Below are 57,671 nucleotides of genomic sequence, written 5' to 3' on the forward strand. Positions count from 1 at the left end.
TCGATGAGTTGAATAGGGATTATTTCATTTTGTTTATGCAAATATGCCACCTCCATAGTTATTTGTTAGCTCAAGTTTACTTGGGGGTGGCAGCAGATGATAGATACTGTTTTATCAGGCGCTTACATTATTTTGACGTCTGTCAGCAGTTTTTTGCTTTTAAATTAAAAGTCTCTGTTACCGTGTCTCTATTATAGCAGTCACACCATGGTGTTCGTGAATGCCCCCTGCTACTTTTTTTCTAAATCTTGTAAATCCTTAAAAGGGTTTTGTACCAAAAGATACACTGACTCTCTTTTCGATATTTGACAGTAGTTTGTTCATTAGCGTGTACTGTATAAGTTATACGTGGATTTTCCGGTTTCATACGACTTCATATCCGACTGATAATAGTCATTCAAACAAGCTATGTCTTATTTTTGAAGCCCCATTTCCTTTTAGGACACAGCTGTTTTTTAGGAACAAGTTTATTTTACAGAGTTATTTTTTCGATAGTCAAACGAGGTTATGTCGTTTAGTTCAAATTAAAAAGCGCCCGTTTGTTTATTAAAGTGAATAAAATCACAATAAGGCTTGTATTTTTTCACTATAGTGAATATAATAGAGGTGAAGAATAGAGAGGTGAAAAATATGCCGCTAGTTTTTAATATACAAAAATTTTCAGTTCATGACGGCCCGGGGATTCGGACGACACTTTTTTTCAAAGGCTGCCCAATCAGATGTTTGTGGTGTCATAATCCTGAGAGCCAGTGCTACGAAGTAGAGAACATTGAAACGAAGGAGGGGAAGGTAGAGGTTGTCGGCAAGGATTATACTGTCAATGAGTTGGTCAAGGAAGTAGAAAAGGACATCATCTTTTACGAACAGTCCGGCGGCGGTGTGACATTGTCCGGCGGCGAGGTCATGACGCAGGACATGGACTATGTGGCACCACTTGTGAAAAAGATTCAATCAAAAGGTATTTCAGTTGCTGTGGATACGTGCGGAGTCGCGCCATTTGAGAACTTTGAACGGATTTTGCCATATGTCGACTACTTTCTGTATGATTTAAAGTTCATAAATTCACAATTACATAAAGAATATACGGGAGTCGGCAATGAGCTGGTGCTGGATAATTTGAAAAAATTGTCAGAACATGGCGCAACTATCCATCTGCGGCTGATTTTATTGGAAGGGCTCAACACTTCTGATGAAGTCATCGAGGAAACAGTCGCATGGTTGAAGATGAATAACATTTCTGTGTCAATCATTAATCTGCTGCCATATCATGAATTTGGGTTTGATAAATACAAGCGTCTCGGCAGGAAGGACCCGCAGTTGTTCCAGGCGCCTTCTGAAGAGCGGCAGGAACAAATCAAGCAGTTGCTGGAAAATCATCAATACAAGGTAAAAATCGGCGGATAGCTGGTTGATTCGCTGAATGAAGAGGCAATGAATATATAAATGGGAAAGGAAAGAATCATATGTCAACACTTACTTTAGAAACAAGACGAAGAGGATCAACAGAACGGATCAAGCGCTTGAGGGAAATCAGCGATAAAGAATGTGTTCCGTCCATTTCAATCGAGCGGGCAGTGCTGCTGACAGAAGCCTACAAAAAATATGAAGGCAAGTATGAAGCACCAGTCTTAAGAGGTAAAGCGTTCAAGTATTTGATGGAAAACCGGACATTGTATGTTGAAAAAGGGTCATTGATTTTTGGTGAAAAAGGTCACCGTCCTTGGGCAGCGCCAACATTTCCGGAGTTGTGCTGCCACACGCTGGAAGACTTTGACAATATGAACAACCGCGAAAAAGTTTTCTTCAAAGTATCGGAAGAAGACCGCCGCATTCAGGAAGAGGTTATTATTCCATATTGGAAAGACCGCGCGATGATGACGCGTATGAACAAGCTGTTGCCGGAAGAATGGCATAATTTGTTTGACGCAGGTTTGTACACAGAATTTCTGATGCAAAGAGGACCGGGTCATACAGTTGCTGACGGCAAAATCTACCAGTACGGCTACAAAGACTTTATTGAGAAAATCGACGCTGAAATTGCAGCGCTGGATTACAACAATGATTTGGATGCGCTGAATAAGAAATCAGAACTGGAAGGCATGCGCCTTGTTTGTGAAGGCATGATTATTTTTGGCAAACGCTATGCCAAAAAAGCCCGCGAACTGGCTGCTGTGGAAGAAAATCCGCAGTGGAGAGACGAGCTTCTGGAATTAGCTGATATATGCGACGTTGTACCTGAAAACAAACCGGAAACATTCAGACAAGCGATTCAAATGTACTGGTTCACACATATCGGTGTTACAACTGAAATGAACAACTGGGATGCGTATTCTCCAGGAAAACTGGATCAGCATCTTGAACCGTTTTATGAAAAGGAAATTGAAGAAGGTACCTTGACCCGCGAATTTGCCCGCGAACTGCTGGAAAATCTGTGGATTCAGTTCAACAACCAGCCGGCACCGCCAAAAGTCGGTATCACGCTGAAAGAAAGTGCCACCTATACTGATTTCTGTAACATCAACACAGGAGCACTGCGTCCTGACGGCACGAGCGGAGTGAGCGATGTCAGCTATTTGATTCTGGAAGTGATGGATGAGATGAAGCTGCTTCAGCCAAGCTCGAACGTGCAAATTTCCCGTAAATCACCGGAGAAATTCTTGCGTGAAGCTGCCAAAGTATCCCGCCGAGGCTGGGGCCAACCGGCGTTTTATAATTCCGAAGCACTTATCCAGGAACTGATGTATCTTGGTAAAACAATCGATGATGCTCGTGAAAGCGGCATTGCCAGCGGTTGTGTCGAAGTAGGAGTGGCCGGCAAGGAGGCATACGTTCTGACGGGGTATCTGAACGTACCGAAAATTTTTGAGTTGGTCATGAACCGCGGATTTGACAGCTATACCAACAAACAAGTGGCACTTGATTTGGGCGACCCGCGTGACTTTAAAGATTTTGACGAATTGTATGCCGCATTTAAAGCTCAAATGCAATATGTTGTGGACGTGAAAGTAGCCGGCAACAACATGATTGAACGCATGTACATGGAGTATATGCCGGTACCGCTGCTGTCTGTTTTGACAGATGACTGCATCAAAAAAGGAAAAGACTATAATGCTGGAGGCGCCCGCTACAACACAAGTTATATCCAGTGTGTCGGCATTGCAACAGTGACAGATTCGCTGGCTGCCATCAAGAAAAATGTGATGGAAGACCAACGCTTTACGATGGATGAGCTGTTGAAAGCACTGAAGGATGATTTCAAGGGACACGATGAGGTGTTTGACATTGTGTACAATCAGACGCCAAAATACGGTAACGACGACGACTATGCGGATGATATCTTGCGCGAAGTGGACCAGACCTTGCAAGATGTGATTGCCGGCAGAAAGACACCGAAAGGCTCAACAACAGTAGTGGAATTCTTGCCGACGACTTGTCACGTATACTTTGGTGAAGTGATGGAAGCAAGTGCCAATGGCCGTCACGCGGGTATCCCGCTGCCTGACGGTATCTCCCCTGAAAAGGGAGCTGACCGTAATGGTCCGACAGCTGTCATCAAATCAGCTTCCAAGCTGGATCAGCTGAAGACCGGCGGGGCATTGCTGAACCAGAAATTCACACCGGCTGTGGTTGCCGGCGAGGACGGATTGTCGCACATGGCAAGTCTGGTTCGTTCATACTTCGCTATGGACGGCCACCATATCCAGTTTAACGTCATTGACAGACAAACACTGATCAATGCTCAAAAACATCCGGAAGATTACGAGAATTTGATTGTCCGTGTTGCAGGGTACAGTGATTACTTCAATAACTTGGACCGTGCACTGCAGGATGAGATTATTTCCCGGACGGAGCAAAGTTTTGGCTAGAACGTCACCACAGTGTGTAATAGAATAAAGAGATAGAGCTGCTCTTATGTGAAGATAGAGCAGCTCTATTTTTATGAAATAAGTCGTTTTCGTACCTTATCCGCCCAAGATGCTTTTATTTCAACGGCGCTCATGATATACTAAAAAATGTTTTGAAGGACAAGTATATGCAGACGCATTATATAGTAGATACCAGAAATTTAAGGAGAACGTGATTCATGATAAGTAATCAACAAAATGAAGTAAATAAACGGCGGACCTTTGCAATCATCTCTCACCCCGATGCAGGGAAAACGACGATTACGGAGCAGCTGCTGCTGTTCGGCGGCGCTATCCGCAATGCAGGCACAGTCAAGGGGAAAAAAAGCGGGCATTTTGCCAAATCGGACTGGATGGATATTGAAAAACAACGCGGGATTTCTGTGACGAGTTCTGTGATGCAGTTTGACTATGACGACAAACGGGTGAATATTCTTGACACACCGGGACACGAGGATTTTTCAGAAGATACTTACCGGACTTTAATGGCTGTGGACAGTGCCGTCATGGTAATCGACAGTGCCAAGGGGATTGAGGCACAGACGAAGAAATTATTCCAAGTTTGCCGGATGCGCGGTATTCCGATTTTTACCTTTATCAATAAACTGGACCGGGACGGCCGCGAACCGCTGGATTTGCTGGAAGAACTGGAAGAAGTACTGGAAATCGAATCTTATCCGATGAACTGGCCGATTGGGATGGGAAAAGGGTTTGAAGGATTGTACGATATTTTCCATCAGCGTGTGGAACTGTACCGCCCCGAGCGGTATGACGGCGAACGCTTCTTGCCGCTGGATGATGCCGGTGACATTGATGCCGGCCATCCGCTGCATGCCAATTCTTTGTTCAGCCAAGTGATGGAGGATGTGGAGCTCTTGGTCGAAGCAGGCAATGAGTTTTCAGAAGAGAAAATTGCGGCAGGCGAGCTGACACCGGTCTTTTTCGGGTCGGCACTGACTAACTTTGGCGTACAGACATTTCTGGAAACATTTTTGCAGTTTGCACCTCAGCCGTCAGGACACCAAACCAAAGACGGCGGGCAGGTCAGCCCGTATGACAGCGAGTTTTCAGGCTTTATTTTTAAGATTCAAGCTAACATGAACCCTGCCCACCGCGACCGGATTGCATTTGTTAGAATTTGTTCAGGGACATTTGAACGCGGCATGGATGTTCAGCTGGAGCGTACCGGGAAAAAAATCAAATTGAGCAATTCCACTCAGTTCATGGCAGATAGCCGGGAAAATGTGGAAACAGCTGTAGCCGGTGATATTATCGGCTTGTATGATACAGGTACCTATCAGATTGGTGATACGATTTATACCGGTAAAAGCAGCGTGGCATTTGAAGATCTGCCGCAGTTCACGCCGGAGCTGTTCATGAAGGTGACAGCTAAAAATGTCATGAAGCAAAAATCATTTTATAAAGGATTGTATCAACTGGTACAGGAAGGGGCTGTTCAACTGTACAAAACGTATTTGTCAGGCGACTTCATTTTGGGAGCCGTCGGTCAGCTGCAGTTTGAAGTGTTCAAACACCGCATGTTGAATGAGTACAATACAGAAGTTATTATGGAGCCGATGGGCAGTAAAATAGCCCGCTGGATTGACCCAGATGACTTGGATGAACGCATGAGTTCCAGCCGTAACATTCTGGCCAAAGACCGTTTTGACCAGCCGCTGTTTCTGTTTGAAAATCAATTTGCCATGAGATGGTTTGCGGATAAGTACCCGGATGTGGAATTGAAATCATTGCTGTAGTAAGTGCAACACTAAAATATATGTGTAACGGACAGAAGTTCTTTTTTGTCAAAAAAATGATAGAAAGGGGCTTTTTTTTTTGTGCAGGTTTAATGTGGAGGAACTCTCTGACAAAATTTCTCATTGACAAAGAAGGCGTTTTCTTCTATACTTTCCACAAGTGGTTGATACCAGTTGTGGTGTTATTTTTGATAAGAAACTAACACGTCTTTCATATTAAACAGCAGTTATGTCGCCGTGGTTCGTGAGAATACTGTTTCTTACAAATAAAAACCACTTGTTCTTTAAAAGGGGTTTCACAAGCTATTCAGCGTTATCTGGTTATTATTTTAAAAGCTGTGGATGAATTGTCGCCTGAGTCATTTTAGTGTTTGCAGTGTGCCAGTGCAAGTTGTGATGGAAAGTTTGAGCAAGTTAATAAGGGGGAAAAATATGGAAAAAGACAGACAGTGGGTTCAGGGGAAAAAGCGGTTCTATCAATTTCTGTTAGTCAGCGGAGCGGTGTTGTCGCTGTGTGTGGTGACAAGTATGAGCAGCCAGTCGGCAGAGGCGGAAAACGCAGCAAAGACGGAACAGAAAAGTGTCGCTAAAACACAGACGCTGGGCGCTATTTCATCAATTGAAAAGCAGGACAAAAATTATCTGATTCAGTACGAAAGCGGTGAAAAAGCACAATTAAGCGTAATGAAAAACAATCTGTTTCGGTTTCAAATGGACCCAAACGGCAATTTCCAGGAATATCCGAAACCGAATAAGCCTGAACATATAGCCACAATCACGGCCAAGTCGATGGAAGACTACGGCTTGGAAGCGTTTGGCGAGTCCGTATTAAATGATGAAGGGTCTATTTATTCGATAGAGACACCTGAATTGACGATTTCGTTTCATAAAAAAACGTCTTTGATGAGTGTATTCAACAAGGTAACAAATAAAGTTGTGCTGGAAGAATCGGCGCCGCTCAATTATCAAAATAACAAGGCGACACAAACGCTGAAACAGACGTCAGCAGAAAACTTTTTTGGCGGCGGGACGCAAAATGGCCGCTTTACCCATAAAGGCACGCAAATAAAAATCGAAAATACAAATAACTGGGTAGATGGCGGCGTGGCCTCGCCGAATCCTTTTTATTGGTCAACAAACGGCTACGGCGTTGTGCGCAATACTTGGAAAAAGGGGATATATGATTTCGGGCTAACGGACGGTAATGAGGTCAAGACGACCCATGACGATGCCAACTTCGATGCTTTTTATTTCTTTGATGATTCAGCATCGGGAATTTTGAAACACTACTTCGAGCTGACAGGCTATCCGGTGTTGTTGCCTGAGTACGGTTTTTATGAAGCTCATCTAAATGCATACAACAGAGATTACTGGGTCGAAGCTTCCAGTGCAGCCGGCGGTGCAATTAAGTTTGAAGATGGGAAATGGTATAAAGAATATCAGCCGGCTCATTTAGGCGGACAGTCAGGCATATTGGAATCATTAAATGGTGAAAAAAATAATTATCAGTTTTCGGCGCGTGCGGTCATCGATAGATACATAAAAAATGATATGCCGTTGGGCTGGTTTTTGCCGAATGACGGTTATGGCGCCGGGTACGGTCAGACAGATTCGCTGGACGGCGATATTCAAAATCTGAAAGAATTTACCGCTTATGCCAACAGCAAAGGCGTTGAAGTAGGACTTTGGACACAATCGAATCTTCATCCGTCCGATGTAAACAATCCCAAAAAAGGCGAACGTGATATCGAAAAAGAAGTCCGGGTTGCCGGGGTGAAGGCACTGAAAACCGATGTGGCGTGGGTAGGTTACGGTTATTCATTCGGTTTGAACGGCATTGAAGACGCGGCTAATACATTTGTGAATCAAACAAACGGCAATGTCCGTCCGCTGATTGTTACATTGGACGGTTGGGCCGGGACACAGCGTCATGGCGGTATCTGGTCCGGGGACCAAACAGGCGGAGAGTGGGAATACATTCGTTTCCATATTCCGACATATATCGGGACCTCGTTGTCCGGTCAGCCGAATGTCAGTTCAGATATGGATGGTATTTTTGGCGGCGGCAATAAACATGTCAATATCCGTGACTATCAGTGGAAAGCTTTCACGCCGATGCAGTTAAACATGGACGGCTGGGGAAGAAATGAGAAAAATCCGTTTGCGTTTGACAAAGAGGCGACCGCTATCAACCGCGCTTATTTGAAGTTTAAATCGATGATGATGCCGTACAATTATTCGATTGCCAGAGAATCTGTCACCGGTTTGCCGATGGTTAGGGCAATGGCTCTGGAATATCCGGCAGACAGCTATGCTTACACTAAGGACACTGAGTACCAATACATGTGGGGACCGAATTTATTGATAGCCCCTGTTTACACTGGACAGACTGATGCAAAAGGCAATTCGCTCCGCGACAACATCTATTTGCCGGATCACAATCAGGTTTGGATAGACTTGTTTACCGGCGAGAAAATACAAGGCGGGCGGGTATTGAGGCAAGTGAAGACGCCTCTTTGGAAATTGCCGGTGTATGTAAAAGACGGTGCAATCATCCCGATGACTAATCCAAACAATAACCCTGGCGAAATCAAACGTGACCAGCGCAAGTTTTTGATTTACCCTAATCAGGAGTCTTCGTTTGAAGTTTATGAGGATGACGGCATCTCGACAGGTTATCAGACGGGTGAATTTGCGACGACAAACATTTCGAGTAACGGTCCGAAAACAAACGAAAAAGGCGACTGCTTATTACAGTTGACCCGACGGAGGGCGGCTACAATGGTTTTGTTGCTGAGCGCAGCACCCAGTTTGATATCATGGCATCGGCAGAACCTGAAAGTGTGACAGCTGTGGTCGGCGGTCAGGAAGTGACGCTGGAAAAAGCAGCTACCAAGGAAGAATTTGCAGAAAAGGCCAACAGCTACTATTTCGACCGGGATTTCCAAGTGAATGGTTACCTCGAAGGTTTGACGGATGAAAAAATCAGCCAGTCCTTCTTGTCAGTCAAATTAGACAAACAAAATGTAACAGCTAAAAATGTGCAGGTAAAAGTGGCAGGATTTATTAACAAAGGTACGATTGCCGGAGCTAAAACGCCGGTTGATGAAAAGCTGGCAGTACCGAAAAATGTGAAGCTTGATGAGTCCAAAACCACCGAAAGCCAGTTGGCGATTCAATGGGACAATGTTGACGGTGCAGTGTCATATGATATTGAGCGCGACGGCAGTATTTTTAGCGGGTATACTGACACTAATGCAATATTCGGCGGCTTCAAATTTTTGTCGGAACATCAGTTTCGGGTGCGGTCAGTCGGTGAGGCGGGTGTTTCCGAGTGGAGCGAACCAGTTATCGGAAAGACAAACGAAGATCCGTTCAAAAACCGTATCGGAACTGTGAAAGCCAAGAGTAATATCATCAGTCAAAACGGGGAAGGACTTGAAAAATTGACTGACGGGGATTTATCTTCGCAATGGCACACCAACTGGTTTACCGGTATTGCCAGTCCGTCAATCGGCCATTTCTTAACGCTGCAATTTGATTTAGGCAAGGTGTATGAGATGGATAAGTTTCAATATTTGCCGCGGGAAAATGCCGGAAATGGTAATTTCAGAAAAATTCAGTACCGTACCTCGACTGACGGCATCAACTGGACGGACTATTCGAAGCCGATTTCATGGGCCGGGACAGCAGACCTTAAAACCGTTGAAACGCAAGGGACTTCTTACCGGTTCCTTGAGTTGAAAGTACTGGAATCTGTCGGCAACTTTGGCTCAGGCCGCGAAATGATGTTTTTCAAAAAAGACGGAGCGAAAGGATATTTGCCGGGGGATATTACAAACGACGGCAAAGTGGATGAAAATGATGCCCTTTCCTACCGCAACTACACTGGACTCGAAGCGGTCGACAGTGATTTTAACGGCTATGTCGAGCAGGGGGATTTGAATAAAAATAAAGTCATCGATGCGTATGACATCAGTTATGTCCTGCGCCAGCTGGACGGCGGTATTGCCAGTCCGGATACTGGTAAAATCAGCGGCGCGTTGACCTTGGCAATCACCGGCCAGCGCGATGCAGACAAATATCTGGCGGGCGATATATTGACGTTGACTTTAAAAGGGAAAGAATTTGTTAACGTCAATGCGCTAAGTGTGAAGCTGGATTTCGACTCAACGATGTATGAACTGGTGTCACAGCCGACTGCAGCCGATAATGCCGCCTGGATGGAAAATTATTCCACTTACCGCAAGCACTCCGACAGCACTGAGTCGCTGTATTTGGTGTTGAGCAATCAAGGGCAGGCGACACTGCTGAAAGGGGACGTTGACCTTGTCACATTTAAAGTCAAAGTGAAGGAAAAATTGCCGCAAAAAGCAGCTGGCAGCCGGCTCGTCTTTAAAGCAACACAAGGATTGCTGGTCGGTCAAGGGTTGCAGCAGGCAGAAGTCGGGAATTTTGAAGCGGCGATTGAGCAGGATACAACGGTTGCTATTGATAAATCAGGCGTTGACGCAATCAACGAACGACTTGAGTCTCTCATAGAAGAAGATTACACGACCGAATCATGGCAGGCATTGATGGACTTGCTGCAAAAAGGTCAGGAGGTCATTGATAATCCGGAGGCAACTCAGGCGCAAGTGGACCAAATCGTTAAAGAAATCAACGACAAGTTGGATGCTCTTGAGAAAAAAACGGAAGCACTTGATAAAACCGCGCTCAATGCGGCGATTAAACGGGCGGTTGAAGCACAGCCGCAAGCAGGCCGGCAATTTACCGCTGAGACAAAGGCGGCACTGGCAGCTGCACTCAAACAGGCGAAGCAAGTTGCGGCAGATTCAATTGCAACGTCTGAAATGGTCAGACAGGCAGCCGACGGGTTGAATCAGGCAGTCGACAATTTGAAAGAAGAAGCCGTTCCGGCAGACAAAACACTGTTGAGCGATGTGATTGGTCAAGCGGAAAAGCTGGAACCACCAGTAGGCTACCGTTTCACAGATGAGACAAAGGCGGCGCTGGAGGCTGCGGTCAACACCGCCAAAGCAGTTGCAGCAGACCCTGCCGCTGCGCAACAAGACGTGGATAAGGCGGCGGAAGATTTGCAGGCAGCCATTGACAATCTTACAGCACAGCTGATTCCTGCTGATAAAAACGAGTTGTTAGAAGTGCTGGAACAAGCACGGCAGGTTACGCCTTCCGATGAACAGCACATGTTCACGCCGGAGAGCTTGGTCATATTGCAAAAAGCGCTGAATCAAGCGCAAGAAGTGCTGGACAATCCTGCAGCCGCACAGGAAGCAGTCAACGAAGCCGTTGCACAATTGCAAAAAGCGCTCAAAGGACTGGAAGAAACGCCTGTAAAAACAGATAAAACACCATTAACGAAGGCGATTGCAGACGCTAAGAAAAAATTGGGCCAACCGTCAAAAGGCATGATGTACACGCGTGACACGCAAGAGGCGTTAGAAAAAGCCTTAGCCGATGCGGAAGAAGTCGCGGCGAACCCGAATTCACCGCAGTCGGAAATCGCGCGCGCAACAAAAGCCGTGAGTGACGCTGCAGCTGATCTGAAGGAACAGCCTATTCCGGTTGATAAAGCAAAGCTGGAAGAGCTGATACAACAAGCGGAAATCTTGAAACCGTCGGCAGGGAAACAATTCACAGAAGCTACGCAAAAAGTCTTGTTCGACGCACTGGCAGATGCCCGGAAAATTGCCAAGAAAAAAGATGCGGTACAAAAAGAAGTCGACGACGCGCTGCAAGCACTTGAAGAGGCCGTCGCCAATTTGAAAGAGGAACCTGCTAAAGAAAGCACTGGCGGTCAAGGCGGCAATTTCGGATCGACGGGCAGCGGAGTGTCCGGAAATTCAAGATATTCAAGCGGCGGCTTAGCGAGGGGCGGTTTGCCTAAAACGAACGAAACAGTCAATCCGTTTGTGGCTGTATGCGGCGGGATCATGGCCGCTGGTGCAGTTCTGGTGAGATTTTTCTTTAGAAGTAAAGAGAAATAAAAAAGGTGTCACGTAGCTAATTTCAGCATATTGTTCTTGTTATAATGGTAATTGACATCTCTCGAAAAGTGAACTAAAAGCTGAGAGATGTCGTTACCATTTCAAGAACGACGAAGTGTTTTTGCATAAACTGCTAATTTGGGCTGCCTCAAAGCTATTTTGTACAGCAACTCAGCTGAGGGCGTCAGACGGCTGATAAAAAAACAGCTGAAGTCTGGCGGAAAACGCTTGCAAAAATAGTCGGAATATGGTATAAAGAGAGTGTAAGGGGTCATATAAATTCCCAGTAGTAAAATTGGGTGCTCTGGCAGTAAAAAGAGAGCCCGCTTGTGAAGAGAATTTGTGTGAGACTTAACCAAAAATCTAAAGAAGGATGTGGGAATTTGAGTTACTCCTTACCAATTGAATATGGTCTAGCAAGTGTTTAACATAAAACAACCAACAACGAATCTGGTACATTTAGGTACCGGCTTCAATGTACCGCTCAGTATGATGTACAGAATCCAAAACAAACACACACTTGCTAGGCTATTTTTTTTGTGAAATTTTAATGCAAAAAAAATAACAAGAAGACTGCAACCAACGCTCTGTCTGATTGAAGACTTCTTAGTATTTTTTAGATGCTTTCTTTGATGTCTGACGGTGCGGATATTTCTACGATTCCTTTGGTATGTATAAATTTAAGCCGGCCATTATCCATAGTTGTGCCAAGCAGCTCTTCGACAACCTGCTCAATTTCAAAACGTTTGATATCCCTCATTTTGTTCACAATGACAATCTCCACATGGGAAGGTGCCTCGGAAAAAACAATCATCGTTTTGCCCAATGAATACACGCGAACCAGATAGGAGTCTGTATTAGCTAGCTGTTTTGCGACAAGAGTTCCATAACTGTTCGTAACATCAACTAATTTCAATATCAATCCCCCCTTAATATATAAATCAGTGCATAAAATGATTAAGCATATTATACCATATTTTTGAAAAAAATAAATGTCATTGCCTGCGACAATGACATTTATTTAGTTATTTAAGCCTTTGTTTTGATAACAATGCTGTCTTCTGCCATTTCAGCGGCAAGTTCCTTTTCGCTCGGATGATCCAGGAAGTGCTCGGCAATGCCGTCTTCAATATATTCTTGAATGACTCGGCGTAATGGACGGGCGCCCATTTTCGGATCGTAGCCTAAATCGACCAATTTTTCTTTGACGTCGTCACTGACGTCAATGTGCAGTCCCTGATCTTCCAGCAAGCCGTTGACTTCATCAATCATCAGATCGACAATTGACAGCAAGTCTTCTTTGGAAAGCGGCTTGAATTCCACGATGCCGTCGAAGCGGTTCAGGAATTCCGGCTTGAAGAAGTCGCCCAGCTGTCCAAGGACGGAATGGGTTGTGCCTTCTTTAATTGCGCCAAAGCCGACATTGGCTTCGACTGCCCCGGTTCCGGCGTTGCTGGTCATGATGATGATTGTATCTTTAAAGCTGACTGTCCGACCTTGTGCATCGGTCAACCGGCCGTCATCAAGGATTTGCAGGAACATGTGCAGGACATCCGGATGGGCTTTTTCGATTTCATCAAGCAGCACCAGACTGTACGGATTGCGCCGGACTTGTTCAGTCAGCTGCCCGGCTTCGTCATAGCCGACGTATCCAGGAGGCGAGCCGATCAGTTTGGACACACTGTGTTTTTCCATGTACTCGCTCATATCAAAGCGGACCATCGATTCGGACGAACCGAACAGTTCCCGCGCCAGCTGGCGTGCCAATTCCGTTTTCCCGACGCCTGTCGGTCCGACAAACAGGAAGGAGCCGATTGGCCGATTCTTCTTGCCCAGACCGACACGGTTCCGGCGGATGGCTTTAGCCACTTTTTCAATTGCTTCATCTTGTCCGATGACATGTTTGCGCAGATCGCTGTCCAGATTTTTCATCTGTGTCTGTTCTTTTTCTTTCAATTCGCCGACAGGAATGTTTGTCATCATTTCCACGACTTGTTCCATGTCTTTGCTGGTGACTGTCGGAATATCTTCATCAGAGATATGCTGATTTTTCATGGCAGCAAACCGGTTGACTTGGTCGCGGTAGTAAGCGGCTTTTTCGAAGTCCTCTTCTTGAGACGCCTTATTTTTTTGGCGCTCTGCTTCCTGCATCCGTTCTTCAATGATTTTCGGGTCAAGCGTCTGAATGGTCAGGTTCTTTTTGGAGCCTGTTTCATCCAGCAAGTCAATGGCTTTGTCCGGCAGGAAGCGGTCCTGGATGTAACGGCTGGAGAGCTTGACCGCACTTTCGATAGCGTCATCCGTATATTTCACATGGTGGAAATCTTCGTACCGCTTTTGCAGTCCTTTTAGAATCGTGATGGTTTCTGCCTCAGTCGGTTCGTCTACTCTGACGGGCTGCATCCGGCGCTCAAGTGCGGCATCTTTTTCAATGATGCGGTACTCGTTCAGCGTGGTTGCTCCGACCATTTGCAGTTCGCCGCGTGCAAGGGCAGGTTTTAAAATGTTGCCGGCATCCATGCTGCTGTCTCCGGCTGTGCCGGCGCCGACCAATTCGTGTACTTCATCGATGAACAAGATGATGGAATCATCGGCTTTAACTTCTTCCATCAGTTGGTTCATGCGCTCTTCAAACTGTCCGCGGATGCCTGTGCCTTGCACTAAAGAGACGACATCCAACCGGATCACTTCTTTATTAAGCAGTTTTTGAGGCACATCGCCGTTCACGATTTTTAAAGCCAATCCTTCAACAACAGCTGTTTTCCCGACGCCGGCCTCACCGATTAGGACCGGATTATTTTTCGTCCGGCGGTTCAGGATTTCAATCACGCGCCGGATTTCTTCATCGCGTCCGATAACCGGGTCGATTTTACCTTGACGTGCTTCTTCAGTCAGGTTTAATCCGAATTCATCCAGCAAACCTTTTCCGCCTCCGCCAGGTCCTTGCGGAGGCCCCATCTTGCCGAATTGAGTAGGCGGCACTTGACCGGGCATTTGCTGCGGACGCTGACCTTGTTGAGAAAGGGCGCGGAATAAATCATCTAGTGAGTTAAATCCATATGGATCTTGTCCATTCATCTGTTGACGTTGTGATTCTTGCTGCATTTTTAATTGTTGGTAGCAATTTTGACAATAGTCGATTTGTTGACGTTGACCATTGACATTTGTATAAAGGTGAATGGTTGCTTCATTTTTTTGACAATTTTGACAAAGCATTTAATCACTCCTTTTAGAAAATTAAGCAAACTAGGCTTTGACCTAATTTGACCTTTGAGACAATTATATCATTTTTGTGATGAGAAGCAAGTAATACGATTGCCTTATTCCCGCTGAGGGACTGTTTTTTTTGTTCGGAAAATGATAAAATAAGGAGAAGTACTCTTTGCGAGGGAGGGGGACTATGGCAGAAAACAAGTACGAGGAAGAATTAGCAAAACTGGTTTTGGGAGAGGTATCTGAGTTGGTTGTTGAAAAAGGAGATTTTTTTTTATTCCGTGAGGCGTGGCGGGAGCATCCTGACAGAGACAAGATAGTAGGAGAAGCCTTCTTGTACGGAAAAATTATTTACCGATTTAAGAGCTGATTATATTATTTGTAAAAAATGTATAAAAAAGTTGTAACTAGGCTCAAAAAATGGTAATCTGTATGATTGAAAGGGGTGCGTCCAAGTCGTTTTTTTGTTTCTTGGTCGACCTCACTCAATAAAAAAATATTCATTTGGCGAAGGAGAAAGATAGTTATGGAAAAAAGAGATTTTCACGTTGTAGCAGATACAGGTATTCATGCTCGCCCTGCAACTCTATTGGTGCAGACAGCAAGCAAATTCAGTTCTGATATTAACTTGGAATATAAAGGTAAATCAGTTAACTTGAAATCAATCATGGGTGTCATGTCATTGGGTGTCGGTCAAGGTGCTGACGTGACTATCAGTGCTGACGGTGCTGACGAAGCTGAAGCAATGGCAGCAATCGAAGAAACAATGAAAAAAGAAGGGTTATCTGAATAATGGCTGAACTGTTGAAAGGCATAGCTGTTAGTGATGGTGTCGCAGTTGCGAAAGCATATCTTCTGGTAGCTCCTGACTTGTCTTTTGAAAAAGTTTCAGTAGATGACGTATCAGCTGAATCAGCACGTTTGGCTGATGCTCTGGCAAAATCTACAAGCGATCTGGAAGCTATCCGAAGCAAAGCGGCTGAATCACTTGGCGAAGAAGAAGCTCAGGTTTTTGATGCGCATTTGATGGTTCTCTCGGACCCGGAGCTGATTGGCGCTATTGAAAGCAATATTAAAGATAATCAGGTAAATGCTGAATCAGCCCTTAAAGAAGTAACCGACATGTTTATCGGCATGTTCGAGGCGATGGAAGACAATCCGTATATGCAGGAACGTGCGGCTGATATTCGCGATGTGACGAAACGGGTATTGAGCCATTTACTTGGCGTAAAATTACCGGATTTAACTATGATTGATGAAGAAGTCATCATTGTCGCAGATGACTTGACACCAAGCGATACGGCACAGCTGGACCGCCGCTTTGTTAAAGCGTTTGTAACGAATATCGGCGGGAGAACATCTCACTCGGCTATCATGGCCCGTTCTCTTGAAATACCGGCTGTTGTCGGAACAAAAGAAATCACTCAGATGGTCAAAGAAGGCGACATATTGGCAGTCAACGGTATCGAAGGCGATGTCATCGTGAACCCGACAGACAGCCAGATCGCTGAGTTTAATACCAAAGCGCAAGCATTCGCTGAACAAAAAGCTGAATGGGAAAAACTGGTGCATGCCGAAACAATTACTGCTGACGGCAAACACTTGGAATTGGCAGCCAACATCGGTACACCGAAAGATTTAGAAGGTGTCATCAAAAACGGCGGCGAAGGTGTCGGATTATACCGGACAGAGTTCTTGTACATGGATGCCTCCGATTTTCCGAGCGAAGAAGACCAGTTTAATGCTTATAAGGCTGTTTTGGAAGGCATGGCAGGCAAGCCGGTTGTTGTACGTACGATGGACATCGGCGGCGACAAGGAGCTTCCTTACCTTAAATTGCCTCATGAAATGAATCCGTTTCTAGGTTATCGGGCTATCCGAATCTCTTTAGCTGAGGACGGAATGTTCCGCACACAGCTGCGTGCGTTGTTGCGTGCTTCTGCATACGGCAATCTGCGGATTATGTTCCCGATGATTGCGACATTGCAGGATTTCCGCAGTGCGAAGGCAATTTTTGATGAAGAAAAAGCAAAATTGATTGCCGAAGGCGTCAATGTATCGGACGATATTCAGGTAGGTATCATGATTGAAATTCCGGCAGCGGCAGTTTTGGCTGACCGTTTTGCCAAGGAAGTTGATTTCTTCTCCATCGGTACGAATGATTTGATTCAATATACGATGGCGGCAGACCGGATGAACGAACGTGTGTCTTATCTGTATCAGCCTTACAACCCGTCTATTTTGCGTCTTATCAAAAATGTGATTGACGCGGCTCACGCAGAAGGCAAATGGGCCGGTATGTGCGGCGAGATGGCCGGTGACCAGACAGCAGTCCCTCTATTGATGGGATTGGGACTTGATGAATTCTCCATGAGTGCTACAAGCATACTGAGAACACGCAGTCTGATGAAACGTCTGGACACGACAAAAATGGCTGAATTAGCCGAAAAAGCTGTGACTGAATGCGATACTGCTGAAGAAGTAGTTGCGCTGGTTGAAGAATATACAGCTGAATAGGTAATGATAGTGAAAAGCTGTGACTTAGTGGCATTGAGGCTGAGTCACAGCTTTTTTATTGCCGTTCATCAGAGTATGTTATACTGAAAGCAGGAAAATATTACGTCTAAAGTTGGATGTTTCTCACACGATTTAATTGTATAGTGGAAACAGGGAGTGATACTCATGATAAAAATAAATATGTTCTCTTCTGCTGACAAAGTAAAAGGTCAGGGAGTCGGCAGTGCCTATCTTGAGCTGATTGCGATGCTCAAAAGAAAATTTCCGGATAGTTTCGACATTGCTATCAACAGTTATTCAAAAGCAGATATTTCACACTATCATACCGTCGACCCTTGGTTTTACCTGTCCACTTTTTCCAGAAAAAAACGCGGCAAGACAGTCGGTTACGTTCACTTTCTCCCGGAAACGCTGGAAGGAAGCATCGAATTGTTTTCCCCGTTTCAAAAAGTGTTTAATTGGTATGTCGTTTCCTTCTATAAGCGGATGGATGAGCTGGTCGTTGTCAACCCGTCATTTATTTCGAAGCTCGAAGGTATTGGCATTTCAAAGGATAAGGTAACGTATATCCCGAATTTCGTTTCCACAGAAGTGTTTCATGAAGAGCCGGAAGAAAAAAGAATGGCATTAAGACAAAAGTTGGGGTATGATGAAAAAGATTTCGTTGTGCTCGGTGCCGGACAGATCCAGCAGCGAAAAGGGATTGATGATTTTATTCAGCTGGCGGAGGAAAATCCGGATATATCGTTTGTCTGGGCTGGCGGCTTCTCTTTTGGAAAAATCACTGACGGATATGACAGATACAAAAAAGTCTACGACAATCCGCCAAAAAATCTGACATTTACCGGCATTATTGAAAGACACGTTCTGGCCGATTTGTATAATGCAGCTGATGTGTTTCTTTTGCCGTCATACAATGAACTGTTTCCGATGAGTATTTTGGAAGGCTTCAATTGCGGCACGCCTGTCATGTTGCGTAATCTGGAACTGTACGAAGCTATTATTAAAGATTATTATTTAGGTACAGATGATGTGACAGACATGTCCCGCGCGTTGAACCGCCTGTATCGTCAGCGCGAAGAGCTGGAAGTTTACCGGCGGAAATCCCGGGAAGCGGCGGCATTTTATTCCGAAGAGAATGTGGCTTCTCTGTGGGCAGCTTACTATAATCGGCTGCTGCTATCTGAAAGCTCGGTCGTTTCTCAGAAAACATAACCAAAAAACTGGAGGTGCTGGTTATGAAAATTGGTTTTTTTACTGATACTTATTTCCCGCAAGTCAGCGGCGTGTCCACATCTGTGCGAACGCTGAAACACGAGTTGGAAAAAAATGGTCATGATGTTTATATATTTACGACAACTGATCCGAATGTAACGGAATTGGAACCGGGCATTATTCGTATGCCAAGTATCCCGCTGGCATCATTCAAGGAACGGCGAATCGTCGTCAGCGGCGTCGTCTATGCGTATTACGCAGCGAAGGAACTGGAGCTGGACATCGTCCACACACACACAGAGTTCGGCATGGGTTTTTTGGGGAAGTATGTTGCAAAAAGTCTTGGCATCCCATGTGTGCACACTTATCACACGATGTACGAAGATTATCTGCATTACATTGCTAACGGCAAAATCCTTCGTCCTTATCATGTCCGGCAATTGTCGCGTTTCTTTACACACCGCGTTTCAGGGATTGCCTGTCCAAGCCAAAAAGTTGTGGACAAGCTGTTGGAATATGACATTGATACCCCGCTCAGCATTATCCCGACTGGGATTGACATTGATAAATTTAAAGAGGTATCGCCGGCGATGACCAAAGAGGTCAGAGAACGTTTCGGCATTGCGGACTCCGACTTGCTGTTGGTATCTGTTTGCCGCCTGTCTTATGAAAAAAATGTCCAGACAATTATTTCCGGTATGCCGAAAATCACCGCTGCACTGCCGCATGCCAAGCTGCTGATAGTCGGTGCCGGTCCGTATCGGGAAGCGCTGGAGGCGCAGGCTGCCTCGCTGGGACTTACTGAGCAGGTGATATTTTCCGGTGAAATCCCTAATGAAATCATTTCACCTGTCTATCATGCCGCAGATTTATTTGTCAGTGCATCGGATTCAGAAACACAGGGATTAATGTATACTGAAGCAATGGCCTCACAAACCCAAGTCGTTGCAAAAGGCAATGATTATTTGAATGAGTTGTTTGACGACCGCAGTCTCGGGGTGACGTTTGCCGAGGACCATGAGTTTGCCGAAACACTGATAGCCTACGTGGCAGACAGTATCCCGCTGGACAAAGAGCTGCTGCAAGAGAAATTGTATGACATTTCCAGTACGGCGTTCGGCCACCGGATCGAGTCGTTTTATGAGGATGCGTTTGATTATTATGCAAACGTCATTGACAGAATCGAAGAAGAAGAGATTGATGAGAAACGCTTCATCCCCTTGCGTTTTTTCAAAAACCGCTAGGAGGCAGTGAAGATGAGTAAAAAGAATCGTATGTATCTGGCGGCTGCGGTCTTGTTAGGCGCGCTTGTCATTGCCAATGAGCTGCGCAAATTGAGTTTGCAGGAAGTCATGGGCGAGTTTTTGACCATCAAATGGGTGTGGTTGGTTATTGCCATCGTGTGTATGCTGCTTCACTGGTCTCTAGAAGCGAAGATACTGCAAGGCTTGCTGCATCGCGAAACACCGCGTTTTTCGTTCAAAAATGCAGTACGGATACCGCTGATCGAGCATCTTTTCAACGCCATCACACCATTTTCAACAGGCGGACAGCCGGCCCAACTGTTGGCCTTGTCAAAGTCAGGCATCGACCCCGGTGTCAGCGGGTCTGTCTTGTTGATGAAATTTGTGGTCTATCAGGTAATGATTGTCCTGAATTTTGTGGCCTGTATTTTATTCGGCTTCAGTATGCTGGCCAATGATTTGAAAAAACTGTCTTATCTGGTGCTGTTCGGGTTTGCAATTAACGTCATTGTGGTAGTCAGCATTTTGATGCTGATGTACTATTACCCGCTGACCAACCGGATTGTCGGCGCGGTCATGTCCGTCATCAAAAAATTTGTCAGCGCTGAACGGTTTGACACGCTGTCCCGCACAGTTTTCGAAAAGATGATTAATTTTCACCGGGAAAGTTTGTATATGCGCAGTCAAAAGAAAGTGATGGCCCGCACTTTTCTGCTGACGTTTCTGCAGCTGGTCTGCTATTATATCGTGCCGTACTTCATCCTGCTCAGTCTGGGCGTGGAACACCACGATGTTTTTCAGATTGTCGTGCTGCATGCGTTTATTATTTTAGTGATTTCGTTGTTCCCTGTGCCGGGTGGAACAGGCGGCGCCGAGTATAGTTTCACGCTATTGTTCGGCAGCTTTATCACCATCACAAGCAAACTGGTCGTAGCGATAGTGCTGTGGCGGCTAGTGACGCATTATACCGGTATCTTGCTGGGGCTGGTGGCCGTAGCTGTGAAGCCTGACCAGTCAGCGGCCCTGGGTGAAACGCCCAAAGCCGGCAATCCAAGAAGAATAGCAGAAGAGATTTAAGCAAACAGGCTGTCTCTTCTGCTTTATTATTTGTACCAACTTCTTTATAATGAAGGATAGAGAAGTTAACTTTTATGAAGGGGTGGCACACATGAAAAAAATCGGATTTATCGGAACAGGTGTCATGGGCAGCGCCATTGTCAAGCATTTGCTGGCAGCCGGCTATCAGGTGGCTGTCTATAATCGCACGAAAAGCAAAACAGACGATTTAGTGGAGCTGGGAGCGGTCTGGCAGGAGTCGCCGGCCTCAGTTGCGGCAAACAGCGACATTGTCTTTACAATGGTTGGTTACCCGTCAGACGTGGAAGAGACGTATTACGGCACGCAGGGGATTTTTCAAACAGATGTCTCAGGTAAATTGCTGATTGATATGACGACAAGTACACCGTCGCTGGCGGAAAAAATTTATCACAGTGCCAAAGAATTACATGCAGACAGTCTTGACGCACCGGTTTCCGGCGGCGACTTGGGCGCCAAAAACGGCACACTGACTATCATGGTCGGTGGAGATGAAGCTGTTTACCAAAGCGTGGTGCCGATTTTTGACGTGTTTGGCAGCAAAGTCAACTTGCAAGGGGCAGCCGGCGCCGGGCAGCACACCAAAATGGCCAATCAGATTATGATAGCCGGCACAATGACCGGCATGACGGAACTGCTGGTCTATGCCAAAGCGGCAGGACTGGACGTGGAAAAAGTCATTGACACGGTCGGCGGCGGCAGTGCAGCCAACTGGTCGCTGACCAACTATTCGCCGCGCATACTTCGGCAGGATTACACTCCGGGATTTTTTGTGAAGCATTTTGTCAAAGACTTGACGATTGCACTGGCAGAGGCTGAAAAAATGGCCATCGAACTGCCTGCGACAAAACTTGCCCGGGATTTATATGAAAAGCTGATTGATAACGGTCATGGTGACGACGGCACGCAAGCCTTAATCAAACTCTGGTGGCATGATTAATAAGAATTCTAAAAAAATAATTGATTTTGAATGCACATCACTAGAGTTTCTGTTACAATATAACAGTAGAAATTTGAAGGAGGCTAGCTCTATGAAAAATTCACAACTAGCAGCAATCATCAAGCGATTGACTGCGATGATAGAGTCTACAGATAGTGACGTTCAAGTCCGGAGATTTGAGCGTGAAGGACAAGAGCGATGCATCGTTACTTATGACAGTAACACTGAAATGTTCGAACTGACAGAATCGGATTCACAACAAGTTTATCAGTTCGACGACATTGATTTAGTAACATTGGAAATCTTTGAGTTATTGCAAGACTAAAAGAAATTAAGTGTAGGGAATTTTGACGTTCTTTGCACTTTTTTATATATAATCAGCTAGGAGAGAAATGCAGAGTGAACAAGCCTATCGAATTCCCAAATAATTTCAACGGCTTTTTGAATATCGGCAAGCATGCATTTGAACAGGAGCACTATGTCGAGGCACTGGCAAACTTCGAAGCCGCCTATGAACTGGACAGCAATTTCGAGTTGAACACGTATCTCGTACGGGCATTGATGGAAATGGGACAGCCCGAGCGTGCGCTGACAGTTGCTAGAGAATTCGTGCCGATGTACTTGGCTGACGGCTGCTGGACAGCACTCTATGTCAATGTATTGCTGGCAACGAAGCATTATTTAAAGGCGGAAAAAGTCGTGGCTAACCTGGCGGAAACCGGCAGTCCTCTTAATAAAGACATCATGGACTTGTTCAACGCTGCCAAACGTGTGTATCAGTCAACGGAGAGCCGGAATATTCGTCAAAAGTCCGAGCAGCTGCTGGCACTGGGTGGCTTGCCGCCCTTTGAGCAGCTGCAGCGGATACCAGTCATCGAAGGACTGACTAGAGACGAACTGGTACCGGCGGCACAGCAGCTGCTGGTTGACCAGCGGGTGACTCTGATGATCAGAACGTCCTTGCTGGAAAATCTTGCCCAGCTGAAAATCACAGAGCCGCTGCATTTTTTAACAGTCAAAGACGAAACCATCACAGTTGTGCCAGCCGACTGCGGCACGATTTACGGCTCGGAAAAAGTTCAGCGCGTGCTAAATGATGTAGCTGAAGAAATGGAAAAAAACCAGCCCAGTATGGCCAAAATGGTATTGAAAACCGCCCGTCTCCATCTCGGCTGTTTGTACCCTCAGGCTGATCGTTGGCTGACATGGCCTGATTTGTGGGTCTATAGTTACAGCGGCTTGTTTCAGCCAGAGACAGTGCCGCTGTCCGCTGAAGAGCAGCAGCTGCTGAAAGAAATACAGCTGCTTCAGCAGAAAATAGACAGTCAACTGCCGCAGCACCCGTAGCGGAGATTCAAAATTCATAATGGAAAAAGATTTACTTTTCGCTGTTTCTAGTGTACTATTGTAAGGTATGCAATGAACAAGATAATTGTAAGAATGAGATGTTGGAGGTAAAGAAATAATGTCAGCAAAATGGGAAAAAAAGGGTACGAATGATGGTATCCTGACGTTTGAAATATCTGAAGAAAAAGTAAATGAAGGGTTGAAAGTCGCTTTCAACCGCGTCAAGAAAAATTTAAGCGTGCCTGGCTTCCGTAAAGGCAAAGTGCCTCGCCAGATTTTCAACAAGATGTACGGGGAGGAAACACTGTACGAAGACGCATTGAACGCTGTTCTGCCTGCGGCTTATGAAGCTGCAGTTGCCGAAGCGGCAATCGATCCGGTATCACAACCTAAAATCGATGTTTCAAGTATGGAAAAAGGCCAGCCTTGGGTTATCACAGCTGAAGTAGTGGTTAAACCTGAAGTCAAACTTGGCGAATATAAAAACCTGAAAGTTGCCAAACAAGACCGTGAAGTCACTGACAGCGATGTGGAAGAAAACCTGAAACAAAAACAAACAGCTCAAGCTGAACTGGTTGTTAAAGAAGACGAACCAGCTGCAGAGGGCGACACTGTTGTCATCGACTTTGAAGGATTCAAAGACGGTGTAGCGTTTGAAGGCGGCAAAGCAGAAAACCATTCGCTGGAGCTGGGGTCTAACTCATTCATCCCGGGCTTTGAAGATCAGCTGATCGGCAAAAAAGCCGGCGAAGATGTTGAAGTCAAAGTTACTTTCCCGGAAGACTATCAGGCCGAGGACTTGGCTGGACAAGAAGCAGTCTTCAACGTCAAAGTGCATGAAGTCAAAGCGAAAGAGCTGCCTGAACTGGATGACGAGTTTGCCAAAGATGTCGATGATGAAGTCGAAACTCTTGACGAATTGAAAGAAAAAATCAAACAAGAATTAATCGAACAGAAAGAAACGGCTGCCAAGAACGCCATCGAAGAGTTGGCCATCGAGCAAGCTGTCAATAATGCGGAAATCGTTGAATTGCCGCATGAAATGGTTCACAATGAAGTACATCGTGCCATGGACGAGTTCCTTGGCAACATGCAGCGTCAAGGTATTTCACCTGATATGTACTATCAATTGACAAACACGACAGAAGCCGACCTTCATAAACAGTTCGAAGGAGAAGCTGAAACACGTACTAAAACAAACTTAGTCATTGAAGAAATCGTGAAAGCTGAAGAATTTGACGTTTCTGATGAAGACATTCAGAAAGAAATCGCTGATTTGGCTGCTCAGTACGGTATGGAAGAAGATGCCGTCCGCCGGGCACTGTCAAACGACATGCTGATTCATGATATCAAAATGAAACGTGCGGTTGACTTGATTACATCAACAGCAATAGAAGAAGACTAAACCAACCAAAAAGACGAAGATGGCTATCTTCGTCTTTTGCTCACCTATTGGTTAAAATAGATGCATTGTCTTGACTAGTGTGTTACTATGATTAGGATAGTTGAAAATGAGATTGACTTCTGACAAAGTCAACGGGAGGAAAAAGTATGTACGACAACACAAGCGGAAACCATGAGGTTCGTTGTTCCTTTTGTGGAAAATCGCAGGAAGAAGTAAAGAAGATTGTTGCTGGTCCTGGCGTCTATATATGTAATGAGTGTATTGATTTATGCAAAGAAATCATTGATGAAGAAATCAGTGCTGAAAATGCCACAGACATCATCAATGTCTTAAAACCACAGGAAATACTGTCTGTCCTCGATGAGTACGTCATCGGTCAGGAACGGGCGAAAAAGGCGTTATCCGTCGCCGTGTACAATCACTACAAACGGGTCGAAAGCATGGACATGGCGGAAGAAGATGATGGCGTCGACTTGCAGAAAAGTAATATCTGCCTCATCGGTCCGACCGGTTCCGGTAAAACATTTCTTGCGCAAACCTTGGCTAAAACGTTAAATGTTCCCTTTGCCATTGCGGACGCTACAAGTTTGACAGAAGCGGGATATGTCGGGGAAGATGTTGAAAATATTTTGCTGAAATTACTGCAGGCTGCTGATTTCAATGTGGAAAAAGCTGAAAAGGGCATCATCTACATTGATGAAATCGACAAAATCGCCCGCAAAAGTGAAAATGTCTCTATTACACGGGATGTGTCAGGTGAAGGTGTCCAGCAGGCATTGCTGAAAATTTTGGAAGGTACCGTCGCCAGTGTGCCTCCGCAAGGCGGACGCAAGCACCCGCAGCAAGAGTTCATCCAAATCGACACCACGAATATCCTGTTCATCGTGGGCGGCGCGTTTGACGGTATTGAAAACATCGTCAAAGAGCGTTTAGGCGAAAAAATCATCGGCTTCGGCTCATCCAACAAAAAACGTGATGAAAGCCAGAGTCTGATGTCTCAAATCATTCCGGAAGACTTGCTGAAGTTCGGCCTGATTCCAGAATTTATCGGCCGTCTGCCGGTCATGGCTTCTTTGGAAAAGCTGACAGAAGACGACTTGGTTCACATTCTGACAGAACCGAAAAATGCACTGGTGAAGCAGTATAAAAAACTGTTGTCGCTGGATGACGTCATGCTTGATTTTACCCCTGGGGCGCTTCGGGCTATTGCTGAGCAGGCCATCGAGCGGAATACAGGTGCCAGAGGATTGCGTTCAATCATCGAGCACATCATGTTGGACATCATGTATGAAATACCAACCCGCGAAGATGTTGAAAAAGTCATCATCACCAAAGAATCAGTCGTCGGCGACAGTTCGCCGGAGCTGAAGTTGAAAGTTAGTTAGAAAAAACGGTCGGAGAGAAACCATTCTCCGGCTGTTTTTTGTCTTTTTGCAGACAAACAGATAGTTTGGTGGCAAAATCCAGAGTTGCGTGATACAATTTCATAATATACGCAGTTATATGTAAACAGCGAGTTAATCTGTTATCATACTAAATTGATATGAAGATGGGGTGAGTGCATGTCGCAGCTGACAAAAAAGCAAGAGCAAAGTTTAATAACCAGACAGAAACTAGTTGATGCGGCATTTGAAAATTTTTTTGATGTCGGATTTGAAAACACAACCTTAGAAAAAATTTCGCGGGATGCTCACGTGAGCCGCGGAGCAGCTTATTGGCATTTTAAAAATAAACACGATCTTTTTCGGGAAACAGTGCTGTCTGCTCTGGAAAGAATCAAGAAACGAAAGCAGCCTATTTATGAAGATGACCAGCAGACCTTTAAGGAAAAAGCTGTTCAGATGATTGCTATCCCGTATAACGACAATCAGGATTATAAATTTCTCCAACAAGCATCTCAGACGATTGAAAAAAATCCGGAATTCGAGGATTTAAAAGCAGCCATTGAAGCAACAAAATTAAAATTATATCATTTTTTCCTGAACGGCATCCGCGATTTGCAGAAGGCTCAGTCAGGTACTGTGAATGGGAATGCTGCCGAGGTCGCAACCTTGCTGTTCACTTATTTTGAAGGGATGCACAGTACATTGATTCCCCCAGAAGTATCGAACTGTTATACACCGGAAGCCATCGAAAAAAGTTTGGAACTGATTTTTCAACATCTATAATACCAAAAAACAATGTGAGATTTGCATAAAGCAACGGTCACGTTGTTTTTTTGTTATTGACATCGTTTTCTATAGCATGTACTATAAAGGTGAGAACATACATACACGTATGTATGTTAAAGAAAGGAGAGACGCAGTGATGACTATCATGGATATGGTGAAGAAGGCGCGGGCAGCAGTTGAGGAAATTAGCGGCTACAACCAAGAGCAAGTGGATAACATGTTGCATGTCGTCTCCAAGATTATTTATGACAATGCAGAACCTTTGGCAAAAATGGCGCGCGAAGAAACGAGGATGGGACGAGTCGATCATAAAACAGGTAAGAACATTGGGATGGCTATCAACATTTATGCAGCACTGAAAGACAAAAAATCGGTAGGAGTCATTCGGGAAATCAAGGAGGAAGGACTGGTGGAGGTTGCTCATCCAGTGGGCGTGATCGGGTCAGTCGCACCGACTACCAATCCGACAATTACACCGCTGGGTAATGGTTTAATGGCATTAAAAGGTAAAAATGCGCTGATTGTTTCTCCGCATCCGCGGGCTAAAAAAACTACCTATGAAACAATCGCCTTGATGCGCAAAGCACTAAAATCTGTCGGCGCTCCTGAAGACTTGATGCAGTGTATTGAAGAACCAAGCGTTGAACGGTCGCAGGAATTAATGAGTGCCAGTGATCTGGTCGTAGCGACAGGCGGCCCGGGCTTGGTCCGTTCTGCATATTCCAGCGGAAAACCAGCCTACGGTGTCGGACCGGGGAACGTGCAGGGCATTCTTGATACGGATTTTGATGTTGAGCAGGCAGCTGAACTGACACTGATCGGGCGCTCGTTTGACAACGGTATCGTGTGTGCCTGCCAGCAGAGTCTGATTTACCCTAATCAAAAAGAGGCAGAAGTTTTTGAGGCATTAAGACAAAAGCATGCGGCTGTTTTTTCCGATGAAGAGTCTGTTGCAAAAATCAGGCAAACAATTTTCCCGGACGGTAAAGCCAATCCTGAAATGATTGGGCAAGATCCGCAAGTCATAGCGGAGGCAGCCGGTCTGACGATTTCTGATGATGCGGAAATAATTGCAGTGAAAGCTGATAAAGCCGGAGCTGACGAGCTGTTGAACAAGGAAAAATTGTTGCCGGTATTGGTCATGATTGGCTACGATACCTTTGAGGAGGCCGTTGCCATTGCGAAAGCAAACCTGCTGCTTGAAGGCGCCGGACACTCAGTCGGTTTATTTTCAAATAACCGCGAGCATATGTTATATGCCGGCGAAACACTTCCAGTCAGCCGTTTGGTAGTGAACCAGCCGACGATTGATGCAGGCGGTGCACCGACTAATGGATTGAATGCGACCGTTTCACTCGGATGCGGTACGTGGGGGAATAACATCATTTCAGAAAACCTCTACTATAAACATTTGATTAATATTTCCCGGATAGCAACACCAATCGCACCAAAGACGCAAGGATCACCTTGGGAGTAGGTCATTATGAGTAAATTTGAAGCTTTACTGGAAAACTTTCAAACTGATAAAAAAATCAGAATCGGGATCGTGAACGCTGCTGATGAAGCGGCAATCAAAGCAGTTTTCCATCCGAAGATACGTGAGTTCCTCAAGCCGGTTTTGATTGGCGATGAAGCAGCTATCAGGGGAATATTATCCAAGCTGAATGAATCGGCTGAAATCATCCCGGCGGCAACTGACGAAGAGTGCGCACAAATAGGTGTCAAGCTGACTAAAGACAAGCAAATCGACTTTTTGATGAAAGGTCATCTTTCCACACGGACTTTTTTAAGAGCGGTCGTTAATAAAGAGCATGGCATCTCAGGCGGGCGCCTGTTGGGACATATCGTCTTGGATGATGTGCCGGCCTATCACAAGCTGCTGTTGACGACAGATGGCGGGATGGTGCTCAAGCCAGATAAAGAAGAGAAAAAACAATTGATTGCCTACAGCATTGAAGTGATGAATAAAATCGGTGTGGCCAAACCTAAAGTTGCTTTGCTGGCAGCGTCGGAGTCAGTTAATCCTAAAGTACCGTCAAGTGTCGAGGCCGAAGAAATCATGCGTGAGATTCAAGCAGAGGCACCGGAGAGCTGTGACATTGACGGGCCGATTTCCCTCGATTTGGCAGTCAGCAAGGAGATTGCCCGCCAGAAAGAGTATGACAGTGCCGTTGCCGGCGATGCAGATATACTGGTCGGACCGGATATTACAACGATGAACGTCCTTGGCAAAAGCCTGACGGTGCTGGCTGGCGGAGAGATGGCCGGCATCATCATGGGGGCGGAAGTGCCGATTGTGATGGTGTCGCGGGCGTCAACTGAAAATGAAAAAATGTATGCGATCTTGATGGCGATGTACTGCAGTAAGGAGGATTAGCATGAAGATTTTAGCAATCAATCCGGGCTCGACATCTACCAAAGTCGCTTATTATGTCGATGGCACAATTATAAAAGAGCAAAGCATCGTGCATCCGCTTGAAACAATCGAAAAATTTGGTGCCGTTACTGAACAGGTGGACTTCAGATGGGAGATCTTACTGAGGTTTTTAAAGGAAGAAAAAATTTCTGCTGTCGAGCTGGATGCAGTCGTCGGCCGGGGCGGTATCTTGCCGCCGGTTAAAGCAGGAGCCTACGAGGTCACTGAAAAATTGATGAATTATCTGCTGTATGAAACGACTGTCGAGCATCCCTCAAATCTCGGTGCCCTGCTGGCGAATGAAGTAAAAAAGCAGGGAAACGAGCGGACAATCGCACTGGTTTATGACCCTGTGTCTGTGGATGAATTTGAAGATGTCGCCCGGATTTCGGGACTGAAAGGAATCGAGCGGAAAAGTCTCGGACATGCGTTGAACATGCGGGCTGTCGCGATGAAAGCAGCTCAGGATGCGCAGCTGGATTATCAGCAGGCAACGTTGATTGTCGCTCATCTGGGCGGCGGCAACTCCATCAGTATCCACCACCAGGGACGAATGATTGATTCGTTTTCGGATGATGAAGGTCCCTTTGCGACAGAACGTACAGGCGGACTGCCGGTGAAGGAAGTCATTGCACTGTGTTATGAAAAGTCAAAGGAAGAAATGCTCAGGCTGTACAAGCGCGAGGGCGGATTAAAATCATATACAGGAACAAATGATGCGCGTGAAATTGAGACGCGGATTAAACAAGGTGATGAAGAAGCGAAGCTGGTCTACGATGCCTATATTTATCAGATTGCTAGAGCAATCGGGGGCTTGGCGACGATTACAGACGGTAAGGTGGACAGGATAATTTTAACAGGAGGCGTCGCTTATTCCGATTATGTGGTAGCGGCGTTGACGCAAAAGACAGCATTTATTGCTCCGGTTATTGCAGAGCCCGGTGAGCATGAGATGATAGCGCTGTCAAAGGGAGCTGAACGGGTTGTACTAGGCCAGGAAGAGCTGCATCGTTTCAAAGGATAAAAGCCGCTCTTCAGAAAGAAAGGGATATGTTATTATGAAAATAAAAGCAGCAGTAGTTAAGGCGCCGGGCGATGATTATCGGATTGAGACAGTTGAGTTGCAGGAGCTGCAAGACACAGATATTCTGGTTAAAATCGTTGCCTCCGGTATTTGCAGGTCGGACTATTCAGAACGGAATGGCGCAGTTGTTCCGTTTCCTAATATTTTAGGACATGAAGGGTCTGGGATCGTTGAAAAAATCGGACGCAGTGTGACGACGGTTCAGCCCGGCGACCATGTCATCTTGTCATATGGATACTGCGACAAGTGCAAGAAATGTAATGAGGGGCATCCGTCATCCTGCTATCATTGGATGGATATTAATAATTCAGGGGTCAATCCAAGAGGAGAACATGTTTTTAAAGATGAAGACGGCAAGGAAATTAATAACTTCTTCAATCAGTCTGCCTTTGCGACATATAGTATTACCAATGAAGCCAATATTGTGAAAGTAGATAAGGATATTGATTTGCGGATTCTCGGTCCCTTGGGCTGCGGCTTGGGAACAGGCAGCGGCGTGGTCATGGAAGTGCTAAATCCTAAACCGGGTTCATCAATGGCTATTTTCGGAACAGGGGCTGTCGGGTTTGCTGCGCTTATGGCGGCCAAAATCGTCGGCTGTTCGACAATCATTGCCCTGGATATCAATGCGGAACGATTGAATAAGGCGAAAGAACTTGGTGCGACCCACGTCATCAACAGTCAGGAACACAGTGAGACACTGGTTGACGAGATTAAAGAGCTGACGGGCGGCGTCGGAGTGGATTATGCGATTGATACCTCAGGTGTTATCCCGGTCATGCAGCAGGCGTTGGCTGTCGTTAGTAATGGCGGTACATTTGTGCCGCTGGCGGTGACGAAAAAGGAATTTGAAGTCAACACGTTCTTTAATCTGGTATTCGGCAACAAAAAAATGGTCGGCTGTCTAATCGGTGATACGATTCCAAAATATCACTTGCCGCGGCTGATTGATTTTTATAAGAAAGGCCAATTTCCTTTTGATCAGTTTATCAAATTTTATGATTTTGAAGACATCGTTCAAGCGGAGGCAGATTCTGTTTCTGGGAAAACATTGAAATCAGTTCTTATTATGGATAAGACATATCAGCCTCCGCAACAGGGGTGATGGGCATGATTAAAAAAGGCGATGTCGTATGGGGAGGCACACTGCTGTTGATCGTTCTGCTGTTTCTGATTCCTGATTCGCGCAGCGTGATTATCGCATTGACAGAGTCCAGTCCTTATATTTCCGGTTTTGTCAAATTTGCGATTCTTGCAACGATGGGTGATTTGATGGGCAACCGGATTGTGACGGGCACATATGTTGTAACTGCTGATGTGTTTTGGCGGATGATTGTCTGGGGCGTGATTGGCTGTATGGTGACGCTGGTGTTTCCTGTTTATATGGGAGGTGCCAGTGTTGCACAGGACGGCGGCTTGCTGCCATTTGCCGGGGTTAAACCGATGCAGGCATTTTTTGGCAGTGCCATCATGAACTTGACGTTTGCTCCCGCGATGAATACCTTTCACCGTGTCTTGGACGGGGTGATTTCTGCCCGTGCTGAAAATAGGGGGCAAGCGATCACTCTAAGAAAAATATTGGCAGGCATTGATTGGCAGCATTTTGTGGTGTTTAATTGGTTGAAAGTCGGGATATTTTTCTGGATACCGGTTCATACGATTGTCTTTCTGCTGCCGGGAAATATTCAAGTCATGGTCGCTGCCTTTTCGTCAATTGCACTGGGCATTATTCTGTCCTTTGCGGCTAGAAAGCAATAGACAGACGCAGTAACTGAAAAAATCGTCAGCATATTGACAGAGCTGGCGATTTTTTGATTGTAAACAACAGGTAAACCGTCCGTCAACGTTTCAAAAAATAACGTTACTAAGACTAAATAAACAGCTGGTTCGCGTCAGACTGCGGTGATTTCCGAAAATAATGCAGAATAACAGAACTTTACATAAACTTTACAAAGATAAAAGATCAGAATTTACATTCGCTTGTTATACTCCGTTTGTACTAATCAAAAAAGGAGATAGAACATGAAAAAACTATTATTTTCAGCAAGTTTGATTTTTTCTGTGATACTAGCAGTCGGATGCGGCTCATCTGACAATAAAGGAGGCAGCAGTGCTTCAACAGAAAAAGGCAAGAGCAGCGAAAAAGTATCCATTACTGCGGTGGGGTCAACTGCTATTCAGCCGCTGGTGGAAAAAGCAAGTGAAATATACATGACGGACAATCCGAACTATTCGATTACTGTTCAGGGCGGCGGCAGCGGCACAGGTTTGAGCCAGGTCAGTTCAGGGGCTGTCGATATCGGGAACTCTGATTTGTTTGCGGAAGAGAAGGACGGCATTGACGCCGGTAAACTGGAAGACCACAAAATCGCGGTGGTCGGCATTGCGCCGATTGTCAACAAAGATGCAGGAGTGACTGGTTTGACGATGCAGCAGCTGCGTGATGTCTTTACCGGCAAAGTGACTAACTGGAAAGAAGTCGGCGGGAAAGATATGGACGTCGCTCTTGTCAACCGGGCGGAAGGCAGCGGCACGCGCGCGACGTTTGAAAAATGGGTACTTGACGGTGCTTCAGCAGCCAAGGGACAAGAGCAGGATTCTTCCGGCACAGTTCACAAAATCGTAGCTGAAACACCGGGTGCGGTCAGCTATCTGGCGTTTTCGTACATTGATGATGCAGTCCAGGCGATTGCCATCGATGGCGTAGAACCTAAGGCGGAAAACGTTCTGGATAATTCATGGACAATCTGGGCATACGAGCATATGTACACACAAAAGGATACCGACAAAAACATCTTGGTATTTTTGGACTTCATGAAGAGTGCCGATGTTCAGGAACACGTTATCAAAGAATTGGGCTACATTCCGATTTCTGATATGAAAGTGGAAAGAGATGTTGACGGCAAGGTAAAATAATCCCAAACTTATCAAGGTGTGATATAATTTAGGAAAATGAAAGGAAGGCGCTCGGATGAAACGGATTTTAGTGGTTGATGATGAGCCCTCCATCACGACCTTGCTTAAGTACAATTTGGAAAAAGAAGATTTTTCAGTGGATGTGGCTTATGATGGTGTGGAGGCGGTTGAGCTGGCGACGAGTCAGCCGTATGATTTCATCATACTGGACTTGATGCTGCCCAAACTCAGCGGCTTTGATGTGACTAAAAAACTGCGTGCTGAAAAAATCGCAACGCCGATTCTGATGTTGACGGCCAAGGATGATGTCGTGGATAAAATTATCGGTCTGGAAATCGGGGCGGATGACTACCTGACGAAACCGTTCAGTCCTCGTGAACTGGTGGCGCGCATCCGTGCTGTCGAAAGACGGATGACACCCTACGTTGATGACTCCTCAAAAAAAGCTCAGTTACATGATAAGTTGACTGAACGCATCAAAGTAGGGGACCTGACAGCTTATCCTGACAGCTACCGTATCCTGAAACATGGTCAGGAGCTGGCACTGACGAAAAAAGAATTTGAGTTGCTGATTTATTTCATGCGCCGGATGAACCGCATCATCGACCGGGATGAACTGATGCTGGCGCTGTGGCAGGATGATAATTACTACCAGTCGCGCACAGTGGATATCCATATCAGCCATCTGCGGGAAAAAATTGAAGACAACCCCAAAAATCCCAAGTACTTGCTGACCGTACGCGGATTTGGGTACAAATTTCAGGAGCCAGTCAATAATGAAAAAGAAGCTTAATATTCAATTGAAATATATTTTACCGGTGATTGGTGTAGTTGCTCTCTTTTTAGCGGGAGCACTCTACACGAATCACTTTTTTCGAACAGAAGTGATCGACCAGCAGAAAAACGCACTCTCCGGCGAGATTGATCTGCTGCTGCCTTTTCTGAGCCGAAACGGCCAGCTGACGCTTGACCAAGAACGGCTGGACGACAGCATGAAAGACATGGAAAGATTGACGGTGTTGGATGCTGAGGCGTCGATTGTTTATGATTCTTCCCATGCCAAGGATGCGACAGGCCGACGCGAAAGCCGGCCGGAAATCCAGCAGATTCTGATACAAGGCAAAGACGTCGGTTTTTCATTGCGCGACAGTGAGACGATTGGCGAAGAATTGTTGTATGTTGCCAAACCGATTGTGTTTGACGGTCAGCTGATAGGTATTGTCCGTTATTCAGAAAAGTTCCTCGGTTTTTCCCAAAGAATCGACCACTTCCGGCGGAACATTTTTCTGTTGTTCTTTGTTCTCTCAGTTGCGATATTGATTATGTTTTATCATATTTTGAAACGCAACACACAGCCCATCACATATATTTTGCCGATTTTGAAAAATGCGGCGAAGAACCCGCAGGTGAAGCAGCAGGTCGTCAATGCCCCGTCTGAATGGCAGGCATTTTACCAAGCAGCCTACGAGCTGATGGATGAAACGAACAGCCTATACTACAAGCAGCTGAAAAACGAAACGAAGCTGCAGTTTCTGTTTGAGAATCTGGAGATTGGGCTGTTTATTTTGGATAAAGACGGCTATATGGTCTTGGCCAATGTGGTGACAGAAAAACTTTTCGACCGAACTTTCAGCCATGCCCACTATCAGGACTGGTTTCGCCAGCGCGACATGAATGATTTAATCAATCAGCTGATTTTAGGAGAACGCGACATTCAGGGGGAAATCCACTTGAAAGGTTACGGCGAGAAACATTTGAAAGTCGTACTGCGGGTACTGAAATCTGAAACGGTCGAATTTGTCGGCATCATTTACGATATTTCCGGCATCCGCAAGATGGAGCGGCTGCATCAGGATTTTATCAGCAATATTTCCCATGAACTGAAAACACCGACGACGTCCATCGTCGGTTTTACAGAAACACTGCTAAATGGCGCCATGTACGATGCGGAGGCGACCAAAGAATTTTTGACGATTATCGACAATGAGGCTAACCGCCTGTATCATTTGATTCAAAATATACTGATGCTGCTGCGGACGGAAAAAGATGTCCGCATGACAGATACGCTGCTGGTGACACCAGAAAGCATCGTGCAGGAAGAAGTCAAACGCTATGACCGTCAAATCAAAGAAAAACAGCTGGCGGTATCAGTGGCGATTCAGTTGGCGTCAGACATTGCGGTCCCGTCCTATGCGTTTCAGATTATTGCTAAAAATATTATAGAAAATGCGGTAGTGTATACGGAGGATAAGGGAAAAATCGACATCAGTCTGACAGAAGATGACAATTACCTGATTTTCAACGTGACAGATACAGGTGTCGGCATCAGCAAGGAGGATCAAAAGCGGATTTTCGAACGGTTTTACCGTGTCAGCCGCTCCCGTCAGCGGAATAAAGGCGGGTCCGGTCTCGGACTTTCCATCGTCGAACACTACACAGAGCTGCTGAATGGACGGGTTGATTTGAAAAGTACGCTGGGCAAAGGCACTGACGTGACGATTACTCTGCCGAAATAAGAAGTGGGATAACAGTTCCCATTTCTTATTTTTTTTGTTAGTATGTAAAGTGACAGTTGGAAGGAGAGACTTATGAACGTACACAATGCAGAACTGGTGATAAGCGCCGTATCGCCGGCACAGTATCCAGATACGCCGTTGCCGGAGATTGCGCTGGCAGGCCGCTCGAATGTCGGCAAGTCATCGTTTATCAATACGTTGATCAACCGGAAAGGGCTGGCACGCACGTCAGGCAAGCCGGGGAAAACACAGACGCTGAATTTTTATCTGATTGAAAATGCACTGCACTTTGTCGACGTGCCGGGCTACGGCTATGCCAAAGTATCTAAAACAGAGCGGGCCAAGTGGGGCAAGATGATTGAAACCTATTTGACCGGGCGCAAGCAGCTGAAGGCTGTCGTGTCGCTGGTGGACATGCGCCATGAGCCGACCGCTGATGATGTACAGATGTATGAATTTTTGAAATACTATCAGCTGCCGGTCATTGTCGTGGCGACTAAATCTGACAAGATACCGCGGGGGAAATGGCAAAAGCATGCGGCTGTTATCAAAAAGAAGCTCAACATGGACCCGCAGGACACCTTTGTGATTTTTTCTTCGGAAACGAAGGAAGGCAAGGAAGCAGCCTGGCAGGCAATTGAATCCTATTTGTAAAAAAACAAGACGGCAGGACACTGGTTGGTCCTGCCGTCTTGTTTTAGGTTTTTAATCAAGCGCCTGCCAGACAGCAAATGCCTCTCTGGTCGCTTTTACGTTATGGACTCTGACGATGTCGACGCCTTTGTGCTTGACGAACAGCGAGGCCGCGAGTGTGCCGGCATCCCGTTCTTTCGGTGCGTCATTGCCTGTCAGCCGGGCAATCGTGCGCTTGCGCGAGAAACCATACAGGAGCGGCAAATCGCGATAACGAAATGTTTCGGGGCGTGCGAGTATCTCCACGTTTTCTTCCGGCGCTTTATGAAAGCCGATACCCGGGTCAAAGCAGATATGCTCTTTTTTGATGCCGCGTGCAACAGCCAGTGTCATTTTCTCTTCATAAAAACGCTGGATGTCTTCGGCAACACTCAGGCTTTTGTCCCGCTGACGGGAGTGCATGATGATGACCGGACACTGATAGTCGGCGATGACATCAATCATCCCGGGCTGGTCCAGTCCTTTGATATCATTGATGATGTCTGCGCCGGCTGCCAGTGCCTGCCGGGCGACTTCAGGAAAATAAGTATCGACAGATATCGGGACAGTTGCGAAACGACGGATGCCTTCAATAACGGGTATCACCCGTTTAGCTTCTTCTTCCGGCGGTATTTCCTGATAGCCAGGGCGTGTCGATTGGCCGCCGATATCCAGGATGTCGGCACCGTCGGCAATCAGCTGGCGAGCATGTGCGACAGCCTGTTCTGTCTGATAGAAATCCCCTCCGTCTGAAAACGAGTCCGGCGTCACGTTGACAATTCCCATAATCGGTTTGTTATGAAACATCGGCAATCCTCCTCAATAGTGCCTGAAATGCTCGTGTTCTGGGGCTGAGTGCCAGTCTTTCGGCTGCCTGCATCTCAGCCAGTGTCTGTTTTTTATCCGGGATATAGAGAATCGGGTCAAAACCGTATCCCCCGACGCCGCGGCTTTCCGGTGCAATCACACCTGTTAGTGTTTCAGCCGCCGACAACTTCCTGCCGTCCGGCCAGCAGTAAACCAGTACGGCATGCAGCGTGAATGATCTGTCGTCCTGTTGTTCAAGCAGCTCAAGCAGCTGACGGTTTTTAGCTTGGTCAGAAGCTCCCGGCGGAAAAAAACGCGCGGTATGCACGCCCAGCTTGCCCGGAAAGGCTCCCAGTGCCAGACCGCCGTCATCTCCCAGCACCGGCCGCTGGAGCAGTTCAGCCAAAGTGCCGGCTTTCTTGAGGGCATTGCCGAAATAAGTAGTGCTTGTTTCACTGATAGCAACAGGGGGCAGATATGCTGTATACGACACCACAGGTATGGTCGAAGCTGTCTGCAGCTCGGCAAGTTTTCCGGCGTTATTAGTTGCAACGATAATCGACATGTTATGTCAGAGCCTCCAAAAATTCGCGTTTCAGGTCTCTGTCCGTCTTGAAACAGCCGGAATAGTGAAACGTCTTGGTGGTGCTGCCGGGCTTTTTGATGCCGCGCATGGACATGCACATGTGTTCCGCTTCGATTGCCACCGCGATGCCTTGAGGGGATACTTTTTCCTCCAGCAGGCGGGCAATTTGAATCGTCAGGTTTTCCTGCACATTGGGGCGCTTGGCACAGTAATCCACCATTCGCGGAATCTTGCTTAATCCGATGATTTGCTTATTCGACGGGATATAAGCCACATGCGCCTTTCCGTAAAACGGCAGAAGATGGTGCTCACACATGGAATAGAAAGGAATATCCTTGACCAGGACGATGTCATCGTCGCTCAGGCTGGTGAAGACTTTGCAATTATTGAAATCCGTTTCTGTCACGGAAGAGAAGATTTCTTCATACATCTTTGCCACCCGTTCCGGCGTTTCAATCAACCCTTCGCGTGTCACGTCCTCGCCGATTGCCCGCAGGATGTTTTTGACGGATTCTTGGATAATTTTTTTTTGCTCGCTATTCATGTTAGACCAACCAACTTTCTTTACTTAATGTGACATCTTGCGCATTGCCTGCTGCGTCAATCCATTCCGGCAGCGATTTGCCAAACAACATTTCCTCGTCATAGACATCTTGCAGAGGAATCAGCACAAACGCCCGTTTTGTCAGTTCCTGATGGGGAATGGTCAATGAGGGCGTATTGATTTCAAGCCCGTTCATCAACAGGATGTCGATGTCGATTGTTCTTGGTCCCCAGCGGACGACGCGTTTTCTGTCCAGCTCCGCCTCAATGCGGTGGATGACTTGCAGAAGATTGTCAGGAGACAGCGTCGTCTCGACTGCGACAACGGTGTTCAAAAAGTCATCTTGCGGCACATCGCCGTAGGGGGCTGTTTCATAGATCCGGGCTTTTTTCACGATGCGGATATCCGCCTCCTGAGCCAGCTTAGTGACGGCCTGCTGCAAATAGTCCATTCTATCGCCAAGGTTGCTGCCTAATGCTAAATAAGTCCTCATATTAAATGATTCTCTCCATCTCAATTTCGATATTATCAAATATGCCATCAATCGGCACATGGTATTTGCGGATTTTTATGACGATTTTGTCAAGAGCCGGCTGATAATGCGCCTCAAGAGTGTCCAGAATACCATAGGCCAGCGCTTCAATCAGATTGAACGAATGTTTAGCGATATAGTTTTTGATTACCTCGTAAACGTCCGCATAGCTGACCGTTTGCTTGAGGTCATCGGACCGTCCGGCATCTTCCAAAGGCAGCACCAGCGTCAAATCGATTTCAATCGGTTGACCAAGCACTCTTTCTTCAGACAGGGCGCCGTTGTATGTATAGAATTTCATATTGTTGATGCGGATTTTTCCCATTTCTTTCACCTCACCACACTAGTGTCACATCTGACTGCTTGTTTGTCAATCGTCGGATTATCGAAAAAGCTGCCGGAAAAAGACTAAACCATTCGCGCAGGAATGGTTTAGTCACGTTAAGTGCTTAGGTATCAGTCTGAAGTGCGTGCGTCTTTTTGCGTGTCTGCCTGCTTTTCAGAAGAGGTCAGAAACCGCGCTTCGCTGGCGTCTTTTGCCAGTTCCTTTTCCGCTTTTTTATCCGGGTCAATGGCGAACTGGTCAAACAGTTTTTCCAAATCGTCTTTTCGCGTGAATTTTAATCCCATAGGCGTTAGCCTCCTTTGATGTGATGCTGGTGTGTATATTTTACCATGTTTTGGCACCTACGGCATTTTTTTGACAGCTGGTACTGCTTGTCTGCGGTAATGCTCGAAGCAGGAGGGCTGGTCCAGCAGCCAGTCAGCAAGCGTTTTTCCGATAATCGTGCCGGTTGTTAAACCGGAAGAACCCAATCCTCCGGCGGCATAGACGCGAGGCAGTCCGGCGACCGGACCAAAGAAAGGTAAAAAATCAGACGTATATGCCCGGGTGCCGACGCGGTGTCCGGTGATTTGTCCGTCTTTCAAAACAGGCAGCAAGTCAGCAGCTTGGCTGACCATTTGCGTTAATAGCTGCGGATCAGGTGCCAAATTGTACCCCATGTCATTTTCATGGGTAGCACCGACTAATATTTTTTGCCGCGTCGCCGGAATGATGTCGATTTCCCCGACAGGCATGATGACGGGGAGCTGTTCAATCGGCCGGGGCAGCGTGATCTCTGCCAGCTGTCCTTTTTGCGGTCTGATATCCGTCTGATACCCCAGCGGTGAGAGCAGCTCCGGCAGCCAAGCACCTGCTGCCAATACAACAGCATCGAACGGGCAAGCCAGAGTGTCTGTATGGACTGTGTAGCCGCCTGATTCAGGAACCACAGCCTGCACTTTTTGCGGAACGATGCAGCAGCCGCTTTTAGCCGCTTGTGTTCCCATGGCAGTTAACAGCGACCGGCCGTCCACTCTGGCGCCTCCGGCAATATGAAGGCCGCCGGCAGAAGGGCGCAGAGACGGCCACTGAGCTGTTATTTCCTGTTGCGTCAGACGGGTGATGCGGCCGATTTCCGGCGCGTCTTCGCGGCGTTTTTCCGCCAGACTAGTCAATTTATGGAGCAGCGGGTCATTTTTTTTAAAGAGCAGCGTCCCGGTTCGGCAGTAACTGTCTGTCTCTTTAGTCAAGGTCAGCTCGTCCATCAGTATCCGGTAAAAATGTGCGCCTGCTTTTGCCAGTGCGTACCATTCTTTGTTCCGCCGCTGGGACAGCCACGGCGAAATAATGCCGGCTGCTGCTTTTGTGGCTTGACCGGTGCCGTCGTCAAACAGCGTCACTTGCTGGTTGTTGCGGCTCAAATAGAAGGCGGTTGTCGTCCCGATTATCCCGCCGCCGATAATGGCGATTCTTTGTCCCATTTTCAACACCTCTGATAAAAAATAAATCTAGTCAGAGACTGACTAGATGGAATTGTTTTCTTCGTATGGTTCGACATGAACGTCCACATCAAAAATGCCGAAGCAGTCTTTCAGTCTTTTTTCAACATAATCGGCAATGTCATGGCTTTGGCGCACAGTAAAGTGCGGGTTCATCAGCACGGTGACATCAAGGAACACATTTGTTCCCAGTGTTCTTGCACGCATATCGGCGACCTCGCGGATGCCGTCTACTTTTAAAATTTCCTCTGCATACTCAGCCAGCTTTTCCGTGTCGAAACCGTCGGACAAATAAAAGGCACTTTCTTGGAAAATCTCAAACGCGGTTTTCAAGATGATGATGCTGACGATGACCGCGGCCAGTGTGTCGATCCAGCCCATTTTGACAGAAGCGGCAAAGACGGCAACGGCGGTCCCGATACTTGTCAGGGCATCGCTCAAATTGTCTTTGGCAGCTGCCATCAAGGCACTGCTGTTGACTTTTTTGGACAAGGAACAATTGTACCAGTAAACACCGAACATCACCACTGCTGACATGAGAGCGACAACAGCTGCCCTTAAATCGGGTTGTTCAATCGGTTTGTCGGAAAAGATGCGCAGTATGCTGTCAAAGAGCACTTGCAGCCCGACTAGAAGCATGATGACAGATGTCAGCAAACTGGCAACATTCTCAGCTTTCCAATGCCCGTAGCGGTGATTATTGTCAGGCGGTTTCTGTGACAAACGCAAGCCGATCAAGACGGCAACAGACGCAATGACATCTGTAAAATTGTTCAAACCGTCCGCAGTTAAGGCATTTGAATTTGAGAGCGAGCCGACGACCAGCTTAAAAGCTGCCAATACGACATAAGCCGTGATACTGACAATGGCACCCCGTTCTGCGGTTTTTAATTCTTCGTATCTTTCTTTCATCATTGACAGTTATCCTCCTGATCGTTAAAACAATGTTGAAAGTATATCAGAAAGAAACGGTTTAGAAAAGATGAAAATTATAAATTAAGCTTTCCTAAAAATGTTTTCAGTGCGTCGCAATATGCGTGGGGATTGACAAGTACCGATGATGAAAAAGGACTGTCTGTCGCCACGAAACTTGTGCCGTGCATTTTTGTTGCACGTAAATTTTCATACATCATGTAAGCCGGGATAATGTCGGAATTGTCCCGGTGAATGAATAATACCGGCAACCGGTTGTGTGCCAAATGGTTGACTGAAACAGCGCTGTCGATGCCTTTTCGGAACCTGCCCCAATAAAGCAGATTGATAACCGGCAGGACGGGCAGCCATGAAGGCAGCCGGAGCAGTTTGCTCTGCATATAGGCAAATAACTTCCGGAATGATGAAAAGCTGTTTTCCGCAATGACGCCCTTGACGACATTGGGGATGTTTTGATTGGCAGACAGGTTGTGCAAAGCGGCATTAGCGCCCAGTGATTTTCCAAACCAGACAATGGCTTTCGGCACTTTTTCAAGAATCAGAAAATCTGTCCATGCCAGAATATCCATTTTTTCAAGATAGCCGAGGGAGATGTACCGTCCGCCGCTCATGCCGTGACTGCGCTGGTCTACTACCAGACAATTGTAGCCGTCTGAAAGACAGGCGCGGACTAGGAAAGCGAAATCGTCTTTCCCCGTCGTACGGTAGCCGTGAAAGCACATCAGCCATTTTTGGCTAGGCTGCCGACTGTAAAAAATAGTTCCAACCAATTTGACATCGCCGGTTCCGCGAATCGATACCCTTTCATCATACGAGTCCCAAAACTCAGCGCCCATTTTCTGCTGCTGGACCGCCAGTTCTTGTACACCGTCACTGACTGGTTGTTCGACACTTTTTAGGAAACTGTCAGTGAACCAAGTATTTTCCCGGTCGGTCAATCCGTTAAACAAAAAAACAGCCAGGGAAATCACCAGCGAGGGAACCGCTACTGCCAAGCATATTAACACAAACAACAAAACCCGCATAAAAACACCTCATTTGACTTTGAAACTGGATGCATGCATTCAAAAAGAGAAACATTTAAGCGCATCCGTCAAGTGCAAGATACCACTCTTGTACAAGTCAACTCCTTCAGATACTTAACATCATAGACATTGATTTTTAGCTAATGACATGTTTGTTCACTCCTATCAGCTGGTGACGATGAGTGTCAAACCGTTGTCGTACTCCTTTTTTCTTATTGTAGCATAGTCGCTGAAAAAATAAATGATTCCGGACTGAAAGTTTTTTGAATCTATTCTAAAAAATGTTACTCGCCGCTTTGTATCACGGCTTGACACTTATTTAAACAGACATGATGCAGCAGTTTCGTGTTATTTCCTGATGGCATCACCGGTTTATCACAGCTTGGCTGTTGAAAAGAGGACGGGTGAGCTGGATAGTTTTCGTTGCTTGTTGCGTAAGCGGTGTTCCGTTCAATTGTAAGCATTATTGCATATTTAGTGTCAGCTGCACTGTCTCAGAAAAATGAACCAAACGTTATCAAAAGCATCTATAGCGTTATTTTTTGATAGCTGTGCTAAACAGCCAACGTTTTTTTTGATGTTTTTTTTAAAAAGCTGAAATCTATTTGGCGGCAAGCCGTGATATAATAGTGCAATCCACGAAGGTGGATGTAACGTTATTTATAATGCCGTGTTCATTTTTTCCATAAATATTGAAAGGGGAATTGCAATGAATGAGCTAACACAGTTGACAGATTATTACAGAGAACAACTGGAGGATGGTAAGATGCAGCAAGCCTATCATGCGCTTGTTAATTATGTTATGAAATTAAAAATATCCATGGTCAACCACTATCCTGAATACAAGTATGGGAATGTCTCACAAGGGTATATGGATTATACGTATTTTTCAGTATCCGACGAGTACCTCAGAAGTAAAAAGTTACGCTTCGGCATCGTATTTAATCACCGGCTGCTGTCTTTCGAACTTTGGCTGATTGGCCAAAATACGGCTATCCAAAAAGAATTCTGGCAAAAACTGCGGCGCAGCAGATGGCTGACCGGGAATTCGCAAATGCCGTGTTACGCAGTGATGGAACTCTCATTGATCAGTGCGCCGGATTTCAGCAATACCACCCGTTTAACAGAAGAAATAATGAAAATGGCAGCGGGCAATATTTGTGCCATTACCGACTTTTTAAAAGGAATTGACTAACACCTGTTTATTAAAAGGACTTGTGCCGGCATGAGTCTGGTCAACCATGCAGTGCCGCCAAAAAAGCAGCAGGACAAAACCGCTTTGTCCTGCTGCTTTTTTTTAATAATTTTGGTTTGCGATACGGTCAAATGCTTCTTTCAGGATACTGATATCCTGAGTCGCTGCCAGACGCACATAGTTGTCGCCGCTGTCGCCGAAAGCTTTGCCGGGAATGACCAGCACTTTGGTGTCATTCAGCAATTTTTTTGTAAAGTCGACCGAGTTCATGCCGGTTTTTGAAATGTTGATAAAGGCGTACATACTGCCCTTGACCGGATGGAGCGACAGGAAAGGTATCTCAGCTACACGCTGTGCCACATACTCGAGCCGCTCTTTAAAAACGGCAGTCACTTTCGGCACCAGTGCCTCGGCGTTGTTCAAGGCAAAAATACCTGCGCGCTGAGACGGTGTCGGTGCAGAGTAGCAGACATTTTCATTCAATCGTTTGCACGCCGCATTGATATAATCCGGTGCTATCATATACCCGATACGCCAGCCTGTCATGGCAAAGGCTTTTGAAAAACTGCTGAATGTCAATGTATGGTCTGGTGCAAATGTCGCCATGGGCACAAAGTCCTGATTGAAGCAAAAAGCCTCATAAACTTCATCTGACAAAATATAAAAATCATGGGTTTTTGCCAGTTCAGCAATTTTTTGAAAGGTCTCTTTTGAGAACACAGCGCCGGTCGGATTGTTTGGCGAATTTAGAATCAGTGCTTTGGTTTTTGAGGTAATAGCCGCTTCCAGCACAGCCAAATCAATTTGGAATCCATCTTTTTCATACGTCGGTATTATGACAGGTGTCCCGCCGGCTGCCACTACTTGCTCTTTATAAGGCGAGAAGAACGGTTCATGGATGATGACCTCGTCGCCGGGATTGAGCAGTACTTGGAGCGCAATAAACATGCCGTGCAAAGCGCCGACAGTTGCGCGGACCTGGTTCGATTGAAACGTCAAGTTGTAACGTCTTTGGTAAAAGTCAATCACTGTGTCAATGAAATCCTGACTGCCGTCAGACGCCGTGTACTTTGTGTGACCGGCTGTAACATCTTTGAAGGCCGCGTCGATAATGGACTGGTCGGTAATCAAATCCGGATCGCCGATCGACAAGTCGAGGAGCCCGTCGGTTTTCTTGGCCAGCGTTGCAATTTCCATCAGAAGATTTTCCTGAGGGTGTTGATAAAAATAAGAGAGTTTAGATTTGTCCATAGGTAATAACCTCCGAGTAAATAACTGAGCGCAAAGAGGAATACAACACGTATTCCTCCAGGTAGCTTATCTTATATCTTACAATACTTTCTTCAAAAAGTCCTGTGTTCTTGGATTTTGCGGGTGATTAAAAATATCATCCGGCGTGCCTTCTTCTTGGATAATACCGGCATCCATGAAAATGACACGGTCTGCGACTTCTTTTGCAAAGCCCATTTCATGGGTCACGATTGCCATGGTCATTCCCGACTGCGCCAGATTTTTCATGACGGCCAGTACTTCACCGACCATTTCAGGATCAAGGGCCGATGTCGGCTCATCAAACAGCATAACGTCCGGATTCATCGCCAGTGCCCGGGCAATGGCGACCCGCTGCTGCTGACCGCCGGATAATTGTGACGGATAGCTGTCAGCTTTATCTTTCAATCCGACTCTTTCCAACAATTCCCGGGCTGTTTTCTCTGCTTGTGCAGGAGCTTCGCCTTTGACTTTAATCGGGCTGATAGTCAGATTTTCAAGAACAGTCTTGTGAGGAAACAGGTTGAAGCTTTGGAACACCATCCCCATTTTCTGTCTCAGCTGATTAATGTCCGTCTGTTTATCCAGCAGGTTCTTGCCTTCAAATTCAATGATGCCGCTGGTCGGCTGTTCCAGTAAGTTCAAGCAACGCAGCAACGTACTTTTGCCGCTGCCGGACGGGCCGATGATAACGACAACTTCGCCGTTTTTAATGTTTAAGTCAATGCCCTTCAACACTTCGTTCTGATCGAAGGACTTATGCAGGTTTTTTATATTAATCACTTGTTCTCAATCTCCTTTCAGCAACTCCAAGCAGGCGTGACAGCGAGAATGTCAGGACAAAATAAATCAATGACGCGATAACAATCGGCACGAACGGTTTGAAACTCGCTCCTTGTACCACACCGGACTGAAACATCAACTCTGAAACACCAATGACCGATACAACGGATGATTCTTTGATGACCGTGACAAATTCATTTCCCAGTGCCGGCAAAATATTTTTGATGGCCTGCGGCAAAATAATGAAACGCATTGCCTGTCCTTGATTCATACCGAGGGAACGGGCGGCCTCTGTCTGCCCTTTGTTGACAGCATTGATACCGGCTCTCACGATTTCTGCCACATAGGCGGCACTGTTGAGTGACAACGCCAGACAGCTGGCGACTAAAGCACTCAGCTCAAAGCCCAGCACATTTGACCCGAAGAACACGAGGAAAATCTGTACCAGCAGCGGGGTGCCGCGGACATATTCGATATAAACAGCAGCAATGCCTTTCAGCAGTTTATTTTTCGAAATTTTCATCAGTGCCAGCAGTGAACCGATGATTGCGCCGAAGAACACGCCGATTAGTGCCAGAAAAATCGTGTAAAGTGTTCCTTTGACATAGTAAGAACCGTATTTTTCAAAGAACGACTTATCACTGAACATGTGTCCGGTCGCTTCTTTTTTATAATCTTCAATCAGATTTTTTTCTCTGATTGTTTCAATCGTTGCGTTGATTTTTGCTTCAAAGACCGGCGCACCTTTTTGAATCGCCACAGCAGTTTGTTTGTCTGCATCTCTGAATTGGACGCTTTCTGCAAAGACCAGATTCTCGTCTTGCGACACATAAGCTTCAGCTACAGGCCCTTCAACAACAGCTGCATCAATTTTTTTATTTTGAAGTTGTAAAATGACATCTGTCAATTTTTGCAATGACACGACTTGAGAACCGGTCAGCTCATTTTTTGCCAGTTCTTCCTGTGTTGTTTGTTTTTGGGCACCGACTTTGACGCCGTTAAAATCATTGACAGACTGGAAACGGTCCAAATCGTCTTTTCTGATGACGACTTTTTGTTTCACATCCATGTAGGCAATTGAGAAATTGACTTCTTTTTTCCGTTCAGGTGTCGGCGACATCCCGGAAATAACAATATCGATTTTATTAGTTTTAAGTGCACCGAGCAGGGCATCGAATCCGTACTCTTCGACTTTCAGCTCGACACCGAGGTCTTCGGCGATTTTTTCGGCGATGGAAATATCAATACCGACGATGGTGTCTTTGCCGTCGACAGTCGCATGGAATTCGTAAGGAGGGTAGTCTGCTGACAGCCCTACAATCAGTGACCCTCTCTCTTTAATACGGTCAAGCACCGGATCGGATTCTTGTGCTGAAGCCGATAGCGGCAAACCGCTGATTAATATGAATAAAACAGACAGGATGGCAAGCCAGCCTTTGAACAGTGTTTTTTTCATGGTAAGCAACTCCTTTTTAATTGTTTAGCATGTCTCGTATTATAAACGAAAATGAAATTTTATGCAATATTTTTTCGCGAAAATCGCTAAAAATGAATAAAAATGTATCTATTTGCTCTCAGCCATTGTTTTTTTAGCTTTTTCCTACTATAATAAATGACAATAAGGAATTGTATATTCTGATTGAAAAAAATGAATGAAGGTGCGGAGTTGGAAAAATCACTGATTGTAAGAGGTGCCCCTCAAGAGTATGTCTGCAAACAAGGGGCGTGGCAAGAATTGCCTCAACATTTGAAAAACAGGGACATAACAAAATTTTTGCTGTTGCATGGCAAAAAATCGTGGCAAGTGGCGGAGCGCTTTTTGCCTGATTTAAGTGGATTTGACGTGTTCAGTCATTATTATGGCGGTGAATGCAGCGATGCATTGAAAGACCATTTTGTTGACTGGATCAAAGAAACAGATGTCGACGGAATCGTTGCCGTCGGCGGCGGGAAAGTATCAGACTTGGCTAAATTTGTCGGTGCAGAAACCTTCAAACCGGTTATTATCCTGCCGACATTGGCTGCCACCTGCGCGGCGTATACACCTATCAGTGTCGTGTACAGGGAAACAGGCGAAATGGATCGGCTGATTATATTTCCGCAGTCCGTGGCACTGACACTGCTTGATCCGCAAGTGCTGTTGGATTCACCGAAAGAGTATCTCGCTGCCGGAATCGGCGACACACTGGCTAAATGGTACGAGTCAGATGCCATCATCTCGCAGCTGGATGTTTTGCCGATGGAAGTCGAGGTTGCCCGTTTTGCTGCCCGTAAATGCCGGGACAACCTGTTGACCGACAGCGAGAAGGCACTGCAGGCGATTGATGAGCAGGCGCTCAGTCAGGCGTTTATCAACGTGGTTGAGACGAACATCATGCTGGCGGGCATGGTCGGCGGGTTTGGCGATGCCTACGGCCGGTCGTCGGGCGCTCATTCGATTCATGACGCATTAACTTCTGTCCCTGCCAGTCACGGACTGCTTCACGGCAATAAAGTGGCATACGGCATTCTCGTACAGCTGGCGATTGAGGGCAAATGGGATGAAATCGACTTGCTGCTGCCGTTTTACCGCAAGCTCGGTCTGCCTGTTTCGCTGAAAGACATGGGAATGACAGCGGACGTGATTGAGACTGTAGCAAAAAAAGCCAGCCATGAAGATGAATGGATTCACTACATGAAAGAAACAATCACGCAGGATGTTGTGGCCAAGGCAATGCGAGCCTTGGAAAAATATACAGTATAATGAAAAAATCGAGTCTTTTTAAAGGCTCGATTTTTGTATTACCGTGATGTTCTATTGAATGGATTGCCGCTTATCTGTTTGGTTTCCTGAAATGGTTTAAAAAAAACAATCCCATAAATAATCAAGTAAATCGGGAAGATAAAGGTCGAAATCAACCTGCCGGCAGCAAACGGCAAGTCAAATAGAAAACGGAACCAGAAAGAACTTCCTTGTTTTTCCCAGAGACCGGGTGTTAAGAACAAACTGTCCAAATGGTAAACAACACGATAGTTTTGGATAGTTTGAAAGAAAACGACATAAATAGGGAGCAATGTGATAAAACTTATCTTCATCTGACTTTTTATGCGTTTCAAGCGGTCGACTTGCGACTGAATATCAGAAAACAATTCATTCGTTATGTTGGCATCCCCAAGAAAGTACTGCATACCGCTTTGTCGGCTTCCCCAAATATGTGTCCAGCCGGCGTCTTGCATAAACAGCAAGTAATCTTCAAAGGCAACCCCGGTATCAAACACGCGGTAATCCAGACGGATAATCTAATGTGATGTCTCGATGGTTTTAAATTTATATAGGCACCCAGCTGTGACACTAGAGAGACATCGTCCTTTTTGGCAATTGCTTGTTCAACCACTTTTCCTGTTTATCACTAGAGATAAAAATTTTTAATTTTATAGTCATCGTTACTCCCCCATCACTTGATATAACTTAATTGTCAGCTGCATTCTCGCGACATCTGAAGCCAAAACCTGCTGTCCGTACTCGGTAGTCTGATACATTTTTCCTCTGTCGCTGTCGGATGAAAGTTGTGTCAACATATCTGATGTTAAAAGATTTTCGATGGCACCATACATGGTTCCGGCAGCAATTCTGACAGCACCTGAAGTAATATCCTCAATGATTTGAATGGCGAAATAGCCGTAATTAGGTTTGGAAAAAGCCAAGAGTATAAAAAACACAGTTCCAGTCAGTGGGATTTCTTTTGGTTTCATCGTATCACCACCATTATCTATAAAGTCAATCTAAATTTATATAAAGCATATTGATTGCAAATCAAACTTATTTAATGTAAGTTATAGTCAAGCTTAAGTTTAGACTTAAACTGATAAAGGAGGTGGGACCATGACAGAGGCGTTAAGCAAGCGCGAGAAAAAGCAGCTGGTCACTTGGTTCAGGATGATGCACTTTATCAATATGAGCAACCAGCTGTCAAATGACTTTCTAAAGCAATATGATTTGACACTGGCGCAGTTTGATATGTTGAATCAGATTTATCTTCATCAGCCTGTCACTCAGAAAGATCTGGGAGACTACCTGATGATTTCGAAAGGCGGCGTGTCCCAGATGCTTCACCGGCTGGAGGATAATCAGCTGGTTTACCGGGAACGTCAATGGAAGGAAAAACATATTTCCCTGACGGAGGAAGGCGAAACGCTCATGGGGACACTTCAACTTATCCAAGGGAAAAAACAGGCGGCGATGTTTGACAGTTTAACAGATGATGAGCTCGCTGTTTTTTCAAAATTAATGGAAAAACTAAAAAAAGATATCATGGAAAGAGGAGAAAAAAATGGCAAACACAACAATTAAAGGAATACATCACGTCACAGCAATGACGAGCAGTGCAGAAAAAAACTATGAGTTCTTTACAAAAATACTGGGCATTCGTTTGGTCAAGAAGACAGTCAATCAAGATGATATTCAAACATATCACACCTATTTCGCAGATGATGTTGCGGCACCGGGAACGGACATGACTTTCTTTGATTTTCCAGATATACCGAAAGGCAAAAAAGGCAACAACAGTATTTCAAGAACGAGCTTCAGAGTGCCAAGCGATAAGGCCTTGGATTACTGGGTAGCACGTTTTGATGAACACGGCGTTGAGCATGGCGAGATTGAGACAGCCTTCGGCAAAAAAATAGTGAAGTTTATCGATTTCGATGAGCAGAATTATCAGCTGATTTCAGATGAAAACAACAAAGGGGTTGAGGCAGGTATTCCTTGGCAGCGCGGACCAGTGCCTTACGAGTATGCTATCGTTGGTCTGGGACCAGTAGAAATCACTGTCAGTTATGCCGATACGATGAAGGTTTGGCTGACCCAAGTGTTGGGCTTCCGTCTCGTTTCGCAAGTCGACAACCGTTATTTGTATGAAACCGGTGAAGGCGGCAACGGTGCTCAAATCATCATTGTCAGTGAATCTGAAGAAGATTTGCCCAATGGGATGCAAGGCTACGGGGAAGTTCATCACGTTGCGGTACGTGTCGAAGACCGCGAAGCGCTGAACGTCTGGATTGACCGTATCAATCACATGAAATTGCCGAACTCGGGCTATGTAGACCGCTACTACTTTGAATCACTTTATGTTCGCATTGGTTACATTTTATTTGAATTTGCCACAGACGGTCCAGGATTTATGCAGGACGAACCGTATGAAACATTGGGCGAAATCTTGTCACTGCCACCGTTTTTGGAAAGTCAGCGGGCAGAAATTGAAGCGGCTGTCAGACCTTTCGACACCGTTTGGAAAGGATAATCATTATGGAACATCTTTTTATTGACGGCAACAGAAACCTGCCGGTGCTGCTTTTGTTACATGGTACTGGCGGAGATGAACATGATTTGCTGACAGTGGCAGACATGTTATCACCAGACTCTCCCAAGCTGGCATTAAGAGGGACCGTTCAGGAAAATGGGATGAACCGCTTTTTTGAACGATACAGCGAAGGCCAGTTTAATTTGGAAGATTTGGAAAAAAGATCAGATGAATTGCTTGAGGAGCTGAGCCGGCTATCCAAAAAATACCAGCTGCCGATTGCACAAATGATTCCCGTAGGCTATTCAAATGGGGCCAATATTGCCGGGCACATCATGCTTGAGAGACAAGGGAACTTTAACACAGCGATTTTGTTTCATGGCATGTTCCTCGGCAGACACACACAGAGTTTTCCGCTTGCGGAGCAGTCAATCTGGCTGTCGGCCGGGGTGAATGACCCGATTGTACCATTCAGCACAGCGCAGGATTTGCAACAGGCATTTGAAAAAAGAGGTGCGCAGGTGACACTACATCAAACAATGACCGGCCATCAATTGACAATCGAAGAAGTCGCTGCCGCGAAAAAGTGGCTCGCATCAATGACATAAAAAGAGGCATCCGCCTCTTTTTTATTTATTTGAAAACAAATAGAATAAATGTTACTATTTAACCAAACGTTCTAACGAAACGTTTGTTAGGAGTGGTAAAGTGGACGGATATCAAAAAGAAGGAAATATGTTTGTGTGCGACTTTTGCCAACAAACATATGAAGACGGTCTCATCTATACTGTGGGTGAACATCTGGCGGATGCTTCTTATGCGATGAGACAGCATATTTTGCAGGTGCACGGCGGTGTCTTGCAGGCACTGATACAGTTGGACCGCCATGAAACAGGTTTATCAGAAGTTCAGCAGCAGCTGTTGTCTTATTTTGCAGGACATTTAAAAGATGATGAGATAGCTGAAAGGATGGGCATACGTCCGGTGACGGTCCGCAATCACCGGTTCAAACTGCGGGAAAAAAAGAGGCAGGCGGAAAAGTTTTTAGCAATCATGACACTGCTGGAAAAAAATATTGATGAAGGAGAGGTCCCGATGATTATTCATGATGAGCGTTTTGATATTTCGGAAGAGGAACGGCAAAAAGTTTTGGCGAATTTCCTAGACGAAAAGGGGCTGGCCAAACAGATACCGAAAAAAGAAAAGCGGAAAATTATTTTGTTGCAAGAGCTGATAAAACGGTTTGACAGGCAGCGGAATTATACGGAAAAAGAGGTGAATCAGGTAATCACCACCATGTTTTCTGACTATGTGAGCATTCGCCGTTATTTAGTGGACTATGGCCTGCTTGCACGGACGCTGGACGGTGCCGTGTATTGGGTAGTGTAGTAAACAGAAAAACTGCCCGGTTTTCCGTTCCGGGCAGTTAAAAGGAGTTTTTATTTACTTTGGAGGAGTAAATAAATGAAAAGTTTGTTAGGGTTGTTTTGTTGGTATGCTTATATAATAGATGATAGTTGTGAATAAATTGTGACTAAAAAAATATATAAACATGAAGAAAAAGTTACGATAAAAAGACTTGCCCGCTGAAGCCTTTTCCTAGCATACATGCTCTGTGACACAGAGCACTCGCTGAACAGACAAGGGGCGATGTCGTCCAACTGTCAGCGATATGGTAAAATTAATAAAATGGGATACAGGAGGTATCGACCGATATGGACGCACCTGTACGAGCGTAAAGACAGCATCGTCTTTACGCAGGTCGCAAATACAGACCTGCGAGTAAGTGTTATGAAAGCAGGTTAAGTAATGAATAGAAAGATACTACATAAGATTTATTCGTTTTCAACGCCGCTTGTGGCGGGGCAATTGACCTATCAGACCGTCTCAGTTGTTTCCGGCATCATTAGCGGGCGCATTTCTCCTAAAGCTCTTCAACTGATATCTGTAATGGACAATCTCTCGTTCAACTTATTGGGGGTCATGGGAACGGCTGCTGTTGCATTCAGTCTGCTGGCGGCTCAAACCGACGATCGCAGGCAGTACCGCGATTATTTTAGCGGGACACTGGTTATTAGTACGCTGTTGGGAGTGGCCGGCGGCGTGTTGCTCCAATGCACACATCAATGGCTTTTAACGGTCTGGTACCGCATACCGGCTGTTATGTTGCCGGTTGCCTGTCAGTACAGCCGGCTGGTCAGTGTTAATATGTTTCTGACTATGCTGGTCTTCGCGCTGGCCGCCCATGTCAAGCTCCAAAGACGAACGGGTTTAATCCTGGCGGCTGTGATTACAGCCACTGTGATGCAAGTCGGATTCTTGGTACTGGGTGACTTGGTGCTGACTGATGAAACCTCCCGTGTGTTAAATGTCGGGGTTGCGCAACTCGTCGGCAATCTCGCGCAGGTGATTGTTTATACCACCGCTGAGTTTAAGCAGCTGCACGATGCGGTGCGCAGTGTCAGCACGAAGAAAAGGGTATTGTTGGAGGCTATATTGCCTTTATCCGGTCAGGAAATATTGGAAAGTTTGCTGGTTGAAGCCGGTTTAGTTGTGCTGGTGAGCCGCCAAGGGCCGCTGATTTTTGCTGGTTACACTATTTGCCGGCGCCTGGTGGACGTGGCCCTTATCTATCTGTTTCCGAATGTACAGGCATTGATTGTACTGGGCGGTGCCGAGTTGCGTCAAAGCGGAACCGTCAGGAAACTGCTCAGGTATGTTTTATGGTCAACCATGTCAGTGTACGCTATGTTCAGCATGCTGATCATGCTGAACATCACGCCTCTTTTGGCGTTGTTCAGCCGCAATCAGCAGGTTATCAATCAGGCCTATCAGCTCATTATTGTTGTAGGGTTGCTCGGGGCATGCCAAATAGGGTATGAACAGATCAAAGCCGTTCTCCAGCTTTATGGCTTGTCCCGCTATGTCTTGCGCAGCAGCACGTTGGTCAATTGTCTTTTGACAGGCTTACTGTTTGCCTTGCAAGCTGGCGACAAGGTGTCTGTTTACGGGACTCTAGCGGGTATCTGTGCGGGTACGCTGTGTTTGACCTATTTGTTTTATCGGAAATATGTGCAACTGATATGATGAAAGAACACTTCTGTGAACCGGCTAGCATGTTAGCTGGTTCGTCAGAAGTGTTTTTTGTCTGAGAGTGCTGGTCGAAAAGACGGACACCATCGTTTCAGCGGTTTCGAATAACAACTATTTTTTTTTTGCAAAAAGTTGAAAAATCATTTATTGACAGTGTTTTTTAATTATGAGATTCTAAACCAATGAGGGCTGAATGTTGGCTGGACAAGTTGCGTTGGCGATGTTGAACTGGTCTTTTGAGGGAGGCGAGTGAAAGCTGGTTGTTATTTGGCATAAGCTATCCAGGCAAAAATTCTGAATGGAGGAGGCATGCAGTTGGACATCCTGAGAGCAGCGGCTGTTGTGAGTTTGGGTCTTTTTTTTATGATGTTATGTTGCTGGGGAATCCGCCAATTGAAAATAACTCGGCTCGCTAAACCCTGCAACCGCTCAAATCAATTTCACAGAAAATTTGCACTATTTCAACAAAAAGAACAGGTACGTAACCGTATCATCCTATTGCTCGCTAATTTTCTGCTTACCTTGACGGTGCTTTTACTGCTGATGAAAATCAGCAATCTCTCGCAAAAGCAATGCGAGGTTTATGCCAAACTGTCACAGACCCGCGGGCTGAGTGATGAGCTGGCGACTGTCTATGATGAGTTGGCTGTTGTGGCAACTTCCGAAAGTTATCAAAAGGAAAAACACCGTGCAAGAAAAATTGAGGATTACAACTGGCCCGATCTGTTCAGCGAAAGCGGGGCAGAACAGGTCAAAGCGGAAATAGAGCGGGATTTGTCAGAAAAATTTGCGGAACCGCTCGGTGCTTCAGCAGTTAATTTGGAAAAAAATAACGCACAAAAAAAAGTTGCCGTTGAAATTATCCGTCAGTTTGATGAAACCTTTGAAGAGCAGGCAGCGGATCATGTCATGTCGCCGATTCTTGAGAGCTTTTCAAAAGTCAAGGTTGTTCATCAAGTGCAAGTGATAGAAAAAAATCACGCAGCGAAAGAAGTGAATCGGCTCATCTATTTAAAGGACAGCAAAAACAATGCGTTTGTGCTTTCCGAAGAAAAAGTTGTTCCCGGTAAAGGCTGACCGCCGGCTTTTACTACACGTGCCATCTTGATTGCCGTTTAAAATCATAAACTTATATCTTTTTTCATTATTTTGAAAAAAACATTATGAATCAGATGAGTCAATCAAGTATATAATTTCTAATACAGACAGTTTCAAGTGATATGCTTTGAATTGATAACATTATCGGGCAGTTTTCACTGAAGAAGGTTGTGAAGGGAGGCAAACGATTGGTTATTATCAACTGGGTTTCGACCGGTCTTATTGTCATTATATTTCTAGTGATTTTTTATTGTCTATTCCAAATACTGCGTGTTTCTTATATTCGCGCTGACAGAACAGCATCACAAACATTTCAAAAAAAACTGGCATTATTTCGTATGCGGACACACCAGAAAATAGTCCATTATCTGGTGTTTATCAATACTGTTATGGGGATTGTTCTGCTGTTGGTACTCTATTCTTTTTTCCATCTTAATGACCAGCGGCAAGCGCTCCAGAAAAAAGTCGCTGACTACGAGGAAACGACCGTTGCATTAAAACAGAAGAGTGACGTGTTGTATGATGAGTTGATGTTTGAAGACTACCCGTATGCAGGTGTCAGCCTGGCAGACTACCCATGGGAGGAACTGATGGTGGAGGAAAAACAAGTCGAATCCAAAGCCAAAATATCCGGCATGCTGTGTCGTGATCTGGAACCTTATCTAGGGAAAATCAGCGCTTTGTTGTCGGTAAACCAGAAAAAAGGGGAAGTTTCATTATCTGTGATTGAAAATTCCGGCGACGAGTTTTGGCAAGGCAAAAAAGTTTCCCAAAATATTGAGCAGTTTTTGAATGAAATCACTGATGTCAAGCTAGTTTCACAAGTGGAGATGATAGCGAAACAGACTGACAAAAAAAATCAGACAAGCAGCAACACCTATGTTCGCAATGATGAAACAAGTCAATTGGAACAGGTTCACTAGATAAAGGAGGAGAAGTGATGGGCAAAGAGAAAAGGGGCTGGTTTTTCTCAAAAAGCATATTGGATGAAATAGATGCGATTCCGGATGATGAGTTATTTGATGAGGACGACGAGGCGTCTTATGCGGTAAGTACGGCGGATAAACAGCTGGAGACTGCCCATTTGCACCAGACAATCGATTCATTGGAAAGTCAGAATCAAAGCTTGATTGCACAAATTGAAGAAGAGCGGGACCAGGCGCAAAAAGATATTGCGATGCTTCAGCTTGATATGAAAAAAAGTTATGCACAAAAGCTTGAAACAGTCGTCCAACAGCATGAACAAAAGTTATATGATGTAAAAAACAGCAATCGTGAACTAAAGCAATTGCTTGAATCTAGCCGGCAGCAGTTGAACAGTCTGAAGCAGCGTCTGGAGCACAGCGGCACATTAGGTGAAGAAGAAGTCAACGCACTAAAACAGGAAAACGCAATGCTGCAAAGAAGTGTGAACGAGTACGAGCGCTCCCTTGCACAGATTATCGACAAAGAGAAAGCTGTCAAAAACGAATTCACCAACGAATTAAATGCTTTGAGACACGAAAATGAACAGCTGAGGTCTGATATCCGTACACAAGAAGCGGCAGTACAGACGATTGAAGCATCGTACCAAGACAAATTAGCCCATCTGGAAGCAGCATATTCAGTTGAACATGAACAGTTCAACCGGTTTGAGGCAGAAAGACAAGCCTACCAAAAAAATCTGCAAATTGAGCAAAACAAAGTTGAAAACTACAAGGAACAGCTGGAAGTATTGTTGGCTGCACAACAAAAAAACGATGCGCTGGTTGCAGCGCTGGAGTCACAGCTGGTTGAGCAGGCCAACAGTCATGAACAAGCAAGAATCAGTCTGACTGAAGAAGCACACCGATTGCAGCGGCAAGTCTCTGAACTGGAACAAGCGCAGGCTGACAGCCAAAAAATGGGCGAAAAGAACGAGGCCGTGTTCGACCAGTTCAGACAAGAAAAAGCCGTCCTGCAAAAGCAGTTGGCAGATGCCGAGGCTGAGGTAAGTCAGCTGACAAAACAACTGGCTGAAACTGCCGGATTAAAAACCGAAATGCACCAACTGGCAGCTGAAAAAGATTGTTTAAACAGACAGCTGGCCGAACAGCAACGTGAGCAGGCACAATTGCAAGAGCGCCTGACACAATCAGCCCGCGACTCGCAACATACAGAGCAGCTGATACGTGATCTGGCAGCCGCCCAGACCGACGTGGAACAGCTGACTGCACAACTGTCAAATGCCCATGCTGTTCACGAACATCTGACCAGCGTTATCGCCCAAAAAGAAGAGGAATTATCCGCGTACCAACAAAGAT

51 protein-coding genes and 2 pseudogenes (1 of these 53 running past the window's edge) are annotated in these 57,671 nt (G+C 45.8%); 37 read left to right on the forward strand and 16 right to left on the reverse strand.

The window, feature by feature from the left end; genetic code table 11:
* The 6 genes and pseudogenes from CBF27_RS14290 to CBF27_RS14610 form a co-directional block, all read left to right on the forward strand.
* A partial coding sequence (locus tag CBF27_RS14290; protein WP_211334627.1) for a hypothetical protein occupies positions 1-197 on the forward strand: 197 nt, incomplete at its 5' end.
* Positions 198-630: 433 nt separating this feature from the next.
* Positions 631-1,404, forward strand: coding sequence for a glycyl-radical enzyme activating protein (locus CBF27_RS06335; RefSeq protein ID WP_126813483.1), 774 nt, complete (start codon positions 631-633; stop codon positions 1,402-1,404).
* A gap of 59 nt (positions 1,405-1,463) precedes the next feature.
* A complete protein-coding gene (hypD, locus tag CBF27_RS06340; RefSeq protein ID WP_126813484.1) occupies positions 1,464-3,866 on the forward strand; it encodes a trans-4-hydroxy-L-proline dehydratase in 2,403 nt (800 codons plus the stop codon).
* A 218-nt stretch (positions 3,867-4,084) separates the two neighbouring features.
* Complete coding sequence (locus tag CBF27_RS06345; RefSeq protein ID WP_126813485.1) at positions 4,085-5,662, forward strand: peptide chain release factor 3; 1,578 nt, start codon at positions 4,085-4,087, stop codon at positions 5,660-5,662.
* A 405-nt stretch (positions 5,663-6,067) separates the two neighbouring features.
* Positions 6,068-11,064, forward strand: a pseudogene (locus CBF27_RS06350) (TIM-barrel domain-containing protein); the annotation flags it as partial.
* 21 nt (positions 11,065-11,085) lie between these two features.
* Positions 11,086-11,670: pseudogene (locus tag CBF27_RS14610) on the forward strand (hypothetical protein); the annotation flags it as partial.
* A 616-nt stretch (positions 11,671-12,286) separates the two neighbouring features.
* On the opposite strand, the gene CBF27_RS06355 reads toward CBF27_RS14610, so the two are convergent.
* The gene (locus tag CBF27_RS06355; protein ID WP_170175024.1) at positions 12,287-12,586 is read right to left on the reverse strand and encodes a DUF1827 family protein; all 300 of its coding nucleotides are present in this window, start codon (positions 12,584-12,586) and stop codon (positions 12,287-12,289) included.
* Positions 12,587-12,699: 113 nt separating this feature from the next.
* Positions 12,700-14,886 carry an ATP-dependent Clp protease ATP-binding subunit gene (locus CBF27_RS06360; RefSeq protein ID WP_126813487.1) on the reverse strand — a complete coding sequence of 729 codons (2,187 nt, stop codon included), beginning with the start codon at positions 14,884-14,886 and terminating at the stop codon, positions 12,700-12,702.
* Positions 14,887-15,070: 184 nt separating this feature from the next.
* On the opposite strand from CBF27_RS06360, the gene CBF27_RS06365 reads away from it, so the two are divergent.
* The 21 genes from CBF27_RS06365 to yihA all read left to right on the forward strand — a co-directional run bounded on the left by CBF27_RS06365 (position 15,071) and on the right by yihA (position 36,403).
* Positions 15,071-15,253, forward strand: a complete 183-nt coding sequence (locus CBF27_RS06365) for a hypothetical protein (protein ID WP_126813488.1) — start codon at positions 15,071-15,073, stop codon at positions 15,251-15,253.
* Positions 15,254-15,409: 156 nt separating this feature from the next.
* Positions 15,410-15,676 carry a phosphocarrier protein HPr gene (locus tag CBF27_RS06370; protein ID WP_126813489.1) on the forward strand — a complete coding sequence of 89 codons (267 nt, stop codon included), beginning with the start codon at positions 15,410-15,412 and terminating at the stop codon, positions 15,674-15,676.
* Entirely contained in the window at positions 15,676-17,400 is a 1,725-nt protein-coding gene (ptsP, locus tag CBF27_RS06375) for a phosphoenolpyruvate--protein phosphotransferase (RefSeq protein ID WP_126813490.1), read from the forward strand. The genes CBF27_RS06370 and ptsP overlap by 1 nt, the downstream gene beginning before the upstream one ends.
* Positions 17,401-17,565: 165 nt before the next feature.
* Complete coding sequence (locus CBF27_RS06380; RefSeq protein WP_126813491.1) at positions 17,566-18,615, forward strand: glycosyltransferase family 4 protein; 1,050 nt, start codon at positions 17,566-17,568, stop codon at positions 18,613-18,615.
* 23 nt (positions 18,616-18,638) lie between these two features.
* On the forward strand, positions 18,639-19,859 hold the full coding sequence (locus tag CBF27_RS06385; protein WP_126813492.1) for a glycosyltransferase family 4 protein: 1,221 nt from the start codon (positions 18,639-18,641) through the stop codon (positions 19,857-19,859).
* Between the two features lie 12 nt (positions 19,860-19,871).
* Positions 19,872-20,936, forward strand: coding sequence for a lysylphosphatidylglycerol synthase transmembrane domain-containing protein (locus CBF27_RS06390; protein WP_126813493.1), 1,065 nt, complete (start codon positions 19,872-19,874; stop codon positions 20,934-20,936).
* Positions 20,937-20,985: 49 nt separating this feature from the next.
* Positions 20,986-21,894 carry an NAD(P)-dependent oxidoreductase gene (locus CBF27_RS06395; protein WP_245985986.1) on the forward strand — a complete coding sequence of 303 codons (909 nt, stop codon included), beginning with the start codon at positions 20,986-20,988 and terminating at the stop codon, positions 21,892-21,894.
* 91 nt (positions 21,895-21,985) lie between these two features.
* Complete coding sequence (locus tag CBF27_RS06400) at positions 21,986-22,219, forward strand: YkuJ family protein (protein WP_126813495.1); 234 nt, start codon at positions 21,986-21,988, stop codon at positions 22,217-22,219.
* 74 nt (positions 22,220-22,293) lie between these two features.
* Positions 22,294-23,241 (forward strand): tetratricopeptide repeat protein, encoded by a 948-nt coding sequence (locus tag CBF27_RS06405; protein WP_126813496.1) that lies wholly within the window; start codon positions 22,294-22,296, stop codon positions 23,239-23,241.
* A gap of 118 nt (positions 23,242-23,359) precedes the next feature.
* On the forward strand, positions 23,360-24,646 hold the full coding sequence (gene tig, locus CBF27_RS06410) for a trigger factor (protein ID WP_126813497.1): 1,287 nt from the start codon (positions 23,360-23,362) through the stop codon (positions 24,644-24,646).
* A gap of 146 nt (positions 24,647-24,792) precedes the next feature.
* A complete protein-coding gene (gene clpX / locus CBF27_RS06415; RefSeq protein WP_126813498.1) occupies positions 24,793-26,031 on the forward strand; it encodes an ATP-dependent Clp protease ATP-binding subunit ClpX in 1,239 nt (412 codons plus the stop codon).
* A 177-nt stretch (positions 26,032-26,208) separates the two neighbouring features.
* On the forward strand, positions 26,209-26,814 hold the full coding sequence (locus tag CBF27_RS06420; protein WP_126813499.1) for a TetR/AcrR family transcriptional regulator: 606 nt from the start codon (positions 26,209-26,211) through the stop codon (positions 26,812-26,814).
* Positions 26,815-26,953: 139 nt separating this feature from the next.
* Complete coding sequence (locus tag CBF27_RS06425) at positions 26,954-28,294, forward strand: aldehyde dehydrogenase family protein (protein ID WP_126813500.1); 1,341 nt, start codon at positions 26,954-26,956, stop codon at positions 28,292-28,294.
* 6 nt (positions 28,295-28,300) lie between these two features.
* Positions 28,301-29,194 (forward strand): phosphate acyltransferase, encoded by an 894-nt coding sequence (locus CBF27_RS06430; protein WP_126813501.1) that lies wholly within the window; start codon positions 28,301-28,303, stop codon positions 29,192-29,194.
* A 1-nt stretch (position 29,195) separates the two neighbouring features.
* Positions 29,196-30,257, forward strand: a complete 1,062-nt coding sequence (gene buk, locus CBF27_RS06435) for a butyrate kinase (RefSeq protein WP_126813502.1) — start codon at positions 29,196-29,198, stop codon at positions 30,255-30,257.
* A 34-nt stretch (positions 30,258-30,291) separates the two neighbouring features.
* A complete protein-coding gene (locus CBF27_RS06440) occupies positions 30,292-31,422 on the forward strand; it encodes an NAD(P)-dependent alcohol dehydrogenase (RefSeq protein ID WP_126813503.1) in 1,131 nt (376 codons plus the stop codon).
* Between the two features lie 5 nt (positions 31,423-31,427).
* The gene (locus tag CBF27_RS06445) at positions 31,428-32,075 is read left to right on the forward strand and encodes a hypothetical protein (protein ID WP_342774787.1); all 648 of its coding nucleotides are present in this window, start codon (positions 31,428-31,430) and stop codon (positions 32,073-32,075) included.
* A gap of 264 nt (positions 32,076-32,339) precedes the next feature.
* Positions 32,340-33,233 carry a phosphate ABC transporter substrate-binding protein PstS family protein gene (locus CBF27_RS06450; RefSeq protein WP_126813504.1) on the forward strand — a complete coding sequence of 298 codons (894 nt, stop codon included), beginning with the start codon at positions 32,340-32,342 and terminating at the stop codon, positions 33,231-33,233.
* A 55-nt stretch (positions 33,234-33,288) separates the two neighbouring features.
* The gene (locus CBF27_RS06455; protein WP_126813505.1) at positions 33,289-34,026 is read left to right on the forward strand and encodes a response regulator transcription factor; all 738 of its coding nucleotides are present in this window, start codon (positions 33,289-33,291) and stop codon (positions 34,024-34,026) included.
* Positions 34,010-35,749, forward strand: coding sequence for a sensor histidine kinase (locus tag CBF27_RS06460; protein WP_126813506.1), 1,740 nt, complete (start codon positions 34,010-34,012; stop codon positions 35,747-35,749). The genes CBF27_RS06455 and CBF27_RS06460 overlap by 17 nt, the downstream gene beginning before the upstream one ends.
* Before the next feature lie 72 nt (positions 35,750-35,821).
* The gene (gene yihA, locus CBF27_RS06465) at positions 35,822-36,403 is read left to right on the forward strand and encodes a ribosome biogenesis GTP-binding protein YihA/YsxC (RefSeq protein WP_126813507.1); all 582 of its coding nucleotides are present in this window, start codon (positions 35,822-35,824) and stop codon (positions 36,401-36,403) included.
* A gap of 51 nt (positions 36,404-36,454) precedes the next feature.
* Here the strand turns inward: yihA and folP are convergent, their stop codons facing one another.
* The 9 genes from folP to CBF27_RS06505 all read right to left on the reverse strand — a co-directional run bounded on the left by folP (position 36,455) and on the right by CBF27_RS06505 (position 42,672).
* Entirely contained in the window at positions 36,455-37,228 is a 774-nt protein-coding gene (gene folP, locus CBF27_RS06470) for a dihydropteroate synthase (protein WP_245985988.1), read from the reverse strand.
* On the reverse strand, positions 37,218-37,793 hold the full coding sequence (locus tag CBF27_RS06475; protein WP_126813508.1) for a non-canonical purine NTP pyrophosphatase: 576 nt from the start codon (positions 37,791-37,793) through the stop codon (positions 37,218-37,220). The genes folP and CBF27_RS06475 overlap by 11 nt, the downstream gene beginning before the upstream one ends.
* A 1-nt stretch (position 37,794) precedes the next feature.
* Entirely contained in the window at positions 37,795-38,358 is a 564-nt protein-coding gene (folE, locus tag CBF27_RS06480) for a GTP cyclohydrolase I FolE (RefSeq protein ID WP_126813509.1), read from the reverse strand.
* Between the two features lies 1 nt (position 38,359).
* Positions 38,360-38,851: a 2-amino-4-hydroxy-6-hydroxymethyldihydropteridine diphosphokinase gene (folK, locus tag CBF27_RS06485; RefSeq protein WP_126813510.1), complete on the reverse strand. Its 492-nt coding sequence runs from the start codon at positions 38,849-38,851 to the stop codon at positions 38,360-38,362.
* A gap of 1 nt (position 38,852) precedes the next feature.
* Positions 38,853-39,215 (reverse strand): dihydroneopterin aldolase, encoded by a 363-nt coding sequence (gene folB / locus CBF27_RS06490; protein ID WP_126813511.1) that lies wholly within the window; start codon positions 39,213-39,215, stop codon positions 38,853-38,855.
* Between the two features lie 131 nt (positions 39,216-39,346).
* Positions 39,347-39,520, reverse strand: coding sequence for an SPJ_0845 family protein (locus CBF27_RS14120; protein ID WP_170175025.1), 174 nt, complete (start codon positions 39,518-39,520; stop codon positions 39,347-39,349).
* 57 nt (positions 39,521-39,577) lie between these two features.
* Positions 39,578-40,696, reverse strand: coding sequence for an NAD(P)/FAD-dependent oxidoreductase (locus tag CBF27_RS06495; protein ID WP_126813512.1), 1,119 nt, complete (start codon positions 40,694-40,696; stop codon positions 39,578-39,580).
* A 42-nt stretch (positions 40,697-40,738) separates the two neighbouring features.
* Complete coding sequence (locus CBF27_RS06500) at positions 40,739-41,629, reverse strand: cation diffusion facilitator family transporter (protein WP_126813513.1); 891 nt, start codon at positions 41,627-41,629, stop codon at positions 40,739-40,741.
* 74 nt (positions 41,630-41,703) lie between these two features.
* A complete protein-coding gene (locus CBF27_RS06505) occupies positions 41,704-42,672 on the reverse strand; it encodes an alpha/beta hydrolase (RefSeq protein WP_126813514.1) in 969 nt (322 codons plus the stop codon).
* A gap of 709 nt (positions 42,673-43,381) precedes the next feature.
* Here CBF27_RS06505 and CBF27_RS06510 point away from each other — a divergent pair.
* Complete coding sequence (locus tag CBF27_RS06510; RefSeq protein WP_126813515.1) at positions 43,382-43,867, forward strand: DUF7000 family protein; 486 nt, start codon at positions 43,382-43,384, stop codon at positions 43,865-43,867.
* 102 nt (positions 43,868-43,969) lie between these two features.
* Here the strand turns inward: CBF27_RS06510 and CBF27_RS06515 are convergent, their stop codons facing one another.
* The 3 genes from CBF27_RS06515 to CBF27_RS06525 form a co-directional block, all read right to left on the reverse strand.
* Positions 43,970-45,118, reverse strand: coding sequence for a pyridoxal phosphate-dependent aminotransferase (locus CBF27_RS06515; protein ID WP_126813516.1), 1,149 nt, complete (start codon positions 45,116-45,118; stop codon positions 43,970-43,972).
* Positions 45,119-45,196: 78 nt separating this feature from the next.
* Positions 45,197-45,919 carry an amino acid ABC transporter ATP-binding protein gene (locus CBF27_RS06520; RefSeq protein WP_126813517.1) on the reverse strand — a complete coding sequence of 241 codons (723 nt, stop codon included), beginning with the start codon at positions 45,917-45,919 and terminating at the stop codon, positions 45,197-45,199.
* Positions 45,912-47,375 (reverse strand): ABC transporter substrate-binding protein/permease, encoded by a 1,464-nt coding sequence (locus tag CBF27_RS06525; protein WP_126813518.1) that lies wholly within the window; start codon positions 47,373-47,375, stop codon positions 45,912-45,914. Before CBF27_RS06525 ends, CBF27_RS06520 begins: the two co-directional genes overlap by 8 nt.
* Before the next feature lie 210 nt (positions 47,376-47,585).
* Here CBF27_RS06525 and CBF27_RS06530 point away from each other — a divergent pair, with 210 nt between their 5' ends.
* Positions 47,586-48,662 (forward strand): iron-containing alcohol dehydrogenase family protein, encoded by a 1,077-nt coding sequence (locus CBF27_RS06530; protein WP_211334631.1) that lies wholly within the window; start codon positions 47,586-47,588, stop codon positions 48,660-48,662.
* Positions 48,663-48,700: 38 nt separating this feature from the next.
* Here CBF27_RS06530 and CBF27_RS06535 read toward each other — a convergent pair whose 3' ends face one another.
* Positions 48,701-49,198, reverse strand: a complete 498-nt coding sequence (locus CBF27_RS06535) for a DUF2812 domain-containing protein (RefSeq protein WP_126813519.1) — start codon at positions 49,196-49,198, stop codon at positions 48,701-48,703.
* 144 nt (positions 49,199-49,342) lie between these two features.
* Positions 49,343-49,651 (reverse strand): PadR family transcriptional regulator, encoded by a 309-nt coding sequence (locus tag CBF27_RS06540; RefSeq protein WP_126813520.1) that lies wholly within the window; start codon positions 49,649-49,651, stop codon positions 49,343-49,345.
* A gap of 130 nt (positions 49,652-49,781) precedes the next feature.
* Between CBF27_RS06540 and CBF27_RS06545 the strand changes: the two genes are divergently transcribed.
* The 8 genes from CBF27_RS06545 to CBF27_RS06580 form a co-directional block, all read left to right on the forward strand.
* Positions 49,782-50,249 carry a MarR family winged helix-turn-helix transcriptional regulator gene (locus CBF27_RS06545; RefSeq protein ID WP_126813521.1) on the forward strand — a complete coding sequence of 156 codons (468 nt, stop codon included), beginning with the start codon at positions 49,782-49,784 and terminating at the stop codon, positions 50,247-50,249.
* Positions 50,230-51,198, forward strand: coding sequence for a ring-cleaving dioxygenase (locus CBF27_RS06550; protein ID WP_126813522.1), 969 nt, complete (start codon positions 50,230-50,232; stop codon positions 51,196-51,198). The genes CBF27_RS06545 and CBF27_RS06550 overlap by 20 nt, the downstream gene beginning before the upstream one ends.
* Positions 51,199-51,203: 5 nt before the next feature.
* Positions 51,204-51,806, forward strand: coding sequence for an alpha/beta hydrolase (locus CBF27_RS06555; protein WP_126813523.1), 603 nt, complete (start codon positions 51,204-51,206; stop codon positions 51,804-51,806).
* 100 nt (positions 51,807-51,906) lie between these two features.
* On the forward strand, positions 51,907-52,587 hold the full coding sequence (locus CBF27_RS06560; RefSeq protein ID WP_126813524.1) for a DUF2087 domain-containing protein: 681 nt from the start codon (positions 51,907-51,909) through the stop codon (positions 52,585-52,587).
* A 420-nt stretch (positions 52,588-53,007) separates the two neighbouring features.
* Positions 53,008-54,285 carry an MATE family efflux transporter gene (locus tag CBF27_RS06565; protein ID WP_126813525.1) on the forward strand — a complete coding sequence of 426 codons (1,278 nt, stop codon included), beginning with the start codon at positions 53,008-53,010 and terminating at the stop codon, positions 54,283-54,285.
* Positions 54,286-54,813: 528 nt separating this feature from the next.
* Positions 54,814-55,368 carry a hypothetical protein gene (locus CBF27_RS06570; protein WP_148112279.1) on the forward strand — a complete coding sequence of 185 codons (555 nt, stop codon included), beginning with the start codon at positions 54,814-54,816 and terminating at the stop codon, positions 55,366-55,368.
* Between the two features lie 209 nt (positions 55,369-55,577).
* Complete coding sequence (locus CBF27_RS06575) at positions 55,578-56,312, forward strand: hypothetical protein (RefSeq protein WP_126813527.1); 735 nt, start codon at positions 55,578-55,580, stop codon at positions 56,310-56,312.
* A 17-nt stretch (positions 56,313-56,329) separates the two neighbouring features.
* On the forward strand, positions 56,330-57,671 hold the 5' portion of the coding sequence (locus tag CBF27_RS06580) for a coiled-coil domain-containing protein (protein ID WP_126813528.1). The gene runs 344 nt beyond the window's last position; only the first 1,342 of its 1,686 coding nucleotides appear in the window; its start codon is at positions 56,330-56,332; its stop codon lies beyond the right edge, outside the window.

The organism is Vagococcus acidifermentans (assembly GCF_003987655.1).
In the GTDB taxonomy this organism is placed as follows: Bacteria; Bacillota; Bacilli; order Lactobacillales; family Vagococcaceae; genus Vagococcus_B; species Vagococcus_B acidifermentans.

Bases quoted from the DNA above. Each gene is read 5' to 3' on its own strand.
- CBF27_RS06335 (WP_126813483.1), top strand. From the start codon at position 631: ATGCCGCTAGTTTTTAATATACAAAAATTTTCAGTTCATGACGGCCCG.
- hypD (WP_126813484.1), top strand. From the start codon at position 1,464: ATGTCAACACTTACTTTAGAAACAAGACGAAGAGGATCAACAGAACGG.
- CBF27_RS06345 (WP_126813485.1), top strand. From the start codon at position 4,085: ATGATAAGTAATCAACAAAATGAAGTAAATAAACGGCGGACCTTTGCA.
- CBF27_RS06360 (WP_126813487.1), bottom strand. From the start codon at position 14,886: ATGCTTTGTCAAAATTGTCAAAAAAATGAAGCAACCATTCACCTTTAT.
- CBF27_RS06365 (WP_126813488.1), top strand. From the start codon at position 15,071: ATGGCAGAAAACAAGTACGAGGAAGAATTAGCAAAACTGGTTTTGGGA.
- CBF27_RS06370 (WP_126813489.1), top strand. From the start codon at position 15,410: ATGGAAAAAAGAGATTTTCACGTTGTAGCAGATACAGGTATTCATGCT.
- ptsP (WP_126813490.1), top strand. From the start codon at position 15,676: ATGGCTGAACTGTTGAAAGGCATAGCTGTTAGTGATGGTGTCGCAGTT.
- CBF27_RS06380 (WP_126813491.1), top strand. From the start codon at position 17,566: ATGATAAAAATAAATATGTTCTCTTCTGCTGACAAAGTAAAAGGTCAG.
- CBF27_RS06385 (WP_126813492.1), top strand. From the start codon at position 18,639: ATGAAAATTGGTTTTTTTACTGATACTTATTTCCCGCAAGTCAGCGGC.
- CBF27_RS06390 (WP_126813493.1), top strand. From the start codon at position 19,872: ATGAGTAAAAAGAATCGTATGTATCTGGCGGCTGCGGTCTTGTTAGGC.
- CBF27_RS06395 (WP_245985986.1), top strand. From the start codon at position 20,986: ATGAAGGATAGAGAAGTTAACTTTTATGAAGGGGTGGCACACATGAAA.
- CBF27_RS06400 (WP_126813495.1), top strand. From the start codon at position 21,986: ATGAAAAATTCACAACTAGCAGCAATCATCAAGCGATTGACTGCGATG.
- tig (WP_126813497.1), top strand. From the start codon at position 23,360: ATGTCAGCAAAATGGGAAAAAAAGGGTACGAATGATGGTATCCTGACG.
- clpX (WP_126813498.1), top strand. From the start codon at position 24,793: ATGTACGACAACACAAGCGGAAACCATGAGGTTCGTTGTTCCTTTTGT.
- CBF27_RS06420 (WP_126813499.1), top strand. From the start codon at position 26,209: ATGTCGCAGCTGACAAAAAAGCAAGAGCAAAGTTTAATAACCAGACAG.
- CBF27_RS06425 (WP_126813500.1), top strand. From the start codon at position 26,954: ATGACTATCATGGATATGGTGAAGAAGGCGCGGGCAGCAGTTGAGGAA.
- CBF27_RS06430 (WP_126813501.1), top strand. From the start codon at position 28,301: ATGAGTAAATTTGAAGCTTTACTGGAAAACTTTCAAACTGATAAAAAA.
- buk (WP_126813502.1), top strand. From the start codon at position 29,196: ATGAAGATTTTAGCAATCAATCCGGGCTCGACATCTACCAAAGTCGCT.
- CBF27_RS06440 (WP_126813503.1), top strand. From the start codon at position 30,292: ATGAAAATAAAAGCAGCAGTAGTTAAGGCGCCGGGCGATGATTATCGG.
- CBF27_RS06445 (WP_342774787.1), top strand. From the start codon at position 31,428: ATGATTAAAAAAGGCGATGTCGTATGGGGAGGCACACTGCTGTTGATC.
- CBF27_RS06450 (WP_126813504.1), top strand. From the start codon at position 32,340: ATGAAAAAACTATTATTTTCAGCAAGTTTGATTTTTTCTGTGATACTA.
- CBF27_RS06455 (WP_126813505.1), top strand. From the start codon at position 33,289: ATGAAACGGATTTTAGTGGTTGATGATGAGCCCTCCATCACGACCTTG.
- CBF27_RS06460 (WP_126813506.1), top strand. From the start codon at position 34,010: ATGAAAAAGAAGCTTAATATTCAATTGAAATATATTTTACCGGTGATT.
- yihA (WP_126813507.1), top strand. From the start codon at position 35,822: ATGAACGTACACAATGCAGAACTGGTGATAAGCGCCGTATCGCCGGCA.
- folP (WP_245985988.1), bottom strand. From the start codon at position 37,228: ATGTTTCATAACAAACCGATTATGGGAATTGTCAACGTGACGCCGGAC.
- CBF27_RS06475 (WP_126813508.1), bottom strand. From the start codon at position 37,793: ATGTCGATTATCGTTGCAACTAATAACGCCGGAAAACTTGCCGAGCTG.
- folE (WP_126813509.1), bottom strand. From the start codon at position 38,358: ATGAATAGCGAGCAAAAAAAAATTATCCAAGAATCCGTCAAAAACATC.
- folK (WP_126813510.1), bottom strand. From the start codon at position 38,851: ATGAGGACTTATTTAGCATTAGGCAGCAACCTTGGCGATAGAATGGAC.
- folB (WP_126813511.1), bottom strand. From the start codon at position 39,215: ATGGGAAAAATCCGCATCAACAATATGAAATTCTATACATACAACGGC.
- CBF27_RS14120 (WP_170175025.1), bottom strand. From the start codon at position 39,520: ATGGGATTAAAATTCACGCGAAAAGACGATTTGGAAAAACTGTTTGAC.
- CBF27_RS06495 (WP_126813512.1), bottom strand. From the start codon at position 40,696: ATGGGACAAAGAATCGCCATTATCGGCGGCGGGATAATCGGGACGACA.
- CBF27_RS06500 (WP_126813513.1), bottom strand. From the start codon at position 41,629: ATGATGAAAGAAAGATACGAAGAATTAAAAACCGCAGAACGGGGTGCC.
- CBF27_RS06505 (WP_126813514.1), bottom strand. From the start codon at position 42,672: ATGCGGGTTTTGTTGTTTGTGTTAATATGCTTGGCAGTAGCGGTTCCC.
- CBF27_RS06510 (WP_126813515.1), top strand. From the start codon at position 43,382: ATGAATGAGCTAACACAGTTGACAGATTATTACAGAGAACAACTGGAG.
- CBF27_RS06515 (WP_126813516.1), bottom strand. From the start codon at position 45,118: ATGGACAAATCTAAACTCTCTTATTTTTATCAACACCCTCAGGAAAAT.
- CBF27_RS06525 (WP_126813518.1), bottom strand. From the start codon at position 47,375: ATGAAAAAAACACTGTTCAAAGGCTGGCTTGCCATCCTGTCTGTTTTA.
- CBF27_RS06540 (WP_126813520.1), bottom strand. From the start codon at position 49,651: ATGAAACCAAAAGAAATCCCACTGACTGGAACTGTGTTTTTTATACTC.
- CBF27_RS06545 (WP_126813521.1), top strand. From the start codon at position 49,782: ATGACAGAGGCGTTAAGCAAGCGCGAGAAAAAGCAGCTGGTCACTTGG.
- CBF27_RS06550 (WP_126813522.1), top strand. From the start codon at position 50,230: ATGGCAAACACAACAATTAAAGGAATACATCACGTCACAGCAATGACG.
- CBF27_RS06555 (WP_126813523.1), top strand. From the start codon at position 51,204: ATGGAACATCTTTTTATTGACGGCAACAGAAACCTGCCGGTGCTGCTT.
- CBF27_RS06565 (WP_126813525.1), top strand. From the start codon at position 53,008: ATGAATAGAAAGATACTACATAAGATTTATTCGTTTTCAACGCCGCTT.